Source organism: Actinomyces oricola (genome assembly GCF_004104015.1).
GTDB lineage: Bacteria > Actinomycetota > Actinomycetes > Actinomycetales > Actinomycetaceae > Actinomyces > Actinomyces oricola.
Genome location: NZ_RYFV01000022.1, coordinates 1 through 57,671 on the forward strand (window position 1 = coordinate 1; position 57,671 = coordinate 57,671).

The window sequence follows — 57,671 nt, forward strand, 5'->3', positions numbered from 1 at the left end:
CAAAACACACTAGCGCCCACTATACGGTCCACAACACAACCCACCCACCCAGACACACGCCACAAACACAACCAAACACAAACACCAAGCACACACGAAACCAAACACCACAAACACACGCGACAAACACAAACACCACAATATGGATGGGGTGTGTGGTCCGGTGGTCATAGCGGGAGGGACACGCCCGGACCCATCACCGAACCCGGCAGCTAAGACTCCCAGCGCCCATGGTACTGCACACAACACCGTGCGGGAGAGTAAGACACCGCCGAACCACACACCCCAAAACACACAAAAACAACACACACCACGCTGTTTAAGAGCACGCCATGCACTCCCGTGCCATCTCGCAGCGATACTGCCATACTGTCCTGTGCCGCAGCGGGTCGCCACCGGGGGCGCCTGTTGGGAAGCCACGGGGAGTGCGCCGGTAGGCTAGCGCTACCGCGCCGCGCCCGACGAGGCACACGCGGCCCACCAAGAAAGAAGGACCATGGCCCAGGACAGGCGCGACTCCCATCACCGCTCTGGCGGCTCGCACAGCAATCGCCACGGCTTCGGTCCTCGCGACGACAACCGTGGAGGCCATCGCTCGGGGCCTGATGACGGCCAGGGCCGGCGTTATGGGGACCGTGACCACTTCGGCGGTCGCGACCGCTACAGTGAGGGTTCCCGGCGTGAGGGGAACCGGGCGGCGAGGGATTCCCGCGGCCGCAATGACGAGCGCCGCTATGGGCGTGGACGTGATGAGGGCGCGGACTGGCGTCGTAGCGGCAGGCGCCCGGACCGTCAGGGACGCGGCCATGACAGTGGGTATCGGCGCGAACGCCGTGATGGCGAGGAGTATCGCCCCGGGGACCATGATGGTGAGCGCAGCCGTGATGGTGAGCGCCGCTTCGATGGCCGTGGACCACGTCGCGAGAGGGACGAGCGTCGTGGTGAACGCGGCCGCTACGAGGGCGGTCGCGGCCAAGACCGTGGGCATGGGCGCGACTCCCGCCGCGACCAGCGCCCCCGGCCGCGTAACCGCGTCACCGCACCGCGCCTGCCCCAGGAGGTTACGGGCCAAGATCTAGAGGCGTCCGCCCGCCGTCAGCTGCGGGCACTGGGCCGGGCGAACGCGGAGAACGTCGCCCGCCACCTGGTCATGGTTCAGCGTCTCTTGGACACGGACCCGCAGGCCGCCTATGCGCACGCCCGCTATGCGGCCTCACAGGCCGGACGCATAGCCGTCGTCAGAGAGTCCGCGGGCATTGCCGCCTATCTCGCCGGCCATTACGCCGAAGCCCTACGCGATATCCGCGCCGCTCGCCGACTCTCCGGCTTCGATCTGCACCGTGCCATTGAGGCTGACTGTGAGCGCGCATTGGGCCGCCACGACCAGGCCCTCAAAGCAGCTCAAGGAGCCGACCCAGCCCAACTCGACGACGTCGAGGAGGCCGAGATCGCCATGGTGGTCTCGGGTATCCGCCATGAGACCGGTAATGATGAGCTTGGACTGATCGTCATTGAGGACGCCATCCGTCTTTTCCGTGGCGACCGCGAGACGCTGCGTCGTTTGCACTCCGTGCGCGCTGACCGCCTCCAGGACCTCGGCCGAGGCCAGGAGGCCGCCGCCATCCGCAGGCGTCTCGGATTGGATGAGGAGACGGCCGAGACGATTGAGGAAGAGGTTGAGGTCTTCGACCTCGTCGATGACTATGAAGAGCAGGAGGCGGCCAGGGCGGCTCAAGCCCATGGTGACCAGGACACCGTGGACGAGCAGGCCGGCCAGGAGACCGACCCCGGCCGGGGCTCGACCCCGGAGGCGGCAGTAGACGCCGACTCCCAACGAACCGGCTCTCAGAACGCTGATCTCCAGCATGCGGATGAGCCGGATGAGGACGCCGCCTGGTCGGCCGACTTCGCCCAGCGCGTCGAAACCGAGATGGCAGAGCTCCTGGGAGAGGAGCAGGACACGGCCCCCACTCCAGAGCCGGAGCCCGGCCCAGACGGCATAGACCAGGTGGAAACTGGGACTGTAGCCGCCGAGCCCGCCGTCGACGACGAGAAGGATTGACCCCCATGACCCGGCCCACCGACGCCCCCACCTGCGACCTACTGGGTAGCGACCGGCCACTGGCCGCTACCTACGACGTGGCCCTGCTCGACCTCGACGGCGTCTGTTTCGCCGGAGCTGCTCGCGTCCCACACGCCGCTGAGGGGGTCAACGGCGCCCGGGCCCAAGGCATGCGACTAAGTTTCGTTACCAACAATGCCTCGCGGGCCCCGAGCACCGTGGCGGACAAGCTGGCCGCCAACGACATTGAGGCCCACCCCAGCGAGGTCTTCAGCGCCGCCATGGATGGCGCCGCCCTCCTGGCCGAGCATGTTCCCACGGGGTCATCAGTGCTGATCGTCGGCGGCGACGGCTTGCGCCAGGCCGTTCTCGACGAGGGTTTCACCATCGCCGAATCCGCCGCAGATCATCCCGCGGCAGTAATCCAAGGCTGGGACGCCTCCGTGGATTGGGCCATGCTCTCAGAGGGCCTCTACGCCATTACCGATGGGGCTCTGCACGTGGCCACCAATCTGGACGCCACCCTGCCCACCGAGCGGGGTTTCGCCCTGGGCAACGGAAGCCTCGTGGCGGCCCTGGCCAACGCCAGCGGCAAGCAGCCCCTGGCCGGCGGCAAGCCCTTCCCCGGCATCTACCAGCGCGCCCTGGCCCGCTCAGGCGGCACACGCCCGCTGGCAGTAGGCGACCGGCTCAACACAGACCACGTCGGGGCGCGGGCCGCCGCCATCCCCGGCCTGCACGTCCTGACCGGCGTGTCCACGGCCCGCGACGTCATCCTCGCCGTCCCCGCCGAGCGCCCCAGCTACCTTCACACGGACCTGCGCGGCCTCCTGGAGCCCCACCCGGTTCCGGAGCGCATTACTGTCGACGCCCTGGATTGGTGGAAGGTCGGCGGTGAGTTGGCCCGCGTCCACGACGACCGACTGGTCACCAGCAGCCACGGGGTCCTGGACGGCGACGCCGTCGTCCTGCCGCTGGACACCTACCGCGCCGCCGCCTGCGCCGCATGGGAGCACGCCGATGCCCAGGGCGCCGCCGGCACTGCGCTGCGCGTCCCCAGGATCACGGTGGCCTGACCCGGTGAGCCATCCCGTGACCACGGAGCAGGACGGACTACCGGACCCCAACCCACGCCCCACGCCCCACGAGGGCGCCCTCACCGGGCACCTCGTGGACCACAGTGCCGGCCTTACCGCCCTCGCCTCCCTGCCCCTGGCGGAGCAGGCGGCCGCCCTGGACGCCATCCGCGCAGAGCTCGCCTCTACGCTGGACCGGGCCGAGAGCTGAGGCGCCCAGCATGGCGCGTCTGATCCGCATTGACTCCGAGCTTGTCCGCCGCGGCCTGGCCCGCTCACGCACCCATGCCGCCCAGCTCATCGCCGACGGCTGCGTCACCCTCGACGGCGCCCCGGTCGCCAAGCCCGCCCGTCAGGTCAACCCCGCTCAAGCCATCGAGGTCGCCACGGAGCCCGAGGACGACTATGTCTCGCGCGGCGCCCGCAAGCTCGCCGGGGCCCTGGACGCCCTGGAGGCCCGTGGCCTGGCCCCCCGCGTCCGCGGACGCCACTGCTTGGACGCCGGCGCCTCCACCGGGGGCTTCACCGACGTCCTTCTGCGCCGGGGGGCGGGGCACGTGGTGGCCCTCGACGTCGGCTACGGCCAGCTCGCCTGGTCCCTCCAATCCGACCCCCGCGTCACTGTCATGGACCGCACCAATGTGCGCACCCTGACCTCCGGCGCCCTCACCCCCGCGCCCGGCCTGGTTGTGGGTGACCTGTCCTTCATCTCCCTGACCCTGGTCCTGGAGCCACTCGTGCGCGCCGCCGCCTCCGACGCCGACCTCCTGCTCATGGTCAAGCCCCAATTCGAGGTCGGCAAAGGACGCCTCGAGCGCGGCGGAGTCGTACGCGACCCCGCCCTCCACATCGAGACGGTTCTGACGGTCGCTGAACGCGCCCACGCTCTGGGACTGGGCATTGACGCCATTACGGCCTCCCCCCTGCCGGGCCCGGCCGGCAATGTCGAGTACTTTCTGAACATGCACGCAGGCCGCGCGGGCCACCCCGCTGACCTCACTGGAGACGACCTTGCCGCCGAGACCGCTCGCGCCGTCGCCGAGGGGCCGGCCAGTGCCCCGACAAGACACACGACGAGGGAGAGGCGATGACACCCGCACTTGTGCAGCAGGGCGCTCAGCCCACCGACGACGTCGCCCGGCCCGCGAACGAGCACCTACCGGTCAAGCGGGCCATGATTGTTCAGCGCGACCTCAACGACAAGCCCGTGCCCCCCGACCGCAGAGGGAGCTCAGCCTCCACCGCCCAGGCCGTGGCCCGAACCGAGGCCGCCCTGCGCGCCCACGGCGTCGAGCCGGTCCTCCTCGGAGAGCCCACCCAGCCCGGCGAGATCGACTTCGTCATTGTCCTGGGCGGGGATGGCACTATTCTGCGGGCCTGTGAGGAGGCTCGGGAGCACGACGTCCCCCTGCTGGGGGTCAACACCGGCCGCGTCGGTTTTCTGGCCGAGGCCGACCCGGAGGCAGTCGAGAAGGTCGTGGCCGACATCGTTGCCGGGCGTTACCAGGTTGACAAACGCATGACCCTCGACATCGAGGTTGAGAACCCCGGGGGAGTCATTACCCGGGACTGGGCCCTTAACGAGGCCGCCCTGGAGAAGTGCGACCGTGCCCGCATGATCGAGTTGGCCATTGGCGTCGATGGGCAGGCCGTATCCTCTTTCGGCTGCGATGGCCTCGTTATGTCAACACCCACCGGTTCAACCGCTTACGCCTTCTCCGGCGGCGGGCCCGTCATCTGGCCTGAAGTCGAGGCCCTGCTGCTGGTCCCCCTGGCCGCTCACGCCCTGTTCACCCGGCCCCTAGTGCTCGGCCCCGACAACTGCCTGGAGGTCGTCATCCAGTACACCGGGTTCGGCGGCGCCGAGATTTGGTGCGACGGGCGGCGCAGCCAACTCGTGGGCGCCGGCTCCCGCATCCGCGTCACTCGCTCGGCGCGCCCCGTGCGGCTGGCGCGCCTCAACGACGCCCCCTTCTCCACCCGCCTGGTGCGCAAGTTCAGCCTGCCCGTCGAAGGATGGCGAGCCGCAGCATCCCGCGGTAGGGGCAGGAGCCCGCGGTGATCGACTCCCTCCACATCGAGGACCTGGGGGTCATCGAGGAGGCCGACCTCGCTTTCGGTGCGGGGCTGACCGCCCTAACCGGTGAGACCGGAGCGGGCAAGACCATGGTCCTGACCTCTCTGGGCCTGCTGCTGGGGCAGCGCGCGGAGTCCACCGTGGTGCGTGCGGGGGCCGACCGGGCCCTCGTCGAGGGGGCCTTCACTGTCGCCCCTGCCTCGCGGGCCGCCGAGCGGGCCGCCGAAGCCGGCGCCGAGCTTGATGAGGACCTTCTCCTGGCCTCCCGCACCGTGCCCGCTACCGGCCGCTCACGCGCCCACCTGGGGGGACGTGCTGTTCCCTCCTCAGTCCTGGGGGACGTCGGCGCCCACCTGGTTTCCGTCCACGGCCAGGCCGACCAGCTCCGACTGCGCTCACCCGCGGCCCAGCGCACCGCCCTTGACCTGCTCGGCGGCAGCGAGCATGCTGCGCGCTGCCGCCGCTACGCTCAGGCCTACCGCGCCTGCCGCGAGGCCGCAGCCCGCCTGGAGGACTGGGAGTCCCGCACCAGTGAGCGCGCCGCCGAGACCAGCCGCCTGCGCGCCTGGCTGGAGTACCTGGAGGATCTCGCCCCCAGCGCCGGGGAGGATATCGCCCTGACCCAGGAGGCTGAGCGCCTCGATCACGCCGAGGACCTGCGCCGGGCCGCGGCCATCGCCATCGCCGCCCTGACCGGAAGCGAAGACGGCGCCGACGAACCGGAGACCATTAGCCTGCTGGCCGGAGCCGAACGCGCTTTGACCCAGGTCTCCGACCTTGACCCGGTCCTGTCCGAGCTGGCCGCCAGGATCCGCCAACTCGGCATTCTGGCGGCAGACATTGCTGCGGATCTGGGCGACCACCTCGCCGGGATAGACTCCGACCCCGCTCGCCTGGCCTGGGTCCAGGACCGCCGCGCCGAACTCGCCCGCGCCTGCCGGGAGATCGGGGGGGCCGCCACGCAGATCGACAGTGTTGACGCCCTCATGGAGTGGGGGCGAGCCGCCGCCGCTCGCCTGGAGGAGCTCGACGGCCCCCAGGACACCGCCGCCATCTTGCGTCAGAACCTGGAGCAGGCTCGGGCCGGGCTCCTCAGCGTCGGGCGGGAACTCACCGGAGCGCGCCAGGAACTGGCCCAGCGCCTAAGTGCGGAGGTCACCGCCGAACTGACCGGTCTGCAGATGACGGGGGCGCGCCTGGTCGTTGACCTGGAGGCCCTGCCCGAGCCCGGCCCCACTGGCCTGGAGTCAGTCGCCCTGCTGCTGGTTGCTCACCCCGGGGCCCCGGCCCTGCCTTTGGGGAAGGGCGCCTCCGGCGGGGAACTCTCCCGTATTATGCTCGCCCTGGAGGTGGTCCTCGCCGACGCCGCAGCCGGCCGTGGCCCGGGCGCCGGCCCAGAGACCGCCCCGGCCGGGCAGCCGTATGGACGGGGCGCTGCGGACGCGTCGGGCAGGGGCGCTGACGAGCGTGTTCCTCCTCATAACCGGACCCTGGTTTTTGATGAGATTGACGCCGGGGTCGGCGGGCGCGCCGCCAGGGAGATCGGACGACGACTCGCCCGCCTGGCCCGCAGCCACCAGGTGGTGGTGGTCACCCACCTCGCCCAGGTCGCCGCCTGGGCCGACACCCATCTTGTGGTCCACAAGGAGACCTCCGCGGACTGCGCCCCACCCGGAAAGCAGGCTGCAATCACGCGCACCCGCACCAGTGTGACGGCCGTGACCGGCAAGGCCCGTGAGCGCGAGCTGGCTCGAATGCTCTCGGGGCATGAGGACTCCCAGGCCGCGGTGCGGCACGCCGCTGAGTTGCTCGCAGAGGCAGCCATGGCACAATCCCAGACGTGAGGAACCCGTTCCGCAGGCAGGCGGCGTCGGATCCGGACCGCCTCGGTGGTCCGGTCCGGGTCGACGCGCGCACCAAGAAGCTCACCAAGCGGCTCCAGCCCGGAGACATCGCCGTCATCGACCACACCGACCTCGACCGGGTCGCCGCCGAGGCCCTGGTGGAGTGCAAGCCGGCGGCGGTCCTCAACGCCGCCCCGTCGGTGTCCGGGCGCTATCCCAACCTGGGGCCCGGCATCCTTGTTGAGGCTGGCATCCCCCTGGTTGACGACCTGGGACCCGACATTATGCGTCTGCGCGAGGGCCAGCGCGTTGTCGTCGAGTCCGGTGTGGTGGCCCTCAAAGACAAGGGCACTGTCGTCGCCGAGGGCACCGTTCAGACCCGTGAGAGCGTCGAAGCCTCCATGGAGGAGGCTAAAGCCGGCTTGGCGGTCCAACTGGAGGCCTTCGCCGCCAACACCATGGAGTACATGCGCAAGGAGCGCGACCTGCTCCTCAACTCCGTGGGCATGCCCGACATCACCACCGACATTAACGGGCGGCACGTCCTGGTGGTGGTGCGGGGGTACTCCTACAAGGAGGATCTTCAGGCCCTCAAGCCCTATATTCGCGAGTACAAGCCCGTCATTATCGGGGTTGACGGCGGCGCCGACGCGGTCCTGGAGGCCGGCTTCAAGCCCGCCATGATTGTGGGCGACATGGATTCGGTGTCCGACAAGGCCCTGACCTGCGGTGCCGAGATTATTGTCCACGCCTACCGTGACGGCAGGGCGCCAGGCCTGTCCCGCGTGGAGGACCTCGGTGTGGAGCACAGCGTCTTCGCCGCCACCGGCACCAGCGAGGACATAGCCATGCTCATTGCCGACGAGGCCGGCGCCGAGATCATTGTGGCGCTGGGCACGCACGCCACGCTGCTGGAATTCCTCGACAAAGGGCGCGCCGGCATGAGCTCGACCTTCCTGACCCGCCTCAAAGTCGGGGGGCGCCTCATTGACGCCAAAGGCGTCTCCCGCCTTTACCGCACCCGCATCTCCGGCTGGCACCTGGTCATGCTGGCACTGGCGGGCCTGGTTGCGCTGGTCGTCGCCCTCATGGCGACCCCGGCCGGGCAGACCTTCCTGGGCCTGTCCGGGGCCGTGTGGGACGACCTCATTGACTTCTTCCGTTCGCTCGTGGGCCTATCCCCGAGCACCCCCAACGTCTGACGGCTCCAGGACCACAAGGACCCACAAGGACCCACAAGGACAAGGACTCAAGGCCTTCACCATGATCGACTTCCGTTACCACCTGGTCTCACTCATCTCCGTGTTCCTCGCCCTGGCGGTCGGTGTCGTGCTGGGAGCGGGGCCCCTCCAGAACTCCCTGGGCACCGCCCTCAACGACCAGGTCACCTCCTTGCGCACCGACCGCAATTCGCTCCAGGCCAAACTCGAACAGACCTCGACGGCCGTCAATGAGCGCGACTCCTACATCGCTGCCGCCGCGCAGTCCTTCATCCCCGGCACCTTGACCGGGCGCAGCGTCGCCGTGGTGGTCATGCCCGAGGCGAAGGGGGAGGACATTGACGCGGTGATCGCGCAGATCGAGGCGGCCGGGGGCACCATTAACGGCCGCTACCAGGCGACGACCGCCTGGGCGGACGTTTCCCGCGAGACATTCCGCTCCACCTACTCCGGGCAGTTCACCGGCTACATGGACTCCGTTTCCTCCACCGACGGCAACACCATCCTCGGTCAGGGCCTGGGCGTGGCCCTGACCACGGAGGGGGACAAGGCCTCGGCTCTCATGGACCTGCTCACCGCCTCCGAGACCCCTCTGATCACCATTGACGCCACGGCCACCGGTGCCGCCAACGCCATTGTCGTCATTGGCCCGCGCTCAACGACCGCCGGGAGCAACAAGGCCACCGCCTCGGCCGACAGCGGCCAGGACCCCTCCGCCTGGTCCTCCGCCCTGATCGGTACCGCCACCGCGGCCACTACCGTGGTCGTCGGTGCCGCCGACGCGCCGGGCGACGTCGTCGCCACCCTGCGCTCCGCAGACGCCGCCGTGACCACTATTGACTCCGTCGGCCAGGTCACCGCCGCCGTGTCCACCCCGCTGGCACTGGCGGCCACCGCCGCGGGCACCACCGGCGCCTACGGCTTCGACAATGGCGCTGACGCCGTCATGCCGCCCACCGCCTCCTGAGGCCCGTGGGCCTACGCTGCACCCATGAGACCAGTGACCCGCCTCCGGCCACGCATCACCGTCGCCGCGCTCAGCGCCGCAGCCACCCTGGGCGGATCCGGGGCGCTTGCGGCCCTGGGGCCGCGTCAGTGCCGCAAGCACCTAGAGCGGAGCAACTTCCACGGCCGCGCCGTGAGCCTGCGCGGCGGCATTGGGGCCGCTGTCGGCGCCACTGCCGCCGGCTCCATCACCGGCCGCTTGACCCACCCCCAGGTCGGGGCGCGCCACAGTGCGGCCGCCGTCGTCGCCGTGGCGGCCGCCGGCACCGCAGGGCTGGTCGATGACCTCGACGCCGGCGCCCACGACGGCGCCGAGGTCGCCAAGGGCCTCAAGGGGCACCTGGGAGCCCTGGCTCAGGGACGCGTGACCACCGGAGTCCTCAAGATCGCCGTCATCGGTTCGGGCGCCATGGTCGCCGGGGTACTCCTGGCCCGCTCCCGTGCCGCAGGCAAGACCCTGCCCGCCATTGCCACTGACGCCGCCGGCAGTGCGGTGGTTATTGCCTCATGGGCCAATGTGCTCAACCTGCTCGACCTGCGCCCGGGCCGCGCCCTGAAGGCCACGGCGCTCATGGCCGCGCTTCTGGCGGCATCCCCCGGCCGCGCCGCCACCACCACCCGACTGCTGGCCGCCGGGGCCCTGGGCGCCGCCGCAGCTGCGGGGCCCGAGGACCTGGCCGAGCGCACCATGCTGGGAGACACCGGCGCCAACGCCCTGGGAGCCCTCGTGGGCACCGCCCTGGCCGCCCACCCCGACGCCCGGCTGCGCGCCCTGGCCGCCACCGGGGGAGTGGCCCTGGTGCTGGCCAGCGAGAAGGTGTCCTTCACCCGGATCATTGAGTCCACCCCCGTGCTAGCGGCCCTGGACTCCCTGGGACGCCGCCCTTCATGAGCGCACCCGCCCGCCGCCCGGGCCTGCTCACACTGACCGGGAGCGTCGCGGGGCTGACCCTCGTCTCCCGTGTCCTGGGCTTCGTACGCTGGATCGTCCAGGCCACCGCCGTGGGCGCGGGCACCGTCGCCGGCGCCTACGCCACCGCCAATCAGATCCCCAACGTCCTTTACGAGGTGGTGGTCGGCGGGGCCCTGGCGGCCACCGTCGTGCCCTTGCTGGCCTCCGCCGTGGGCGCCGGGAGGCGCGCCGAGGCCGAACGCACCGCCAGCGGCCTACTGGGCCTGGTGCTGGTGATCCTGGTTCCCCTGTCCCTGCTCCTGGTCGCCCTGGCCACTCCCCTGGCCGGCCTCCTTCCCGCCTCCCAGGGAGTCGACCCCGATCTCCAGCGCCGGCTCGTAGCCGACTTCCTGCGCATGTTCGCCCTCCAGGTGCCCCTGTACGGGGTCGGCGTGGTCCTTACCGGAGTCCTTCAGGCCCACCACCACTTCACCTGGCCCGCCCTGACCCCGGTCCTCTCCAGCTTGGTGGTCATGGCCACCTACGCCCTCTACGGGCACATGTCGGCCGGCGCCCCGGATGGCGCCGTCCCAACCGCGGCCCTCCAGGTCCTGGGATGGGGGACCACGGCGGGCGTGGCCGCCCTGAGCCTGCCCCTGCTGTGGCCCGTGCGCAGACTGGGCCTGCGCCTGCACCCCACCCTGCGCCTGGGCGGGCGCCAGACCCGCCGCGTCTTGCGCCTGGGCGGTGCCGGCCTGGAAACTCTCCTGGCACAGCAGGCCAGCGTCGTCGTGGTCCTGGCCCTGGCGCGTGCCGGTGGCCAGACCGGTACCGTGGCCGTCTACCAGTACACCCAGGCGATCTACGTTCTGCCCTATGCGGTGCTGGCCGTGCCCGTGGCCACGGTCCTGTACCCGCGCCTGGCCGCCGCTTTCGAGGCCGGCACCCACAAGGCGGCGCCCGGCGCGGGCCCAGCAGTGGATCGAGCCGCAGCCCCGCCCGCCACAGCACGGGCCTTGACCGCCTCATCGACCGCCCTGGTCACGGCAGTGGCCGTGGCGGGGGCCGGCATGCTCCTGGCCGCCTCAGCCGGCGCCGAACGTTTCTTCACCCTCCTGGCGCCTGTGTCCGGCATGGGGGCCGCGTTGGCTGCCATGGCCCCCGGGCTTGTCGGCTATGCCCTGATCTACCAGGTCACCCGCGTCCTGTTCGCCTCCGACCACGCTCGCGAAGCTGCCCGGGCCACCATGCTGGGCTGGCTCACCGTCGCCGGCGCCTCCGCCCTGGCCGTACGGCTGGCGGCGCCGGCCGGCGGCGACGGGGCCGCCACCCTCATCGGGCTGGGCATTGGTCAGAGCACTGGCATGGGCGTGGCCGGGATCGGCCTGGCCCTGGTCCTGGCCCGACGCCTGGGGGCGGGCGTGCTGCGCCCCACCGGGCGGGTCCTGGCCTTCGGTGCGCCCGTGGCCATGGCGGCCGGGCTCGCCTCCCGGACCCTGAGCGCAAGAGTGCCCTCAACGGTCGGGGCGGTCGGTGCCGCGATCGTGGGCGCTGCGCTCGTGGCCGCAATGGCGTTGGCGGCCATCCATGTGGCGGACAGGCGGCTCTTGGGCTCCCTGCGCCGCCACAGCACCACAGACCCCACCAGCCCTCCCGGTGAATCCCGGTGAAGTAAAGGAGCATCCATGAGCGACCCCCCCGCCGAGCCGGATCCCGCCCAGGGCGCCTCGGAGGGCGCCGCCGAGGGCCCCGCCCCGCTTCGACGTCGCGTGCTGCTGGTAGCGGGCATGGCTTCCGGAGGGGTGCGCAACCACCTCGCCCAGTGCGCCCGTCTCCTGTCCGCCCCCGGCCACGACGTCATTGTTGAGGCCCCCGCCCAGGTTCTGGATGGCCTGGATGCGGGATGCGCCCGCTGCGAATCACTGGCCATCGGCTCGCGCCCCTCGCTGAGTGACAGCGCCGTCGTGGCCCGCCTACGACGGCTGGGGGGCAGGGCTGACGTCGTCCACGCCCATGGCTTGCGCGCCGGAGCACTGGTGGCCCTGGCCCTGGGACGACGGCGCCCCGGTCGCACCCGCCTGGTGGTCACTCTTCACAATCTCACCGTCGGCGGGTCCCCGGCTCGCGCCCTGGGCGCTCTCTTGGAGCGGGTTGTTGCCGCCCGCGCCGACCTGGTGTTGGCGGTCAGCCCGGACCTGGCCGAGCGGGCCCGGCAGCTGGGGGCCCGTACTGTCGAGCTCGCCGTCGTCCCCGCTCCCGAGCCCCGCCCCTCCATGCCAGGTGCGGGCGATGGGCAGACGGAGCCCGATGCCCGGTCCGAGGGTGGGCCGGTGGCGCCCCCCTGGCCCCCAGGGCACCGGCGGGTCCTCACAGTGGCGCGCCTGGCCCCTCAGAAAGGGACCGACCTGCTCCTGGAGACCGCCGGCCTTCTGGCGGCGCGCGTCAGTGCCGGGCAACTGGACGCTTTGACATGGGCGGTGGCCGGTGACGGACCGCAGGAGCAGGCGGCCCGGGCGCAGATGGAGGCCGAGGGGCTACCGGTGAGGCTGCTGGGCCGGCGCGAAGACATACCGGAGCTCATGGCCGCGGCCGACCTCGTGGTGCAGACCAGCCTGTGGGAGGGCCAGCCCCTGACCGTCCAGGAGGCCCTGCGCGCCGGGGCCGCCATAGTCGCCACCGACGTCGGCGGCACAGCGGTGACCGCGCGAGGCGGGGCCACGCTGGTGCCCGCGTGCGCGGTGGCGCTCGCCGACGCCATCGCCGCGCTCCTGGGCGACCGGGCCGCCTGGGACCAGGCCCGCGCAGACTCCGCACTGGCCGCCGCCGCTCTGCCCACTGAGGCTGACCTGGCGGCTCAACTGGAGGCGAGCCTGCTGACCGCCTCCTGATTACTGGTAATTCATTACTGGTGATTCACTGGTGATCTACGGGAGAGCCGTGCCGGTCATACGGCGGACTGCGGTCGTGACGTCCGTGCGACGCCACTACCGTGAGTTCTTGGAGTCGGCGGGCCCGCACATGACCGGTACGTTCCCGGACGGGCGCCTCACCGAGTTCATTGAGCTTGACCGTTCATCATCCCTACTACCTCGTCACCCGGGCCCACCCCCGAGTTCAAGTCCCGGCCCACCTGCGCCCATCGTTCGTGGGGTTGATTAAGGCGGGTCTGGAACGTCAACGTCAGGTTCACGCCCCCCGCCGCGTCCACGGCGATGGTGGCGTCCTCAGCCAGGAGAAATCATGAACACAACATCCCCCCTCGCCGACCAGCGTGAAGACCGCCTGGTGGTGAGTCACGAGCGGGTCTGGTCCGGTCCGATTTTCGCCGTCGACGCCGACCATGTCGGGCTTCAGGAGGGTCAGGAGCCGGTGGCGCGCCAGGTCGTGGCTCACCATGACGCCGTCAGCGTCGTTGCCCTGCGCGAAGGCCCCAGCTCCTCCCAGGGGGATGCCGCCGCCGAGGTTCTCATGGTGCGCCAATACCGGCACCCGGTGCGCGCTGCCCTGTGGGAGATTCCCGCAGGGCTGCTGGATGAGCCGGGGGAGGAGCCCTTGGCCGCCGCCCAGCGCGAGCTCGCCGAGGAGACCGACTATGCGGCGGCTCGCTGGCAGGTGCTGGTCGATATGTACGCCTCGCCCGGATTCACCACCGAGGGCCTGCGCGTTTTCCTGGCCCGCAACCTCACTGTGCTGCCGCAGGATCAGCGGACTGTGCGGGAGGATGAGGAGGCCGAGTTCGTGCCCACCTGGGTGCGGTTGTCCGACGCGCTGGAGGCTGTCATGGGCGGGCGCATCCACAACCCCTCCACCGTTGTCGGCCTACTGGCCCTGGCTCAGGCCCGGTCCCGCGACTACGAGGGTCTGCGGGCCCCCGACGCCCCTTGGCTGCGCAGCCCGCAGAGCCTGTAGGCAACCCGCCAATAACCAAACCGGTAGAAAATACCCTCCCATATAAGGCGGATCTACGGGAGGGTGGCGTGCTTGACGCCACGTAGTGACACTCTGTCCGGGACTTGCGGCCCACGAATATGGGAACGATGATCTTGGGTAAAGTTGGTGCTTGACGTCGAGCGTCGGACGGTCCGACCTCCAGCCGCGGCGTCCGGCGGCGGTCTGGCCCAGGTCGCCGGACGCGCACCGTCCCGACGCGGAGAGGAGCAACCATGACCCATGGCGACGACGACTCCACCCGCGCCCGGGTCCTTGACCTCATTGTGGAGAAAGGCCCGATCACTGCCGCCCAACTCGCCAAGATCCTCAAGCTCACCCCCGCGGCTGTGCGTCGTCACATTACCGCGCTGGAGGAGCGCCACGAGATCGAGGTTCACAGCCTGGCCGGATCCGGCAAGCGCGGACGCGGCCGCCCCGCCCGGCACTACGTGGCCACCCGCGAGGCGCGCACCACTTTCGCTGAGGGATACGCCGACCTGGCCACCCGCGCATTGGGATACCTCTCCCAAGTCGCCGGGGAAGAAGCCGTGGACTCCTTCGCCGCCGTGCGCGGACGAGACCTGGAGCGCCGCTACCGCGGCGTCGTCGACGCCGCCGGGAAGGACCCGGCCGACCGCGCCCTGGCCCTGGCCGACGCCCTGACCCTGGACGGCTACGCCGCCACCGTGCGCGATGTCGGTGACGGCACCTATGCTATTCAGCTCTGCCAGGGCCACTGCCCCGTGCGCGACGTCGCCGACCAGTTTCACGAGCTGTGCGACGCCGAGACCCAGGCGTTCTCCCGCCTCCTGGGTGTGCCGGTGCAGCGCCTGGCCACCTTGGCGGGCGGCGAGCACGTGTGCACCACACACGTCCCCATTGCGATACCCGCGCTTCGTAAGCGCGCCGTCCGCGCCTCAGATACGCGGGGCCCTCGACCCCGGCGAACGGAAGGAACCCGATGACATCACCCACGACCGCCCCTGCGCGCAGCGACGACGAGATCATTGACTCGATCTCGACGGCCTACGAGTTCGGCTGGCACGACTCCGACGCGGCCGGCGCCAACGCCAAGCGCGGCCTGGACGAGCAGGTCATCCGTGAGATCTCAGCGATCAAGGGTGAGCCGGAGTGGATGCTTGCCAGGCGCCTGAAGGCCTACGAGGTCTTTCTCCGCAAGCCCATGCCCACATGGGGCGTGGATCTGTCCCAGTTGGACCTTGACGCCGTGAAGTACTACGTGCGCGCCACCGACCGCCCCGCCTCCTCCTGGGACGCCCTGCCCGAGGACATCCGCGCCACCTACGACCGCCTCGGCATCCCCGAGGCCGAGCGCGAGCGCCTCGTGTCGGGCGTGGCCGCCCAGTACGAGTCCGAGGTCGTCTATGAGCAGATCCGTGAGGACCTCACGGCGCAGGGCGTCATCTTCGTGGACACTGACACCGCCGTGCGCGAGTACCCCGAGCTCGTGCGCGAGTACTTCGGCAGCGTTATTCCGGCCGGTGATAACAAGTTCGCCGCCCTTAACACCGCGGTGTGGTCCGGCGGCTCGTTCATCTACGTCCCCAAGGGCGTGAGCGTCGAAGTCCCGCTCCAGGCCTACTTCCGTATTAACACCGAGAACATGGGTCAGTTCGAGCGCACGCTCATCATTGCCGACGAGGACTCCTACGTCCACTACGTTGAGGGCTGCACCGCCCCCATTTACTCCACCGACTCCCTGCACGCCGCGATCGTGGAGATCATTGTTAAGAAGAACGCCCGCGTGCGCTACACGACCATTCAGAACTGGTCCAACAACGTCTACAACCTCGTTACCCAGCGCGCCACCTGCGCCGAGGGCGCCACCATGGAGTGGGTGGACGGCAATATTGGCTCCAAGCGCAATATGAAATACCCCGCCGTTTTTCTCATGGGGCCCCACGCCCGCGGCGAGGCCCTGTCCATTGCGTTCGCCGGCGAGGGCCAGCATCAGGACACCGGCGCCAAGATGGTTCACATGGCGCCACACACGTCCAGCCACATCGTCTCGAAGTCGATCTCCCGGCAGGGCGGCCGCTCAGGCTACCGCGGCCTGGTTCAGATCATGAAGAACGCGCGCCACTCCAAGTCCAACGTGTTGTGCGACGCACTGCTGGTCGACGAGATCTCGCGTTCGGACACCTACCCCTACGTGGACGTGCGCACCGACGACGTCGAAATGGGCCATGAGGCCACCGTCTCCAAGGTCAGCGCCAACCAGCTCTTCTACCTCATGCAGCGCGGATTGAGTGAAACCGAGGCCATGGCCACGATCGTGCGCGGCTTCGTGGAGCCCATTGCCCGCGAGCTCCCCATGGAATACGCCCTGGAACTCAACCGCCTCATCGAGCTGCAGATGGAGAACTCGGTCGGCTGAGGGCCATCCGATCGACACCGCCTCACCCCCGACCCCGCCGGCAGCACCGGCACAGGAGCCCCACATGCCAGACCTGACCACCGACCACTCCCGCGCCGCTCTCGAGGGCGCCCACAGCCACGGGGCGCCCGCCGCGGCGCGCTACGTCTCCTCGCGCGCAGACCGCCCCACCTCCTTCGACCCCGCCGACATCCCGGTCCCTCACGGGCGCGAAGAGGACTGGCGCTTCACCCCCCTCAAGCGCTTCGCCCCCCTGTTCGATCTTGACGCCGTGGGCGCCGGCACCGCCGCCTGCCCGACAGCAGTCGCAGTCCGCGTCGACGCCCCCCAGGGCGTTACCGTCGAAGCCCTCGACCGCGGCGATGATCGCCTGGGCACCGTCGGCGCGCCCGTCGACCGCACCGGTGTCGTCGCCTGGGCCGCTTTCCAAAGCTCTACCGCCCTGACCCTGGGCGCTGGGACCGCACTGGGGCGTGCTGCGCGCGTCACCGTGCTCGGACAGGACCCCGGGTTGGAGAACCCGGCCGCCTCGCACCTTCTCATCGTCGCCGAGAAGGACGCCACCGGCACCGTGATCCTTGATCACGTCGGCACCGCGGCCCTGACCCAGACTGTTGAGGTTGTTGTCGCCGAGGGCGCCAACCTCACCCTGGTCACTGTCCAGGGCTGGCAGGATGAGGCCGTCCACGCCTCCAACCACCGTGTGCGCCTTGAGGGCCGCGCCACCCTCAAGCACGTCGTCGTCTCCCTGGGTGGTGACGTGCGCATCGCCTCCGACTTCGGCTTCGCGGGCGAGGGCGGCCACATTGACGCCTACGGCGTCTACTTCACTGACGCCGGCCAGCACCAGGAGCACCGCCCCTTCGTGGCCCACACCGAGCCGCACTGCTACTCGCGCGTGACCTACAAGGGGGCCCTCCAGGGGGAGAACGCCCACGCCGTGTGGGTCGGGGACTGCCTCATCGGCTTTGGCGCCCGCGGCACCGACACTTACGAGCTCAACCGCAACCTGGTCCTGACCGAGGGCGCTAAAGCGGACTCCATCCCCAACTTGGAAATCGAGAACGGCAATATCGAGGGCGCGGGCCACGCCAGCGCCACCGGTCGTTTCGACGACGAGCAGCTGTTCTACCTGCGCGCCCGCGGCATCCCCGAGATCGACGCCCGCCGCCTAGTGGTACTCGGCTTCTTCAACGAGATCGTCACCGAGATTGGCGTACCCGAAGTCGAGGAGCGGCTTATGGCCGCCATTGAGAAGGAGCTCGAGCTCACCGGCCTCATTGCCGCCCGCGCCGGCGCCGAGATGGCCGATCCCACCCAGGCCTGAGGGCCACCCCGACGCACCCAACCCATCGTCCGAAAGAGCACTGATGAGCACCCTCCAGATCTCCAACCTCCACGTCCAGGTCGCCACCAGCGATGGCCCCAAGCCGATCCTCAACGGCGTGGATCTGACCATTGCCTCCGGTGAGGTCCACGCCATTATGGGCCCCAATGGTTCAGGTAAGTCCACTCTGGCCTACTCCATCGCCGGTCACCCCGACTATGAGGTCACTGAGGGCGAGGTCTTCCTCGACGGCGTCAATCTTTTGGAGATGTCCGTGGACGAGCGCGCCCGTGCCGGCCTCTTCCTGGCCATGCAGTACCCGGTCGAGGTCCCCGGGGTTTCGGTGGCCAATTTCCTGCGCACCGCCAAGACGGCCCTCGACGGCAAGGCGCCCAAAGTCCGCCAGTGGGTCGGCCAGGTCAACAAGGCCATGGAGAACCTGCGCATGGATCCCGCCTTCGCCCAGCGTGACGTCAACACCGGCTTCTCCGGAGGGGAGAAGAAGCGCTTCGAGATCCTCCAGATGGAGCTCCTGCGCCCCCGCTTCGCCGTCCTGGACGAGACCGACTCCGGTCTGGACATTGACGCCCTGCGCGTGGTGGCCGAGGGCGTTAACCGACTCCACGCCGAGTCCGACGCCGGCTTTATGCTCATCACCCACTACACGCGCATTCTGCGCTACATCAAGCCCGACTTCGTCCACGTCTTCGTCGACGGCCGTGTGGCCGAGGCCGGCGGCCCCGAACTGGCCGACCGCCTCGAGGCCGAGGGCTACGACCGTTTCCTGGCCTGAGCGGTCGGCTACGGCGCCCCCACCACCCAATGACCGCCCAGGAGGCAATGTCCCATGACCGGCTCCCATGCCGCGCCCCTCAGCGCCCAGGAGAAAGCAACTATCCGGGCCGACTTCCCCTACCTGGCGCGTCCGGCCCGCAATGGCGAGGTACTGGCCTACCTGGACTGGGCGGCCACCAGCCAGAAGCCGCAGGTGGTCCTTGAGGCCGCCGACCGCTTCTACCGCATGAGCAACGGGGCCGCTGGGCGCTCCACCTACCAGATCGCCGATGAGGCCACCGACGCCCTGGCCGATGCCCGCGATGCCGTGGCCGCCTTCGTGGGGGCGCGCGGCAGCCAGCTCGTCTTCACGAAGAACGCCACCGAGGCCATTAATCTGGTGGCCCTGGCCATGAGCCACGCCAGTGCCGGGCGCCCCGCCTCTCGCGGGGGCGCACCGGCCGACGACGCCGACCCGGCGCGCCGCCTGGTCATCGGTGAAGGCGATGAGGTTGTGGTCACTCGCGCCGAGCACCACGCCAACCTCGTGCCATGGCAGGAGTTGTGCGCGCGCACCGGCGCTTCCCTGCGCTGGCTGGACCTCACCGCCGACGGGCGCATTGACCCGGCCACAACCCGGGTTATCACCGAGCGCACCCGCGTGCTGGCCTTGGGGCACGCGGGGAACGTCACCGGGGCCCTGGCCCCCCTGGAGCAGATCCTGCCGGCCGCGCGCGCCGTGGGCGCCCTGATTCTCCTGGACACTTGCCAGTCGGCGGCGCACCTGCCCCTGGATTTCGCGGCACTCAGCGCTGCCGGGGTGGACGCCATGGTGCTCTCCAGCCACAAGATGCTCGGCCCCACTGGCATTGGGGCGCTGGTGGCCACCGACGAGTTATTGACGGCCATGCCGCCGGTACTCACCGGGGGCTCGATGATTGAGGAGGTCACTATGGAGGCCTCCACCTATATGGCCCCTCCAGCCCGCTTCGAGGCCGGCAGCCAACCCTTAGCGCAGGCCGTCGGCTGGCAGGCGGCCGTGGACTACCTGGGGGCGATTGGCATGGACCGCCTTGACGCCACCGAGCAGCTCCTAACGGAGCGACTTCTGGCGGGGGTCGACCAGGTGCCCGGCCTCAAACTGCTGGGGCCGGCCGAGAGCCGCGACCGGCTCGGGGTCCTGGCCTTCACCATTGAGGGCGTCCACCCGCACGATGTCGGCCAGGTGCTCGACGCCGCGGGCGTCGCGGTGCGCACCGGCCACCATTGCGCGCAGCCGATCCACGCCCATTTCGGCGTGCACGCCTCCTCCCGCGTATCCTTCGGACCCTGTACCACCGCCGCGGAGATTGACCGTTTTCTGGAGGCGGCCTCGGCGGTGCACCGCTATTTCAAGAGGTGACTATGAACGAACTCGACCAGCTGTACCAGCAGGTCATTCTCGACCATTCGCACGAGCGCCACGGGGAGGGTCTGCCCGAGGCCCCCGACGCCACCAGCCACCAAGTCAACCCCACCTGCGGGGACGAAGTGGACTTGGCCGTGCGCGTCGAGGGCGGGCGCATTGTCGCCCTGGGCTGGGAGGGGCAGGGGTGCTCCATCTCCCAGGCCTCCATTTCTGTCCTGCACGACCTGGTTGACGGCGCCGATCTGGCCACTGTCGCCCGCCTAGCCGAGGACTTCGACCTGCTCATGCACTCCCGGGGCAGGGGAGTAGACGATGCGGTGCGCGATGAACTGGAGGACGCCGCCGCTTTCGAGGGCGTCTCTAAGTACCCCAACCGTGTCAAGTGCGCCCTGCTGGGCTGGATGGCCCTGAAGGACGCCCTGGCCAAATCCGGCGTCGCCCTGCCCCAGCCTGCGGGCGCCCGGTGACCGGAACCAAACCACACGTCCCGCCTAACCCGAGGAGCCACCAATGAGTCAGACACCAGCACCAGACCCGATGGCCTCCAGTCCCAGTGCGCCATCCAACCCCATGGCCGCCCAGCACGCCCCTGCCCTGCCCGCCGACCCTGCGGACGTGGCGGTCGTGGAGGAGGCACTGCGCGACGTCATTGACCCCGAACTGGGGATCAACGTTGTTGACCTGGGGCTCCTTTACGGGGTGTCCATTGAGGCCGACGGGACTGTGGTGCTCGACATGACCCTGACCACCGCCGCCTGCCCGCTGACCGATGTCATTGAGGAACAGGCCCAGCAGGTCCTCAGTCGGATCACCGACAAGGTGCGCATCCAATGGGTGTGGCTACCGCCATGGGGCCCGGACAAGATCACCCCTGAGGGCCGTGAGCAACTGCGCGCCCTGGGCTTCAACGTCTAACCCCCGTCCCCTCCAACAAAATCCTCACAGCAGGGCATCCACGGACGCTGTGCTGTGAGGATTTTGTTGGAGGGTGGCCGGTGGAAGGGAGTCCGGTGGAAGGGGTGGCCGGTGGGGAGGGCGGTCAGGCGGTGGTGAGCGCACGGCCCCAGGCACGGGCCTGCTCGGTCTCGCCGTCGGCCGGGCCCTGGTCGGTGACCAGAAAGCTGCGCACAGAGGTAACGGTTCCGGGACTCCGCCTGCCCAAGGCCCTGGCAATCCGCTTCGCCGCCGAACCGGAGATCCACGACCGTGAGGTGACTGTGTCGAGAGCGGCCACACGCACACCTTGCGAGATGGTCGCGGTCTCCAGCCACTCGCGAATGCCGGACTCGGCGCCAGCACCACCTCTAGCCCGGGCTGAGCGCCTGGACGCCGGAGTCGGCAGGCCCCGGTTGTGGGTGGGGGCAGCCAGAACGAGCAGGGAGATGTCATCGGGAATGACCGTCTGCGCCCGGGCGGCCGGGATGACGTCGGCCTGAGCACCACCCTGCCGCAGGCCGGCGGCAACCTCCTCGACCAGGGCGGCGGTGGCTCCGAAACAGGACTCCACGATCAGCAGTGCTTTCACGGCTATCTCCTTCCAGGTGCGTCCGGCGCGCGGACAGCGGCGCGTTTAATGCGTGGCGGATGACCGGGGCCCGGGGCCCGTACCCGCATCCCATTTTCAGGTGTGACGCCGCGTCACAGGCAAGGAAGAGCCGTTGGGGCCGAGCACCGCAGGCCCGTGCCCGCTGGGCCCCGCATTACTCCGCCTTGCTCCACCGGTCAATGGCCTCCAAGAGCCGCCTTTCCATTGCCGCACCCAGGCGAGCATCGAAGGGCTCAACCCTGGAGGCGAGGCGGAAGAAAGAGCGCACCGCCTCCTTGTCCACGCTGCGGGCCAGGGCCCTGAGCCGCTCCGGTCTCAGCACGGTCTCAATGCGCCGAACATTGACATCGGCACGCTCCCCGACCTGCTCGTCGGACAAGGCGGAGGCGTCCTGCCCATAGGCCTCCAAGATGGAGGCGTCATTCTCCGGCTGCGGATCGAAGAAGAGGAACTCGGCCTCGGCCGGCATCTGGCCCCGATAGCAGGCCAAGTCGGTGACATCGCGCTCGCGGCGCACGGCGGCGCGGGTGTGCTCGTCGGGAGCAGCGGCTTCAAGGCGGTCGAAGAAAACCACCATGCGCGTGGGCATGGGGGAGACCGTCAAGCCCTCACGGGCGCGCTCCAACAGCGCCACGAGCATGTCGCGCTGGCGGGCGGTGTCGGCCAGGTGCTTCTCAACCGCTTTCAGGGCCCCTGCCAGATCGACGGCAACACGGTCCCGCTTCCCATCGCGGCAGGCGCCGTCGGTGCTTTCACGGTTCTCGTCCCCGCCGCCGTCACCGCTGTTGTCGCTGTTGTTGCTGTTGTTGCTGTCGGCGTGCCGATCACTGGAGGTGGCCGCCGGCGAGTCAGCCGCGTCGGCGCTGCTCCTGCCGCTGACCGCCGGTTCTGCGGGAGCCCTGGCGTCAGCGTCGAGGATGCGTGCGATTGAACCTAGCGGCACCCCGGCCTGGACCAGCCAGCGGATGCGCGAGAGCCGTGCCACATGGGTTAGCTCGTAGTCTCGCCAGCCTCCCCGCACCGGGGGCACCGGCAGAAGTCCCAGGGAGTGGTAGTAGCGCACGGTGCGCACCGTGGTTCCAGTCAGCTCAGCGATCTCGGCGACGCGCATGGACGCAGTCTCACACAATGGTGCAGGCCTACGACGGCGCAGGCGTATGGTCCTGAGCCATGTCGGACGCATAGGCGCCACACCGTGCGCACCAAGAGTTGCGCACCACCTCTAGAGCACGTCTTCCGGCGAGCCCAGAATGGCCGCCCGGAGTACGCGCCCATGACAGTGAATGCGATCCTTGGCCGCGACCAGCAGTGTGACCCGGCCCGCGAGCGCCTCAGCGCGCAGGCGCCCCACGGCGCCAGCCGCCTCCGGGTCGCCGTCCAGTTCGGCCCGGTAGGCCGCCGCGAACTCCTCCCAGGACAGATCCCCGGCATGGAAGGCTCGGCGCAGGGCGGTCGACGGCGTCGCATCCTTGGCCCACTCGTCCAGGGCGGCACGTTCTTTGCTCACGCCCCGGGGCCACAGCCTATCCACCAGGACCCGCCTGCCGTCCTGCGCATTGGGCTCATCCCGGACGCCCTTGATAACAACGTTCTCAGGATCGGGCAGCTTCTCAGGCGCGTTCATAGCCACTACGGTAGACACCCGCCCGCCTAAGCGCATCGGCGGCGCCGACGATCACGCGACCGGCCCTGCCCGCGCCGGCGGCCCTGCCTGTGCCGGCGGGCGAGAGGATCGGCGGCCCCGCCCGGGGCCGAGCGGTGGGTTTTCGCGGGTAGTCTGGACCCGTGCTCTACGACCTGCTGTACAAGACCGTCCTGACGCGTATTGACCCCGAGGTGATCCACGACGTGTGCATGGACGCCATTGAGGTGACCAGCAAGGTCCCGATCCTGCGCGACGCGGTCCGCCAGGCCTGGGGGAGGCGCCCCGTCTTCCCGGTGCCCAGTGCCAACCAGGGCGGTCCTTTCGCCCGCCCGGTGCCTGGGCTTCTAGGGCTGGCCGCCGGCATGGACAAGGAGGGCAAGGCCATCGAGGGCCTGGATATGCTCGGCTTCGGCTTCATCGAGGTCGGCACCTTCACGGCCCAGGCTCAGGACGGCAACGACAAGCCGCGCATGTGGCGCTACCCGCGCACCCGCGCTGTGCGCAACTCCATGGGCTTTAACAACTCCGGGGCCGACGAGGCCGCCCGCCGCCTGCGCCGCCTGCGTTCGACCAAACGGGGTCGCAGCATCGTTGTGGGCGTCAACATTGGCAAGACCAGGACCACGCCCCTGGACGACGCCGTGGCGGACTACCGCTATTCCGCTTCCAAGGTGGCCCGTTGGGCCGACTACCTGGTTGTCAATGTCTCCAGTCCCAACACCCCGGGCCTGCGCAGCCTCCAGAACGTCGAGGCCCTGCGCCCCGTTCTCGCCGCCGTACGACAGGCCGCCGACGAGGCCGCATACCGTCACGTCCCCCTTCTGGTCAAGATCGCCCCCGATCTGGCTGACGAGGATATTGACGCCGTCGCGGACCTGGTGCTGAGCATGGGACTGGACGGGGTGGTTGCCACCAACACCACCATTGACCACGACCTGGGGGAGGGGGGACTGTCCGGGGCGCCCTTGCTGCCGCGTTCCCTGGAGGTGGTGCGCCGCCTGCGCGCCCGCCTGGGGGAGGAGCCGACCATTATTGGCGTGGGCGGCATTAGCTCGATTATGGACGCCGAACTCATGCTGGACGCCGGGGCGAACCTGCTCCAGGCCTACACCGCGTTCATCTACAACGGCCCGGCCTGGCCCGGGCGGCTCAACCGGGCCCTGGCCACCATCCGCCCACCGCGCTGAGCGGGGCCGCCCAGAGCCGGCTACTTACGGCGGAGGACCCGGGCCGGCCCATTGTGGGCCGGCCCAGCGCCTCAGGCGGGCCGTTTCTCCGGGGAGACCGTTTTAGCCGGGTCGCGCTCAATGACCCCGGCCAAGGCGGCATCGATGGCCTGAAGGACGTCGGCGTCCAGTTCCACGCCGGAGGCCTTGACCGTCTCCTCCAACTGTTCGGGGCGTGAGGCGCCCACAATGGCCGCCGAGACGTCCCGGTTCTGCAGCACCCAGGCGATGGCCAGCTGAGGCATGGTGAGACCCGCCTGCTCGGCCACGGGACGCAGCTTCTGGACGGCGGTGAGGACGTCCGCGCGCATCCAGCGCGAGATCATCTTCTGCCCGCCTTTGTCGTCGGTGGCGCGCGAACCGGCCGGCGGCTCCTTGTCCGGCAGGTACTTGCCCGACAGAACACCCTGGGCCATGGGCGACCACACGATCTGCCCCAGGCCCAGTTCCCGGCTGGTGGGCACGACCTTGTCCTCAATGACACGCCACAGGGCCGAGTACTGGGGCTGGTTGGACACTAAACGGAATCCCATCTGGACGGCCAACTCGGCGCCGGCGCGGATCTGCTCGGCCGTCCACTCCGAGACGCCAATGTAGAGAGCCTTGCCGGAGCGCACCACATCGGCGAAAGCCTGCATGGTCTCCTCCAGCGGGGTCTCATAGTCGTAGCGGTGCGCCTGATAGAGGTCCACGTACTCCAGGCCCAGGCGGCGCAGTGAGCCGTCAATGCCCTCCATAATGTGCTTGCGCGACAGGCCCGCATCGTTGGGGCCCTTGGGGCCAATGGGCCAGTAGACCTTGGTGAAGATCTCCAGGGACTCGCGACGCTGGCCCGCCAACGCCCGGCCCAGCACCTCTTCCGCGGCGGTGTCGGCGTAGACGTCAGCGGTGTCGAAGCTGGTAATGCCCAGGTCCAGGGCGCGGTGCACGCAGGCCAGGGCGGTGTCGGTCTCCACCTGGGAGCCGTGCGTGAGCCAGTTTCCGTACGTAATCTCCGTGATCTTCAATCCAGATGAGCCAAGACGCCGGTAAGCAACCATGGCACCAGAGTAGAAGACTGGGCGGCAGGGGAACAGCATGAGCCCTGGGGCCCTCGGGGCCGCGCAGCTTGCGCGGGCCCGCTGCCCAGGAGCGGATCACCACCTGTTGGCGGTGGCTGCTGCAGGCTCCTAGGAGGGGTACTCGCGGCGCCCCACCTGGGGGGCGGGCTGGCGAAGACGGCGTATGTTGAAGCAGCGGCCGAAGATGTACCAGAAGATCAGGCCCTGCTTGGCGAGCTTGTCCTGACCGAACTTGGCCCGTAGGCGCTTGCGCAGCGTGAGCCAGCAGATGATCGTGTCAATGATCGAGGCGAAGAACAGCAGGTAGATAATGAGCGTCCCAGTCAGGGTCACCGTTGCGGTACGGGATTGCAGGGTGAAGGTCAGCACGAGGAGTACTACCACCAGGGGCATGAAGGTCTCGCCCAGCGAGTAGCGGGCGTCGATGTAGTCGCGGATGTAGCGCTTGATGGGGCCTTTGTCCCGTGCCGGCAGGTAACGCTCCTCGCCGGTGGCCATGGCGCGGCGCTGGTTCTCCCAGGCCTCATTGCGTTTGGCGGCTGCTTCTCTCTTGGCGGCCTTGCGGTCGGCGGGCACCACCGGGTGCAGCTTGCGGGCTTGGGCGACTTTACGCTTGGGGGTGGGGCGCCCCTTGCCACCGACTTTGGTGGGGGGCGTTGGCGCGGCCTGGGGCTCCGGGGCTTTGTCGCGCTTCTTGAACAGTCTCACGCAGCACAGGGTACCGGCTCTCCCGCGCTACGCTGAAAACCATGATCACAGTCAACAGTGTGCGCACTGCCGTGCACGATGCTTTCCCGACCATTGTCAAGGACCTCACCGAACTGGTTGCCATCCCCTCCGTTTCCGCCACCGGCCACGACCAGGCCCAGGTGGCCCGCTCCGCCGAGCATGTGGCCGCCCTCCTGGCCGCCTCCGGCATGGAGGCCCAGATCTGCTCGGCCCCCGGGTCCGACGGCGCCCCTGGCCGCCCAGCGGTGCTGGCCCACCGTGAGGGACCTGCCGGCAGCCCCCATGTGCTCTTGTACGCCCACCATGACGTCCAGCCCGTTGGAGACCCGCAGGGCTGGGCTCAGCCCGATCCTTTCACCGCCGTGCGTCGCGGCGACCGTCTTTTCGGCCGGGGCACCGCCGACGACGGGGCCGGGATCGTCGCCCACGTCCATGCCCTGCGCACCTTGGCGGCCTTGGGCCAGGACTCCCTGCCCTGCTCGGTGACCGTCTTCATTGAGGGGGAGGAAGAGGTCGGCTCGCCCTCATTCGAGAACTTCCTGGCCGCCCACCGCGAACGCCTCGAGGCCGATGTCATCGTTGTGGCCGACTCTTCGAACTGGAAGGTCGGTGCCCCCGCCCTGACCACCTCCCTGCGTGGCGTTATCCAGGTTGATGTACGCCTGGAGGTCCTGGACCACGCCTTGCACTCGGGTCAATACGGCGGCCCCATTATGGACGCCACTACTGCCATGTGCCGCCTGATGGCGACCCTCCACAATGAGGCGGGCGACGTCGCCGTACCCGGCCTGGTCTGCCACTGTCAAGCCGGCCCTGACTTCCCCGACTACTCGGAGGCCGATTTCCGCATGGACGCCGGGATGCTCGACGGGGTGGAGCTGGTGGGCACGGGTGATCTCACCGCCCGCCTGTGGACCAAACCCACCCTGACCGTCATCGGTATGGATGTCACCCCTTTGCAGCTGGCCGGCAACGTTCTGGCCCCCTCCTGCACAGCGCGCCTGTCCATGCGCATTGCCCCGGGTCAGGACCCGCAGGAGGCCTTTGAGGCTCTCACCGCCCACCTCCAGGCGCACACCCCCTTCGGCGCCCGGTTGAACGTGGTCCTGGGGGAGGCGGGCCCCGCCTTCGACGGCTCCTCGCAGACCCCTGCCGGGCGCGCCGCCCACTGGGCGCTGGAGGCGGCCTGGGGCACCCCCAGCGTGGACATTGGTCAGGGCGGCTCCATCCCCTTCATCGCCACCCTCCAGGAGACCTTCCCGGATGCGCAGGTGCTGGTTACCGGTATTGAGGACCCCGACTCGCGCGCCCACAGCGAGGACGAGTCCATGCACCTGGGCGAGCTCGAGCGCGTCGTGGTCGCCGAGGCGCTGCTCCTGGCCCGCCTGGGCGGGGCGGTCGCGGAATGACCGGCAGGTGAGGGTTCTTCTGGCCCCTGGCGCCATGCGCCCCGAGCCCGGGGGCGTCCCCGTACCCGGGCTCGGGTTGGCCGCCCAGGGCGTGGTCCGGGCCTTGGCCTACGGGTGGTCGCAGGCCCGCCCCGCCGATGTGCTCACCATGCTGCCGTTGGGTGACGGCGCTGCGGGCAGTGCCCAGGCCATAGCCGCCGAGCGCATTGTCGCCAAGGAGAACCTGAAGGCGCCCGGGCCCTTGGACCAGGATCGTGAGGCCGCCCTGGTGCGCCTGTCCAACCCCCGGGTGGCGGCGGCCGGATCGACCTGGTGGCTTGACGCCGCGGCCTGGGCGCCCCTGCCGGAGCAGGCCGATGCCGCCGCCCAGGAGGCCCTTCACGGCACGTCCGAGGGGCTCGGCATCCTGGTGGCCCAGGCCCTGGCCCGCACCGGCCCGGCCGACACTCTTGTGGTGGGCTTGGACCGCAGCGCCGTGCACGATGGCGGGCTCGGCATGATTGAGGCCTGGGGCGGCGTCGAGGGCGCCTGGAGGGCTGTGGCGGGGCGCGACGTCGTGCTGGCGCTAGCCGACGGCGTCGCCCTGGGCGGGCTGGCCGGATCCGGGCAGGCGCTGGCCTCACTGGCGGGTCTGCCCCCTCACCGGGCCCAGGACCTGGATCGGCGCGCCTGCGCCACGGCCATGCGCCTGGCGGGGCAGGCGGCCCTCGCCTCCGCCGGCGAAGAGGGGCCCGTTGCCGGGCCGCCCCTGCTCGGCCCTGGGGCTGACGGCGGGCACCGGACTGGACTGTCGGCGACCACCTGGGGGACGGGGGCCGCCGGCGGCTGCGCCCTGGTGCTGCGCGCACTGGGGGCGCGGGCGCTACCCGGCGCCCAGGTCATGGGCCGGCTTGTGGGCCTGGAGCGGGCGGTGGAGGGCCAGGAGCTGGTGGTTACCGCCACCGGGGAGGCATATGACGTCCCGGACTATGGCGTGCCCGCCATCGCCGGCCGGGCGGCCGCCACCCACGCCCTGCCCGCAGTGCTGGTGGCGGGCCTGGCGGCCGTGCCCCGCAGCGAACTGGCCGCAGTAGGCCTGTTGGGCGCCTACTCGCTTCAGTCCCCGGGGCCTGGCGGGGACGGGTGGCTCAGTGCGGGACCGGCTGCCCTGGAGGCGCGGGTGGCCCAGCTGGGATCGCGTTTGGCTCGCACCTGGTCGCGCTAAGGGGCCGTGCGGCCCCCGCCGCCCGCCCCGCCGACTGCTGCCCACCGGGTGTGAGCGGCCCGCGCCGCAGGGGGTAGCACCCCTCACGCGCCAATCCTCTTGGGGCGTGCCGATGGAGCCGGGCGGCCCGCGCCCCCGGGGGTTAGTCGTTTGGCCCGTCGTAGGCCGGTCAGGGGGTCTGGTCAGGCCGGGGGGCACACTGCGGTCGAGCCGCGCACAATGAGGTCGGGGGCGAAGAGCATCTCGGTGTCGGAAACCTCCTGGCCGCCCATGGCCGTCATGAGCGTTGTCACCGCGGCCTGGCAGATCGTTACCACCGGCTGGCGCACTGTGGTCAGTGGCGGGTTGACCATGGGGATCAGAGGAGTGTCGTCATAGCCGATCACCGAGACGTCCTGCGGCACGGACTTGTCCAGGGCGTGCGCACCCTGGATGACACCCAGGGCAATAATGTCCGAGCCGCAGACAATGCCGGTGCATTCCTGGGCCAGGAGCTGGTGGGCGGCGTTAATGCCGCCCTCATAGGTGTAGAGCGTCTCGACGACGCGCAGCGGCTCCTCGGGGAGGGCTGCGGTCATAACATCCTCGTAGCCCGAGCGCTTGCGCTGGGCTGGAACCATGCGCAGCGGGCCCATGGCCAGCCCGATCCGCCGGTGCCCCAGGCTCACCAGGTGCTCCACGGCAATGCGTGCCGCAGCGCGGTCGTCGGTAGCGAAACCGGGGGTCTTAATGGTGGGGGCATTGCCATTGATGGTCACCAGGGGGATGCCCCGCTCACGCAGCCGCTGGTAGCGGGTTACATCCGCGCTGGTGTCGGCGTGGCGCCCCGAGACGAAGATAATGCCGGCCACGCCTCGGTCAACCAGCATTTGAATGTACTCGTCCTCGCTGGTACCGCCTGGGCTCTGGGTGCACAGCAGGGGGGTGTGCCCAGTGGGCGCCAAGAGCTGTTCGATCTCCTGGGCGAAGAGAGGAAAAACCGGATTGCTCAACTCGGGCACGATCAATCCGACCAGCCCCCGGGAGGCCTGGTGCAGGGACTCGGGGCGCTCATAGCCCAGCAGATCCAGGGCGACTAATACTTGGCGCCGGGTCGCCTCAGCGACATTGTCCTTCCCATTGAGAACCCGTGAAACAGTCGCGGTGGACACACCCGCCTGCTCCGCGATGTGAGACAGTGTAATGCGCTGCTGCATGGGATCTCCTGGGTAGCGGACAAGGAGGCGGGGCCTATGGCCCGGGGCGGAGCTTGACGACGACGGAGCCGGGGGCGTGTGCACCGATGACCAAGCACGGCTGGGCGTCATCCGACCCGGTGACGCGTCCATGAGCACCGTCGAACACCTCAATATCCTCCACCCCTGCGGCGGGGAGGAGGCGGAGCGGGAGTCGGACGGCGTCCGCGGCATCGCGGGCCAGGGCGACCAGCACGTCCCCATCCGGGTGCGTACGCACCCAGATTACGAGGTCAGCCTCAGCGTGGACGAATCGAAGTCCTCCCCGTCTCAAAGCCGGCAGCTCGCGGCGCATGGCGGCCAGGTGCCGGTAGCGGGCCAGGGTCCCATGATCCACCGGCCCCCAGGAGCCTGTGGCGCCCACGTGAGGGAGTTCGTGACCCGACTCGTCGCGCTGCCAGGGGATGGTGGTACGTGAGTGCTCCCCGTTGCGGCCGGTGGCGCCCAGCTCATCCCCGGCGAAGACGGTGGGCACGCCCGGGGCGGTGAAAAGGGCGGTGGCGGCCACCAGGTGCGCCGGACGCGACCCCAGGGCGGTGCGCGTCCGCGGGGTGTCGTGGGAGCACAGCAAGTTCATTGAGCGCAGCAGACTGGTGGCCGGCATCTGGGCCGTGTACTGCCGCACGCCGCGCACAATCGCGTCCCCGTTCAGGTGGGGCAGGGGGGTGGGGATGCCCAGCCAGGTCAGGCCGTCAGCCGGGTCCGGATTCGAGAGCCAAGCCCACAGGGGGCGGGTGAATCCCGCATAGTTCATGGTGCCCTGCCAGCCGGGCCCGGTCAGGTCCGCGGAGGCGTCGTGCCCGTGCTCGGCCACCAGCCACAGGCGGCGGCCGGTGGCCTGCTCGATCTGGCGCATGGTGGCGCGCATGTCGGCGGCAACCTGGTGGGCCAGGTCGACCATTCCTCTGCGCCCGGTCATGTTCGCCACGTCGGTGCGCCAGCCGTCGGCGCTGTAGGGCGGTTGCAGCCAGTGGGCGGTCACAGAATCGGGGCCCTGCAGCAGGCGGGTGCGCAGTTCGGAGCTGCGGTGGTCCAGGCGCGGTAGGGAGGGCACGTCCAGCCAGGCCTCGTACTGGTCGGGGTGGCTGGTGAAGGTGTAGAAGTGCGCCTCCGGGCAGGAGGCGTCGGCCTGGGCGGCGGTGAACCATTCATGGGTGGCGCCCGTGTGGTTGGTGGTCAAGTCCAGTATCAGGCGCATGCCGCGGGCGTGTATGGCCTGGCTCAGTCGGGCCAGGGCCTCATCCCCGCCCAGGAGTTCATCGACGTGCGTGAAGGTGGTGGAGTCGTAGCGGTGCGTGGAGCCGGCCGGGAAGACCGGGGTGAGGTAGATAATGTCCGCGCCCAGTTCGGCTATGTAGTCAAGATGGTCGGCGATGCCATCCAGGTCCCCGCCGTACCAGGCGTAAGCCGACTCCCTGGTCTGGGGCGGCTCGTCGAGCCAGGCGTGGGGCCGGGCCCACTGGGGGCGTTCGCGGTCGGCGGGGTCGGTGTGGGCGGCGAAGCGGTCGGGGAAGATCTGGTAGGCGATGGCGTCGGCCACCCAGGTGGGCGCCTCGTCGTGGGTGAGGATCTGGAAGTCGGTGGCGTCGGGGACGTCGTGGTCGCTCACCCCGGCGGCGTGGCACCACAGGTAGGGGGTGGGGCTGGAGGGCTCCAGGAGGAGGAAGCGGTAGCGGTTGACGGGGTTGACCAGGTGGACGCTGCCCTCCCACCAGGTTCCGGCCCGGCTGGTGTCCGTCGGCTCCAGCAGGGAGATCGCCGGCTCGCCGTCGACCACCTGACGCAGCACGACCTGTTCGGGAGCGCGCGGGGCCGGTACCCAGAGCCTGGCCGTGAGCCGGGCGCCGGGGCTTCGTCGCCCGCGTAGGTAGGCCGGACCGGTGTCGTGGTGGGGTTGCGTCAGGAGGTCGACAGGCGAGCCGGTGATCATATCGATCAGCCCTTGACGGCGCCCGCGGTGGAGCCGCCCACAATGTAGCGCTGAAGGAACTGGAACAGGGCGATGACCGGCACCATTGTCATGACGGCGCCCGCGGCGAAAACGCCCAGGTTGTTGGAGCGGTCACCGGAGAGCAGGCCGTACAGGCCTACGGCGAGAGTCTTCTTGGAGTTGTCGGTCAGAAAGATCGAGCCCAGAAGGAACTCGGAGATAATGCCCACGAAGGCCAATAGGAAGGTGGTCGCGATAATCGGCTTGAGGGTGGGCAGCAGGATAATGCGGAATACCTGCCAGTGGTTGCAGCCATCAATGATGGCGGCCTCGTCGAGCTCCTTCGGAATAGTGTCGAAGGTGCCCTTGATGAGCCAGACCTGGCCCAGCGCCCCACCCATGAGGGCCAGGCTGTAGCCGGTCAGGGTGTTCAGGCCGATCGCGGGAATGACTTGGCCGATGTCGGAGATCATGTTGTAAATGGCGATCATGGACAGTGTGGCGGGGAACATCATGATCAGGAGCAGGGCCAGCAGGCCTCCACGGCGCCCCTTGAAGCGCAGGCGGGAGAATGCGTAGGCGGCCAACAGGGAGAAGAAGATCTGGACCGCAGCCACAACCGCGCAGATGATAATGGTGTTGAGGTACCACTGCAGGAAGGGGCCCTTGGCCCCTGAGAGCAGGGTCTGGTAGTGGGTCAGGCTAACCTGTGAGGGGATCAGGCCGGTGGAGGCGACCGTGCCCACGGGGTTAAGAGAAGCCGAGATGACGTAGAGGATGGGGAAGGCGGCGAAGACGAGGGCGAGAACGCCAACAAGGTGGCGCCAGCCGATCTCCCGCAGCCAGCGGCCGAAGGACATGTGATTCTCGGGCGCATCGGCCCCGGTGGTGGATGGTGAAATACTCATGGTGATTCGTCTTCTCTGAGATTAGTTAATGTCTTCGAGGGCCCGGGTGGCGCGGAATTGAACGACTGCCAGGACGCCGGTAATGACGAACAGCGCCACCGACACCGCTGAAGCGAAGCCGTAATCGGCTCCCGAGCCGCCGAAGGCGATACGGAAAATCATTGAGATGAGGATGTCGGTGCCGCCGCGGGCGTACTCCCCGGGGGCGAAGGGGCCGCCCTGGGTGAGTAGTTCAATGGCGTTGAAGTTGTTGAAGTTGAAGGCGAAAGAACTCACCAGCAGGGGGGCGACGGCCACCAGTAGCAGGGGGGCGATGATCTTAATGGTGGTTTGCATGCCGGTGGCGCCATCCATCTTGGCGGCCTCCTTGACGTCGGAGGAAATCGACTGCAGCGCGCCGGTGCACACAATGAACATGTAGGGGAAGCCCATCCAGGTGTTGGTCAGCAGCACGGCGACCTTGGCCATGGTCGGGTCGGAGAGCCAGGGGATGGACAGGTGGAGCGTTTCGTTGATCAGGCCGAAGTCCTGGTTGTAGAAGTTCGACCAGATTAGCAGGGAAATAAATCCAGGCACGGCGTAGGGCAGCAGCAGGAAGGAGCGGTAGAGCCTGCGGCCCTTGATGCGCTCGTCATTGAGGACCAGGGCCAGGGAGAAGCCGACGATGAAGCTCAAGAACACCGAGCAGAAGGCGAAGACCACGGTCCACGCGAAGGCCTTCAAGAACTGGGCCCCGATGTTGGAGTCCGCGAACAGGCGGGAGTAGTTGGCCAGGCCCACGTTCTGCTTCCAGGATTGGGGGAGCTTGTTGCCGTCGGCGTCGGCGTAGAACTCCGAGGTGCCGATCTTCTGGACCGTATAGGTCACGCCGGTGTCGTTGTTAGTGATGGTGTCGGTGGCCTCGTCATAGGTGAGGGTCTTGACGCCCTCATAGGCCGCGCGCACGCCCTGAACCTTGATGGCACTCGTCTCCGATACCGACAGCGTCAGGGCGGTGATCTGGTCGTAGTAGGCGTTGACCTCACGGGGAGTGAGGATGGTGTAGCCCTCGGCGGCGGTGACGAAGCCGTCGGTGACGGTGACGGCGGACTTATCGGCCTTCGCGACCGTCTCGCCATCGGCGCCGTAAAGGACCTCCCCGGAGTCGGGGTCGACCAGGAACAGCGAGTAGGGCCCATCCGCCGCGGTGCCGGTGGTGGCTACCGAGAGGTTGTACAGGGGGGAGTCGGCGGCCTGGACCACGGAGTTGTTCGTGATGGTGGTGATTGCCTCCTCCTTGGTGCCGCGGAAGCCGTCACCGAAGTTGGTGAAGGAGGTCTGAACGGTCAGGATGATGGGGACGATGAGGAAGACACTGAGGAAGAAGGTTCCCGGGAACAGGTACTTGCCCGGGACGAAGCGTTTGGTGGAGTACAGCACGAATATGGCCACGGTGACCAGGATGACGATCGCCAGCCAGGTCCACATCTGGAACTTAATGAGTAGGGGAACAACGAAGATTGCGGCGGCCAGGGCAAGGGACAGGACGACGACGCGGCCGAGGATGGAGGCCAGGGTTGTCGACTTCTCCCTCGGGATCGCCATGCGGGAGGTGGACGTCATTGTCTGAGGAACCTTTCCGAGAGGTTGTGTGGTTGCCTGGGGAGGGCAGAGGTGAATGGGGCCTGTCAGGAGTCGCCTGGGCCCGTGGGGATGTGGTGATTGGGGCGCACGAAGCCCAGGGGAGCAGGGAGTTCCCGCTCCCCGGGCCTGGTGGTAGCTGAGGATCAGCCGCCGATCTTCTTCTTAATCTCCTCGCCGGCGCTGGTCATGGTTGAGGCGGGGTCGGCGCCGCCGACAATATTGGCCTCGGCCTGCCCCAGCGGCTGCCACACGGCGCTCATGGCCGGAATGGCGGGCATGGGGTCGGCGTTGGCCGCCAGGTCAGCCAGGGTCACCATGTCGGCGTGCTCGGTCTTGAGTTTCTCGGCCAGGTCCTTCTGGGCCGGGGGCAGCTCGTTGGAGGTGAACATGGCCTCGGCGAAGGTGGAGTCCTTCGCGGCGTCGGCCACAAAGTCCACAGCGAAGGCCTTGTTCTTGCCCTTGGACGCTACGAAGAAGCAGTTGACCCCCACGAAGGGGCGGGCGGTAGAGCCCTCAATGTCGGCGAAGCCGGGGATCTGGGAGATCTGATAGTCAATGCCCGCACCCTTAACGTCGGCCAGGGCCCAGGGGCCGGAGACCAGGTAGGGGGCCTTGCCGTCAGTGAACAGGGCAATGGCGTTGTCCCCGGTAATGGACTTCTTGAGCACGCCGTCGGCGCCCAGGGCGCCGATCTTGTCGGCCGCCACGAGGGAGCCCGCGCCGCCGACACCCAGGTCGTCGGGGTTGTAGGAGCCGTCGTCCTTCTTGCCGAACAGGTAGCCGCCTGCAGCCGTGTAGATGGGCTGCATGTGGTAGGCGTCGCCCTCCTCGCCCACGGGCAGGGAGAGGATGGCCTCCACGCCGGCGGCCTTGCCGGCGTCGACCAGTTCCTCAATGGTGGTGGGAGCGCTGACTGAGGTCAGCGACTTGTTGGCGAAGAGCGCCACGGTCTCTACCGCGTAGGGAGCGGCGTACGTCTGGCCGTCGTAGGTGACTGCGGCCAGGGCGACGTCGAAGTAGTTGGCCTTGGCGGTGTCGGTCAGACTCACTGGGTCAATGGAGCCGTTCTGGACCATGTTGCCGATCCAGTCGTGAGCGCCCATGACAATGTCGGGGCCGTTGCCGGCCTGGTTAGCGGTAATGAAATTCGACTGGAGGTCGTTGGCCACGGTCTGGACGGCCACGGTCAGGCCCTGCTCCTCACCCCACTTCGTGGCGGTGTCTCGGATGGAGTCCGCCTTCTTCTGGTCGGCCCAGATGACCAGGTCGGCGTTGGCGTCGCGTTCAGGCGGAGAATCAGTGCTTGAGCCTGAGGCGGAGGATGTGGAGTCGTTCTGTGCTCCGCAGGCGGAGACAGCGGCCAGGGAGGCGGCGATGGCAGTCATGGACAGGAACGACCGGCGGTTAAGAGGCACCGTGATTCTCCTTCGAATCTGGGAGGGGCGTGACATGGGCTCAGCCCCGTGACGGCAAAAAATGTAATCCCGTTTCGCAACTCTTGCAAGTCTTTTCAGACGGCTGTTGCGCGGCACTCGACACCGCGGCCCGAGGAGGGCGCCGCAGTGGTGCCTGATGGCGTGCGCACCCGCCGCCTGCGGAGCGACCGCGACAACCCGTCTCAGGTTCGCCGGCCGCCTCAGGCCACCGTCAGTGCGCGCAACCAGACTGTTGTCGTCGGGGGCAGGAGCAGCCGGCCCTCGCGCTGCTCCAGGCTGTGGGAGGACAGCAGCACCTCGGCGTGCTCGGGCAGAATCATCGCCCGGTCACTGGTGTTGACCACCACCAGCACTGAGCGCACCAGCAGCGTCAGCACCTCTTGGGGGCACCACTCCAAGCCGCGGACGAAGGCCAAGGGGGCATTGGCCATGCACTCCCTGCCGCGCACGTGGACCGCCTGGCGCACAGTGGCCAACGGTGAGCCGAACTGATAGGCCTGCGTGCGTGCGTGCTCCGCGACCGTCTCGGCCAGGGCCAGGGGCCGCGGAGGCTTGTCCCGGTCCAGCAGGTTGATCTCGTCGCCCTGACGCAGGTAGACCGCGCCCGGCAGCGCCAGCATGAGCACTTGCAGGGCGATGGAACGCCGGCGTCGCTCCTCAGTGGCCGCGGAGAACCAGGCGCGACCGCCCCCGGGATCGTTCTCGGGGATGAGGCGGTAACTCGGCAGGCAGCGCCACGCCGGAGGGGCGCCGAAGCGGTCGTGTTCGGCCAGGGAATGCGTGAGATGATCGGTGATGGACTCATGATCCCAGCGCACCAGCATGAGGGAATCGTCACGCAGATGGTGCAGCCAGTCGTCCTGCAGGTGGTGGCGCAGAGTCTCGGGGTAGTCGGCGGAAACGTCGGCGCCAATAATGCCGTCCTCAACATGCTCAGCCACCAGGCCCTGCAGGACAGTGAGATACTCGGTGAGGGCCTCCAGGTCAGTGCTTTCATCCACCTCAGGGGGCACGATCATGCCCAGGTCCACACCGTCGGCCCCGGCGGACAGGAACGCGCGGGCCCGCTCCAGCAATCCATCCCCATCCCTTTCCGCACCGGTGATAATGGGGTGGTCCCTGTGGGCGCGGGGGCCGGTGACCGGTCCGAGCGCCCCCGAGATGCGGGCAATGACGCGCAGGTTTCGCTCATGGGCGGCGGTGGTGAAGGAGTCGAAAGAGCCCAGGTCCGCGGTGCCGATGTCCACCAGGCTCGGGCGAACCAGTACGACCCGGAAACCCAGCGACGCCGCGTGCTCCAAGATGATCCCGGCCGTCTCAAGGTCGGCTGCGCCCAGCTCCGGGAAGGGGGCCTCATAGACGAGTCCGTCGCGCCACCACTCCAGAGGGCCGCTGTAGGCGCGGTGGACGAGGGTTGTCTTTGTGGTCACGGCAGCCCAATCCCTTCCGCCGAGCCATGAGCCCGGGCTCTTGTCTTTGGTGGATCAGACTGACTGAGGCAAAACAGTCCAGCCTTACCCTATCGGCAAGCATATGATCGGCGGGTAGGTCTGGCAAAAACGATAACGCTTTGCTGCGCTACGTTGAGCCCATGCCCCGCTCAAAGACCCCAGCGCCGCTCCTGACGGCCCGTGGTCTGCGCAACACCGTCGAGACCCCCGACCGCGTCCATGGATACGACCACGCCGATATTGAGAGGTTCGTCTCCGAGCCCGCCAAGAGCCCCCAGCGCACCCCTTTCGAGAGAGACCGCGCCCGCGTCCTGCACTCCTCGGCCCTGCGCAGACTCGGCGCCAAGACCCAGGTCCTGGGCCCCCTGGCCGACGACTTCGTGCGCACCCGGCTCACCCACTCCCTGGAGGTGGCGCAGGTGGGCAGGGCCCTGGGGCAGGTGCTGGGCTGCGACCCCGATGTAGTCGACGCCGCCTGCCTGAGCCACGACCTGGGCCACCCGCCCTACGGGCACAACGGGGAGAAGGCCCTCAACCTTGTTGCTGAGCGGATTGGCGGCTTTGAGGGCAACGCCCAGACTTTCCGTGTCCTGACCCGCCTGGAGCCCAAGACCGTGGGCGAGCGGGGACGCTCCGTGGGCCTGAACCTGACTCGGGCCAGCCTCGACGCCGTCGCCAAATACCCCTGGGGCAAGGGTCAGGGGCCCGGTGGACCAGAGGGCGCCAGCGCCCGTAAGTACGGCGTCTACCAGTCCGACCGGGAGACCTTCGAGTGGATGCGCGCCGGCGCCCCCGCAGGCCGCCGCTGCCTGGAGGCTCAGGTCATGGACCTGTCCGACGACGTCGGCTACTCCGTCCACGACGTCGAGGACGCCATCGCCCTGGGGCGCCTGAACCCCGCCTGGCTCCACCATGCCGGCGAAATCGACTCGGTCATTGACTCCACCCTGTCCTGGTACCGGCCACGGGCCACCGCCGACGAGCTGGGCGAGGCCTGGCAGCGCCTATCCGCACAGCCCTACTGGATCCGGGCGTACACCGGGGCGCGCTCAGACGCCGCGGCGTTGAAGAACCTCACCAGCGAACTCATTGGCCGCTTCGTTTCAGCGGTGGGGGAGGCCACGCGCGAGGTCTACGGGGAAGGCCAGCTCACGCGCTACGGCGCCGACCTGGTCATCCCCGAGTCCACAGCCACCGAGATCCTTCTACTCAAAGGCGTCGCCGTCCACTACGTAATGGCCCCGCGCGAGCACGAGCCGGTCTACCTGCGCCAGCGCACCGTCATTTTCGACCTGGCCGACGCCCTCATGACCTCCCGCGGCGAGCACCTGGACCCTGCGCTCGCGGGCGACTGGCGGGTGGCCGAGGATGAGGCTGCCCGACTGCGGGTGGTGGTCGACCAGATCGCCTCCCTGACCGATACCTCGGCCCGCACCTGGCACGCTCGTCTGTGCGGCATGTTCTCCCAGGTCTGAAGCTTCTCCCAGATCTGAAGCGCGCCGACCCGGTGCGCACTGGTTGGTGCGCACCGGTCAGCGCCTGTCGGGCCGGCGTCTCCAGCCGGGATGAGCGGACGATCCCAATGGCGCCCCGGGCCTCGCCTAGGATGAGCGCATGGCGGGGCTCATTAAGCGCGAGGACATTGACGCAGTGCGTCAGCGCGCCAGGATCGAGGACGTGGTCGGCGAGCAGGTGACCCTCAAGCCCGCAGGGGTCGGCTCCCTCAAGGGCCTGTGCCCCTTCCACGACGAGCGCACCCCCTCCTTCCATGTCCGCCCCCAGCTGGGCCTGTGGCACTGCTTCGGCTGTGGGGAGGGCGGGGATGTCATCTCCTTCGTCCAGCGAATCAACCACCTGGGCTTCGCCGAGGCGGTCGAGTACCTGGCCGACCGCACCGGGGTACAGCTGCGCTACGAGGACGGCGGCCAGGTCACCCGCGGCGTCGAGCCCGGCACTCGCCAGCGTCTCCTGGACGCCAACCGTCTGGCCCAGGCCTGGTTCGCCGAGCAGTTGGCCACCCCAGAGGCCCAGCACGCCCGTGACTTCCTCACCGGCCGCGGCTTCGACCGCCATGCGGCGGCGCACTTCGGGGTCGGCTACGCGCCCGCGGGCTGGGACAACCTCGCCCGCCGATTGCGCGACGCCGGCTATACCGAGCGCGAGCTGGTCGAGTCTGGACTGTGCAGTCAGGGAGGGCAGGACGGCCGACGCATCTACGACCGTTTCCGCGACCGGCTCATCTGGCCCATCCGGGACGTCACCGGCGCCACCGTCGGCTTTGGCGCTCGGCGCCTGTCCGAGGAGGACCAGGGCCCCAAGTACCTCAACACCCCCGAGACCGCCATCTACCACAAGAACCAGGTGCTCTACGGCCTGGACCTGGCCAAGAGGGAGATCGCCCGCAGTCACCGCATTGTCGTGGTCGAGGGCTACACCGACGTCATGGCCGCCCACCTGTCGGGGGTGCCTACGGCGGTGGCCACCTGCGGCACGTCGTTCGGTGGCGAGCATGTGCGCATTGTGCGCCGTCTGCTGGGAGACGCCGCTGACCCGTCCGCCGGGGTGATCACCGGCCACCAGGCCCGCGGGGGGGAGATCGTCTTCACCTTCGACGGCGATGCCGCCGGACGCAAGGCGGCGCTGCGCGCCTACGCTGAGGACCAGCACTTCGCCGCCCAGACCTTCGTGGCCATAGAGCCGACCGGCCTGGACCCCTGTGACCTGCGCATGGCTGAGGGGGACGCTGCGATCCCGCGGTTGCTGGAGCGGCGCACCCCGCTGTTCGAGTTCGTGATCCGCACCTCCCTGTCCAGCCTCGACCTGGACACCGCCGAAGGGCGCGTGCGCGGCCTGCGCGCCGCCGCCCCCGTGGTTGCCGGTATTCGTGATCGTGCGCTGCGCCGGGAGTACACGCGCCGCCTAGCCGGATGGCTGGGCATGCCCGAACCCGAGGTGGCCTCAGCCGTGCGTTTTGCCGAACGTCGCGGCGCCCGGGGCCCGGGGCCGCAGGCCCCCGGCGGCGACGAGGAGGTCCCCTTCCAGGGGAAAGCGCCCACCAGCAGTCGGTTGCCGCAGTCCACCGACCCGGTCATTGAACTGGAGCGGCAGGTCCTGGCTGTCATGGTCCAGTTCCCCGTGGCCGCCGCCGCGGCCGGTGCCGACGACCTGGACCCGGCATCTTTCAGCCAACCCGTTCACCGTGCCGTCTTCGAGGCTCTCCAAGCCGCCGGGGGTACCCAAGAAGTGCCCGAGTTGGTGAATCAGGCCCTCCAGTCGGGCACCGGGCAGCATGAGGTGGTGGGGCGGGCAGCCATCCACTGGATTGAGCAGGTGCGCGCCGGGGCCATCGCCTCTGTGGACGCCGCCCTGACGGAACTCGCCGTGGTTCCGCTGCCCATTCCAGAGCCGCGCAACCGGGCCGGGGCGGGGGAGGCCGACACCGACGCGGCTCAGCGCCTGGCGGGGGAGGCGGTGACGGCTCTGACCAGGGTGGCCATCAACCGGCGCCTGGCCGAGTTGCGCGCCAGGCAGCGGCGCATGTCCCCGGACGCCCAGGGGTACCGTGAACTCTTCGAGGAGATTGTGGGTCTGGAGAGCCGCCGCATGCAGATGGCCCGCCAGGCCTGAGGCGGGCCGGGGAGGTTGGCCGGGACGGTTGCCGTGCTGCCGCCTGAGTTCAGCCGGGGGAGCACGGAAGAGGCCCTCACCACCCGGTATGGGTGGTGAGGGCCTCCGTGGTGCGATCGTCGGCTCGCTCACCAGAATCAGCCCGCTACTTGCTCTGCTTCTTGGAACGTGTAGCTGTGATGATCTGGGGACCGATAGCGAATGCGGCAGCTAGCCCAGTCAGCGCAGCTGAGGCGGATTCGCCGGCGATAAGGAGACCGATCGTGGCCACGCCCAGTAGCCATGGGAAGAACGCGACAGCCCAGGCAGCTCCCTGGAAGGCCCTGGCCTCGGCTCTGGTGGTGATCTTCTGGTTCTCGATCTCAGCAGCGTGAGCCTTCTCCGCCATGGCGAGTATCCGGTCGGCCGCTCCAGGCAGGACCTGCCTCGTAGCCCAGAAAATCCTCTGGTGTGGGCAGCGGGCCTATGTGCGTGTAAGTCAGCGAGGCCGCGGAGTAGGCCGCTCCTTCTTCATCGCCAGGCGGATGGAATTCCCCACCTGATTCCAGGAGCTCCTCGCCACGCTCTGCCTGGGGGTCCGGATGCTCCTGTAGTTCTCCACCGTTGGATTCAGCGCCAGGCGCGCTCCCCTTCTGCTGCCCGACCGTACTGCCTCCAGTACCGGGTTCATCGAGGCCCTCCCCTATTATCGTTGTGGGTCATGGGTTCTCCTACTGTATGTGGTCAGCCTCTACGCTGTGAAGCCCAACGGGAGCCTCATCGCTCGCAGGGGAAGGCGCCGTTCAAGACGGCATAGCGAGAGGGCAGGGGTCGGACAGAAGAGGCAACTCATAGTAGCCGCACGGCCGGAGGAGTGATGGCACCCTTGGCGATCGCCTGGGTGTCGTTGGGCCGGTCGAGTGGATCACCCGACCATCACCGATGTAGATCGCGACATGGTGGACGTTGCAGAAGTGCGGTTCCCTCCGCCCCGCGCAGACGAGCGCGTATGAGCCCTCGGGGACGCGCTGGCTGAAGAACAGGATGTTCTCGGGGTGCAGCTCGGCCGCAGGATCCTCCTCGGCGCGCGCCAGGACGTTGCGCACGACTCTGGGCGCGACTAAGCCACCGATCACGACCGAGAGCAGGCCAATCACAGCTGTCAGCCAGGCGGGATCCCGCCTGGCCGGGTGCTCGGTGACCACCGGGAGTGATCATGCGAGGGAGAAGAAGGCCCTTCTCGACCCAGCGGCGGACGGTGGAGCCAGCAACGGCCGCTCGCCGAGCGACCTCATTAGTCGTGTATAGCGCGATTTAAGAGAGCATAGACGTACTTCTGTGGCTCATGACCGGGGGTAACCCGGGCGGCTCCGGGAACGACGGAGCCCCGGCCGTGGGGGCCGGGGCTCGTGGTGGGCTCCCGCGGCTGGACTCGAACCAGCAACCTGCCGATTAACAGTCGGACGCTCTGCCATTGAGCTACGCGGGAATGGTGCGTGATGCGGGTAGAACGTTAGCAGTCCGCGCCGCCGTGCGTCGAATCGACGAAAAATCGACCGGTGGCGCAACCGCAACGGAAAGTCATCCTGTGGGCAGACCCACACCATCTCCGACGCGTTGCCGCAGTCTGGCTAGCGCCTGCCGGTCCGGCTCCGGGAGGCCGGCAGGCTCAGTCGGCGAGGTGACCATGTAGAGGTCACCGGTGGGGGAGAGACGCACGGAGGCGGTCGCCCTCAGCCCGCTGGGCAGCACCTGGGTGGCGGTGTGGACAATGGTCGCCTCCACCCGCTGCCGTAACGCCCGGGCGAAGGGCGCCACATCGACCTCTTGGCCAGTGCCCTTCCGACCGGCGTCGCCCTCCAGGTTCTGGGGCACCCGGAGCACCAAGGGCGGCCGGGACTCCTGTGCCCACCGCAGAGTGAAGCAACGCTCGGAGGCATCCCACGAACCGTGCTCGACGGCGTTCCACGGCTCGTCGGTCACTACGCCGTCGGCCTCCATGACCGTTAGGTGAGTCAGCGTCGCCACTGCCCAGCGTCCGCCGTCGCCGGCAACGGGCACCGATGCCAGCACCCGCCTGCCGGCCGGCAGGTGCGCGGTGAGACCCGCCGGCAAACGAGGGGCATGGCGTCGTCGAAGAAAAAGCATAACCGCACGCTACCGGGGTCACGGCCACCAGGGCGGACGCACGCCCGTGGGCCCAGCCGCCGCCCGAGAATCGTGGTGTCCCGGCGGCCGGGAATCGCGGTGTCGGGGACGTGCGAGGATGGGGTCATGGCATACCGCGAGATCCGCATTATCGGCGACCCGATCCTGCGCACCGAGTGCGACTGGATTACCGACATCGACAACTCCGTGAGGGCGCTGGTCGAGGACCTCCTGGAGACTGTTGACGAGGAGGGGCGCGCCGGGCTGGCCGCCAACCAGATCGGTGTCGGGATGCGCGCCTTCTCCTGGAACATCGATGGCGAGATCGGCTACATCCTCAACCCCAAGATTGTTGAACTCTCTAAGGACGAGTATCAGGACGGCGAGGAGGGCTGCCTGTCCGTCCCGGGCCTGTGGTACCCCACCAAACGGGCCTGGTACGCCCGCGCCGAGGGCATTGACCTTGACGGCAAGCCGGTTGTCATCGAGGGCGAGGAACTCATGGGCCGCTGCATCCAACACGAATGCGACCATCTTGACGGGCATCTCTACCTGGACCGTCTGGACCGCAAGAACCGGGCTAAGGCCATGAGGGCCCTGCGGGCCAAGGGCCTGTGAGGCGCCCGCGGCCCCGGGGGCCGCAGTTCCGGACAGTTCCGGACCCACCATTCTTGAAAAAGGCGGGGCGCCCGCGGCCCCGGGGCCGCAGGTATCAGGTATTCAGGTATAAGGCCCTACTGGCCCTACTGGGGTGCCGGGGCAGCCGCTTCTCAGGGCGGGAGCAGTTCCGGGCCGGCATGCCCCAACGGCTTCGGCGAGGCGCCTAGACCGCGCCCGGGCCGATGAGCCATAATGCCTGCGCAAGCCGCGTGCATCATGACTGAGCGCCAGGCCGGAACCGAGACCGTTGGGGAAGACGAATCTCGAACCGACCAGGAGGCGATTCATCGTGAACGGTGCCTACACCCGCGGTGTTCTTTTCGTGCACTCAGCACCTCGCGCACTGTGCCCGCACATTGAGTGGGCCGCCGCCGAGGTGCTAGGTGCGCGTGTCCACCTCGACTGGATCGAGCAGCCCGCAGCCCCAGGCATGATGCGGGCTGAGACCAGTTGGGTGGGCCGCACGGGGACCGGCGCCCAACTCACTTCCGCCCTGCGCGGTTGGGCCAACCTGCGCTACGAGGTTACTGAGGAGGCCAGTCCCGGCACGGACGGCGGTCGCTGGTCCCACACCCCCGATCTGGGCATCTTCCACGCCCAGACCGACGTCCACGGCAATGTGGTGGTTCCTGAGGACCGGGTTCGCGCCGCCCTGCGTCACGCCGACGACCCGGTGCGCATGCGACGCGAGCTTAACCTCGCCCTGGGGCAGGCGTGGGACGACGAGCTTGAGCCCTTCCGCTACGCCGGCGCCGGGGCCCCGGTGCGCTGGCTGCACCGCGTCGGCTGAACGCTCCGCCCCCAGGTAGGAGCCCCGCATGGAGCCGCCTCGCCCCGGCAGGTGCTCCACTCCCGGGCGGGGAGTCCACCCGCTGTCCTCAACAGCTTATTCGAGTGAAGACCAGGGCCACATTGTGGCCACCAAAACCGAAGGAGGTACTGACCGCGGCCGGCGCCCCGGCCAGGTCCTGCCCACCGGGGCCCACCACATTGAGCCCCAGCTCCACCACCCGCTCATCGAGGCCACTGGGCAGCAGGGTTGGCGGCGCCCACGAGCAGCCCAGTGCCAGGACCGTGAGTACCGCCTCCAGGCCCCCGGCACCGCCCAACAGATGCCCGGTCGCCGACTTCGTGGCGCTGACAGCGGCCTTGGGGACCACCCGGGCCAGCATCTCGGCCTCAACCACGTCCCCAACGGGGGTGGAGGTGGCGTGAGCGTTGACGTGCGCCACACTGCCCGCCTCAATGCCCGCGCGTCCCAGCGCCATCCGCAGCGCCCGCTCCTGCTCAACCCCTGAGGGCTCAGGGCGGGCGACGTCGTAGGCGTCGGCGCTCACCCCCGCCCCGGCCAGGACGGCCAAGGGCTCAGCGCCCCGGGCCGTGGCGTGCTCGGCAGACTCCAGGATCAAGACGCCGGCCCCCTCGCCCAGGACGAAGCCGTCCCGGTCGGAGGCGAAGGGGCGCGAAGCGGTGGCCGGGTCCTCGTTGCGGCCCGACAGGGCTCGCATGGCGGCGAAGGACGCCACGGTCATGGGGTGCAGGGCGGCATCAGTTCCACCTGCCACGACAATGTCGGCCCGCCCCAAAGCAATAAGGTCGGCCCCTAAGGCAATGGCCTCGGCCCCTGAGGCGCAGGCGGAGACCGGTGCGTGGATGCCTGCGCGCGCGCCCAGTTCAATGCCGACGGTGGCGGCGGGCGCATTGGGCATGAGGGCGGGGACGGCCGTGGGCAGGACGCGGCGGGGTCCCCGCTCGCGCAAGGTGTCCCAGGCCCCCATGACAGAGAGGATCGGCCCCATCCCCGGTGAGATGGACACGGCTAACCGCTCGGCGTCAACCTGCGGGGCCCCAGCCTGCTCCCAGGCCTCGCGGGCGGCGATAAGCGCGCATTGGCTGGCCCGGTCTAGGCGGCGCACCTGCTTGGGAGTCAGCTGCTGGGCGGGGTCGACTGCCAGTGGCGCCCCAATGCGCACTGGGAGGCGGTACTCCTCCACCCAGGCGGCGTCCAGGGTGCGCACGGCGCAGCGACCCTCGCGCAGCGCCGACCAGGTGGAGGCCGCGTCGCCGCCGAGCGGGTTAGTGGTTCCCACCGCGGTGACGACGACGCCGCGCGCCCCTGGAGTCGCCTTACTCGCCACGCGCTCAGGGCCTGGCGGCCACAACCAGGTCGGTCAACGAGCCGACTGTCGGCAAGGCGGGGATGAGGGAGTCCTCCAAGGTGACGCCGAAGCGTTCCTCGACCTGGGTGGCGATGGTCAGCAGCCCCAGGGAGTCAACGTCGAGGTCCTCGGCGAAACGGGTCTCACGGGTGATCTGTTCGACCGGGACGCCGGACTCCTCGGACGTGATCTCGATGATCGCCGCCAAGACATCGGTGGTCTCCTCAGCCATCGTGGCTCTCCTTGTAGCTTGTAGTAGCTTGTAGGTTAGGGCAACGCCGCCCAGGGCGCCGTCGTCGTCAATGACGACGCAGACGACGCATTGTCCCTCACTCGGTCCCCTGCCCCAACTTTTGCCCCAGCTTTGCGCTGTCATCCGGGCCGTCAGGGGCGGCGACGGCCCGCCTCTACTCCTCCTGGCCGGCGGACAGGCGCCCGACAATGATCGCCAAGTGCAGCATGAGTCCGTCGCGGGCATCGGTGGCGTCCCAGCCGACCTGCTCGCTGACCCGGCCCAGACGGTAGCGCACCGTGTTGGCGTGCACGAACAGGGCGCGCGCCGTCGCCTCCAGGGACCCGCCCAGGGCCAGGTAGGTGGCGACTGTCTCCTCAAAGGGGTCCCCCATGGCGTGCAGGGGGGCGTGGACTAGAGCGAGGATCTGCTCGGTGGCGAGTGTGTCCCCGGCCAGGAGGCGCTCGGGCAGGAGCTCGTCGGCACGCACTGGATTGGGCGCCTCCACCCAGCCCGGCAGGGCGCGCAGCCCGGCCAAGGCCGAGCGCAGGGACTTGCCCGCCTGGGCCACGCTCGAAGTGACTGGCCCCACCACTGTCGGGCCCTCAATGATCTTGGCGACTTTGAGGGCCGCCCGGTCCAGGGCGCGCTCAGGGGTGTCTCCGGCGACGTCGTCGGCCCTGACCCCGCCCAGGATGATCATGACCGAATCCCCGCGCACCGAGACCAGGCAGTCCTCGGCGAGGAGCCGGCATTCGTGGCGCAGGCGGGAGGTGCCCAGGGCGTCGAGGGCGGTGTGGGCGGCAATGGCGATGACCGGTCCGCTCCCGTGCCAACCGGCGGTGCCGGCGCGGGTGGCGGCGTCCTCGGGGGAGTCGTGGAGCATGGCATCCACAGCCACGGACTCCAGGCGCGCGTCCCAGGCGCCACGGGCTTCAGCGGCCCGGGCGTAGACCTCGGCGGCGGCGAAACCAACATCACGTCCAAAAGTGAGGGCGTGGATGCGCGTGGCCACGTGGTCTGCGGCAGGGACCGCCTGGGGCGCCTCCTCAACGACGACGTCGAGCACGGTGCGCACCAGGGTCAGGGTCTGCTCCAGGGAAATGGTGCCGGTCAGGGCCGCCGGCGCCACCGAGAAGACCTGGGAGGGGTGCGAGGCGGCCTCCGGCGAGGAGGCGGAGTCGACGAACATGGTCACGCCCAGGCGCGCCACGGAGTCAATCTGCTCACGAGAGGCCTCCGGGAGGGTCCGGTACCAGGGGTGGGCGGTGCTGATGCGGTCCAGCGAGTGCTCAATAATCATGTTCTGCGCCTGCCGGAGGGCGGCGACCGCTGGGGTACTCAGCTCGTCCATGCACGGATGGTACCTGTGCGTGCCAGCGTGACGCTCGGTCAGCGGCCGGGGTGCATGGAACGTGGTTCGGGAGGACGGCGATGAAACGTGCCGGTAATATGAAATGGCATATTGAGCGCAGTTCCCGGGCATCGTGATCCGTGCTGGGGGAGGCGATCCGGCCACGGGGAGGAGCAAGGATGATGACGGCGGCCACTCGCACAGAAGAGGACCTGTTGGGGGCGCGTAAGGTCCCACTGGAGGCGTATTGGGGCATCCACACCCTGCGCGCCATGGAGAACTTCCGCATTTCCGGTCACGTGATCAGCGAGGAGCCGGACTTCGTGCGCGGCATGGTGCAGGTCAAGAAGGCCTCCGCGCTGGCCAACGCCGAGCTGGGCACCCTCGCCCCGGAGATCTCCGACGCCATTGTGTGGGCCTGCGACCAGATCCTGGACGAGAAGCGCTGCCTGGACCAGTTCCCCATTGACCAGTTCCAAGGCGGGGCGGGCACGAGCGTCAATATGAACACCAACGAGGTGGTTGCCAACCTCGCCCTCGAGCGCTTGGGCTACGCCAAGGGCCGCTACGACATCGTCAACCCCAACGACCACGTCAACAAGTCCCAGTCGACCAACGACGCCTACCCCACCGGCTTCCGCCTGGGCCTCTACCAGGCGATCAACGGCGTCGAGGTCGAGCTGTGCGATCTCATTGACACCTTCCTGGGCAAGTCCAAGGAGTTCGCCGAGGTGATCAAGATGGGGCGCACCCAGCTTCAGGACGCCGTGCCCATGAGCCTGGGCCAGGAGTTCAAGGCCTTTGCGGTGCTCCTGGACGAGGAGATTCCCCGCCTCATGCACAACAGCGCCCTGCTGCTGGAGGTCAACCTGGGGGCAACGGCGATCGGCACCGGACTCAATACGCCCCCGGGGTATCAGGAGGCGGTGGTGCGCCACCTGTGCGCCATCACCGGACTGCCGATCGTGGGCGCGCAGAACCTCCTGGAGGCCACCAGCGACACCGGCGCCTACGTCTCCATGCACGCCACACTCAAGCGCCTCGCAGTCAAACTCTCCAAGATCTGCAACGACCTGCGCCTGCTCTCCTCGGGCCCACGCGCGGGACTGGGGGAGATTCGCCTGCCGGAGCGGCAGGCCGGCTCCTCCATCATGCCCGCCAAGGTCAACCCCGTGATCCCCGAGGTGGTCAACCAGGTCTGCTTCAAGGTGATAGGCAACGACGTCGCCATCACCTTCGCCGCCGAGGCCGGTCAGCTCCAGCTCAATGTCATGGAGCCACTGATTGGGCAGGCCATCTTCGAGTCCATCCACCTGCTCACCCACGCCATGAGGGCCCTGCGCGAACTGTGCATCACCGGGATCGAGGCCAATGAGGCGGTGTGCCGCCGCTACGTCCTGGAGTCCATTGGCATTGTCACCTACCTTAATGAGGTCATCGGCCACCACAACGGCGACCTGGTGGGCCGCGAATGCGCCCGCTCCGGCCGCAACGTGCGCGAGGTGGTCCTGGAGATGGGGCTGCTCGACGAGGATGTGCTTGACGAGCTTCTCAGCCCGGAGAACCTGCTGCGCCCCCGGTACCGTGACATGAATGTCTACTCCGGTTCTGACCCCTCGGTCCAGGCCGTTGCGGAGAAGGCCTGAACCCACCGGCCGGCCCCGACGGTGCTACCGTCCGGGGCCGGTAGCACCGGGGCGCGGGGGCGGCAACCGGCCGGGGTGCCGGTGAGCGGACGGCTCAGGCGTCGCCCCCCTGGGCTCCGGAGGAGCCGGCGTTGACGTTGCGCAGGTCGTAGCGCTCAATGGCCTGGCGCAGCACGGAGCGGTCGACCTGGCCCTGGTCGGCCAGGGCCGTCAAGGCCTTGACCACCACGGACTGGGCGTCAATGAGATAGTGGCGGCGGGCCGCGGCGCGCGTGTCGGAGAAGCCGAAGCCGTCGGCCCCCAACGTGCGGTAGTCGCCGGGCACCCAGGCGCGGATTTGGTCGGGGACCAGGTGGTCATAGTCGCTGGTGGCGATAAAGGGCCCCTGGGCGCCGGAGAGCTTCGCAGTCAGGTAGGGCACACGGGGTTCGGCGTCGGGGTGGAGGAAGTTCTGCTTCTCCGCCTCCAGGGCTTCACGGCGCAACTCGTTCCAGCTGGTGACCGACCACACCGAGGCGCGCACACCCCAGTCCTCGGCCAGGATGCGACGGGCGTCAAGCACCCAGGGCACGCCTACGCCCGAAGCCAGGAGCTGGACCTCAGGACCGTCGGCCTCCGGCGGCCCCTGGAGCCTGTGAATGCCCTTAACGATGCCCTCAACATCAACGCCCTGCGGCTCTGCCGGCTGAATCATGGGCTCGTTGTAGACCGTCAAGTAGTACATGACGTCGCGGTTGCGCCCGGTATCCGGCCCATACCAGCGCTCCAGGCCGTCGCGCACAATGTGGCGGATCTCGTAGGCGTAGGCGGGGTCGTAGGTGATGACGGCCTCGTTGGTGCCCGAGATGAGCGGGGAGTGGCCATCCATGTGCTGGGTGCCCTCACCAGTCAGGGTGGTGCGCCCCGCGGTGGCCCCAATGATGAAGCCGCGGGTCAGCTGGTCCCCGGCGGCCCAGAACTGGTCGGCGGTGCGCTGGAAGCCGAACATGGAGTAGAAGATGTAAACGGGCACCATGGGCTCGCCGTGCGTGGCGTAGCTGGTACCGGCGACCTGGAACACGGCGGCTGAGCCGGCCTCGTTAATGCCGGTGTGCATGATCCGCCCAGAGGTGGACTCGCGATAGGACAGCATCATCTCGGCGTCCACCGGCGTGTAGTTCTGCCCCAAGGTGTTAAAGATCTTGGCCGAGGGGAAGATGGAGTCCAGGCCGAAGGTGCGGGCCTCGTCGGGGATAATCGGCACGATCCGGCGCCCAAGCTCCTTGTCCTTTAAGAGCTCCTTGAGCAGGCGCACGAAGGCCATGGTGGTGGCCACCGCCTGCTTGCCCGAGCCGTGCTTGAGGACGTCGAAGACCTTGTCCCCCGGTAGGGTCAGCTGCTTTCCGTGGTCGCGCCGCTCGGGCACGAAGCCCCCCAGTTGGCGACGGCGCTCCAGCATGTAGAGCAGGGCGGGGTCGTCGGGCGCGGGCCGGTAGTAGGGCGGGCGCTTAGGGTCGGCTTCCAACTCGGCGTCAGAGATGGGGATGTGAAGGCGGTCGCGCAGGCCCTTGAGGTCGTCCAGGGCCAATTTCTTCATCTGGTGGGTGGCATTGCGGCCCGCGAAGTGGGAGCCCAGAATGTAGCCCTTGACGGTGTGGGCCAGGATGACGGTGGGCTGGCCCTTGTGCTCCATGGCCGCCTTGTAGGCGGCGTAGACCTTGCGATAGTCGTTGCCGCCGCGCTGGAGGGCCCAGATCTCGTCGTCGGTCCAGTCCTTGACCAGCGCGGCGGTGCGCGGATCACGGCCGAAGAAGTGCTTGCGCACATAGGCGCCGTCGTTGGCCTTGAAGGTCTGGTAGTCCCCGTCAAGGGTCTCCATCATGAGGTGCTCCAGGGCGTGGTCCTTGTCTGCTGCGAGAAGCTGGTCCCAGCCTCGGCCCCAGATCACCTTAATGACATTCCAGCCGGCGCCTTTGAAGAAGGCCTCAAGCTCCTGGATGATCTTGCCGTTGCCGCGCACCGGGCCGTCGAGGCGCTGCAGATTGCAGTTGATCACGAAGGTGAGGTTGTCCAGGTTCTGCTGGCCGGCGAGCTGGAGCATGCCCCGGGACTCGGGCTCGTCCATCTCACCGTCGCCCAGGAATGCCCAGGTGTGCTGCCGGCTGGTGTCCTTGATGCCCGATCCGGACAGGTACTTGTCGAACCAGGCCTGGTAGATGGCTTCGGCCGGGCCCAGGCCCATGGACACGGTGGGGAACTCCCAGAAATCCTCCATGCGTCGCGGGTGGGGGTAGGAGGGGATGCCGCGGCCGCCGGCAGGGCGGGAGGCCTCCTGACGGAAGCCGTCGAGGTCGGCCTCGCTCAGGCGCCCTTCGAGGAAGGCGCGCGCGTAGTTGCCGGGGGCGGCGTGGCCCTGGAAGAAGACGTGGTCGCCGCCGCCGGGGTGGTCCTTGCCGCGGAAGAAGTGGTTGAGGCCGACCTCGTAGAGGGTGGCGACCGAGGCGTAGGAGGAGATGTGCCCGCCCACCCCGATGCCCGGGCGCTGGGCGCGAGTGACCATGACGGCTGCATTCCAGCGGTTCCAACGCCTGTAGGTGCGTTCGGCGGTCTCATCGCCGGGGAAGTAGGGCTCGTCGGCGACATCAATGGTGTTGATGTAGGCGGTGGTTGTTTGGGCGGGGACGGTGACGTTCTTCTGACGGGCCTCGGCCAACATCGACAGGAGGATGTAGCGGGCGCGGGGGGCGCCCTTATCCGCGATGAGGGCGTCAAGGGACTCGCGCCACTCGCGAGTCTCCTCAGGGTCGTTGTCTGTGACCTTGGTCAGGAGGCCGTCGATGAGCGGCGTGGAGTCGCTGGTGGGGCTCACGGGTTCCTCTTTCCTCGCGTCTGTGCAGCGGGGCGGCGACCGGATTGGGCGACGACAGCTGTCCACGGCCGTCCACGGCGGGGCGGTCCTCCGCTGGGTCCGCATGTCATTGAGTCTCAATCTACGGCCTTAGGAGCATGTGGGCCCAGGAGAACCGGGAAGAAAGTCCTATGTCACGTGTGAGGTAAGGCACCGGTCGCGTGTGCTCAGGGGCCGTGGAGAAGTACAGACAGCGGATGATCGCGCGTGTGCGCTTGCGCGCGACGGTCTCAGTGAGGTGGGCTAGATGCTGTGCGCCCCACCGGAGGGCGCACAGCATTGGGCCCAGGGCCCGGAAGGACGGTGTGAACACAGTGGCGAGCACAGTGGGTGGAGCCTTCGGCTTCGCCTCCGGCCTCATCATCCAAGAGTTCGGGTACGACGACGACGTCGACGAAACCCTGCGCGAGGCCGCCGCGACCGAGACCGGCACTGAGCTGGTTGATGAGGACTATGAGGACGTCGCGGACTCCGCCATCGTGTGGTGGCGCTCCGACGACGGCGATATTGACGACCTGACTGATCTCCTCGTGGACGCCCAGGCTAACCTCGATGGTGACGGGCTCATCTGGGTACTGACCCCCAAGGCCCGCACCACCGGGGCGATCCCCGCCGCTGACGTGGAGGAGGCGGCCAAGACCGCCGGCATGCACGCCACCAGCGCCGCCTCCATGGGGCCGCGCTGGAGCGGAATCCGAGTCTCCAGCAGGAGGCGTTGAGCCTCGACCCACTTGCTCCCCTTAATCCTCCTCGCCTCGTCACGGGTGGGGTGCGTCGGCGTCTGTCCGATCGGTCGTCAATTAGCGGCCTGAGGCGCGACGCTGGACGCGACCGCATGCGCTGGCCGGTGCGTTGCACAACGCATAACGCATCGCCGGCCGCGCATCTGGCGGCGAGATGGAGCGGGCTCGGAGCGTCCCCTGGCGGTTGGGGGCAATGTGGCCCGTGGACTTGCTCGCCGGAGCGAGAACGTGGAAACTCAAGCCCTGGGCCTTGTGGGTGAGGCGGCCACAGCGGCTCGCAACGACCACAAGGAAAGACCAGAAGGACTCGTAGCTCAGCTGGTAGAGCAACGCGCTTACACCGCGTCGGTCGTCGGTTCAAGTCCGGCCGGGTCCACCACCAGCTCCGTATACGAACCCTTGGCCTGAGTAACAGGGGCAGGAGCCAAATCACTACCTGAATTGCATCGACGGCGCCCGTCCACATTGTGGACGGGCGTTTTGGTTGTGGGTGCTTCGCAGTCTGCCGTCTGGCTGGGCACTGCGCCCATCGCCGCCTGCTGCGCTGCCCGCCTCAACTGCTGACTGCAGAGCTGGTCGAAGGGTGAGGCCAGCTCTCCAGTGACGGCGGTGTGGCTCGCGGGGTCGATGATGGAGATGGTGCCGCGGTGCACCGTATGCACCAAGCCTAGCTGCGCTTCACCGTCGCCACCCTCAGATATTGAGCCGCCCGACTGGCCGCCAGCACTCTCATCGCGAGAAGAGGTCGCGCTCTTCGCCGTCTTCTCGCCACCCTGCGCAGCGGTCATCCTCTCGCCAGTCTCAGTCCCACCAGCGCCCCTTCGTCGCCCCGCCTTCAGACTAGTCTGCAGCGCCGGTGGTGGGATGATGGTGCGGCCATCCTCGTCTACTGCCGGATTAACCAAGATGCGCTCGAAGAAGACCTGGTTGAGCATTTTCTTCAGGGCGGCCGGTACTGCTTCGTACAGCCGTGAGCAGTCCTCCAGGAGGTCGAGCGCCTGGGTGAGGTGCTGCTCCACCAGGGCTGCATCGGCCGTGTAGCCGTCCAGCTCGCGTTGGATGGCAAGGATGCCGCTGGTCAGCTGGTCTTGCTCCTTCTTGAGTAGGTCGAGGGGAATGGCTCCGGCGTAGTGGGCTTCGAGCAGCTTATGGCGCTGGTCTTCCAGCTGTTGCTGCCGCGTGGTCAGGCGCTGGATGTCTTGCTGGCGGTTGGCCTGGATGTGTGCGAACTCCGCGCGCAGATAGTGCTCTATCTCGCGGCGGTCATCGCTACTGAGCCGTATCTGCTGGTAGAGCTCGGCCACGCGGGCTTCCACCTCGTCGATGAGCACTGCCTTGAAGGTGCAGTCGTGCACCCGATGGCGCCGGGCACAGACGAAGTAGTGGTAGGTGCCGCTGGCGCGCGAGGTGGCGTGCTGCACCAGCAGGCGGGCACCGCACAGGCCGCAGACGATGGTGCTCTTGAGATGATGATTGTGCATGCGCTGCCGCTCGCCGTTGGTATGAGCGGTCAGGATGTCTTGCACCGTCTGCCAGGTGGCGGCGTCCACGAGAGGCTCGTGCGCCCCGGCGTACTCGACGCCTTGGAAGGAGATAACGCTCTTGTAGTAGGGGTTTCGCAGCAGCGTCTGTAAGAGTCTGACCGAAACAGGGTTGGTCGGTTTGCGGGCAGTTGGCGGGATGCTCAGGCCGAGGGTGTTGAGATGCTCCGCCAGCTGCCGCACCGTCCAGTTACCTGTTGCATACTCAGTGAAGGCCAGCCGGACCAGCGGTGCGCGCTCGTCATCCAGGGCGACCGTCCGGACCTCCCGCCCGTTCTCGTCCCTGGCGCGCACGTTCACATACCCCAGCGGTGCCTTGCCCAGCGTCCCGCCGTTTCTGGCTTTCTCGCCCATCCCCTTAATGACCTCGTTGGCCAGGTTGCGACTGTAGAACTCGGCAATGCTGCTCATAATGCCGTGCAGCAGCATGCCGCCAGGCGTCTGGTCGATGTTCTCCGACGTCGATACCAGCCGGACGCCGGCTTCCTCGAAGGCCCGGTTGATCTCCACGTCGTCGGCGCGGTTTCTTGCTAGTCGGTCGAGCTTGTGGACGATGACGTAGTCGATGCCACCATCTTCCTTAAGGTACGCCAGCATCTTCTGCAGCTCAGGCCGGTTAGCGGAGCGGGCCGACTCACCCCGGTCAGCGAACTCCTTAACCACCAGCGCACCCATCGACTGGGCCTTGCGCTTATTCGCTTCACGCTGAGCGGGAAGGGAGAAGCCCTCCTCACTGCCGCCACGCTGGGCCTGCTCGCGGGTGGAGACACGGATGTAGGAGACGGCCCGCTTGGGGGTGAGCTGAGCGGCCATAGCCGCAAACGGGTCAGCTCCGACTGCCGCTGCACCGCCTTGTGTTGATCCTGCTTCCATACACGCATCCTCCTTTCGCATATCCATTTGTCCAGACATACCAGCCACCATGGCCGGTGTCTCTTTCCATTGACGCTCAGAATGCACGAGAAGTCCAGTGCGAAGTACGGCGAAATGGAACCGACCACAGATAGGAGAGGAGGCAGCACGGGCTGCGAAGTTCGCCAGGCAGGTGGTGCAGCGCTGACGCCCCAGCCGGCTCCATCACCTGCCTGAGCAGAGGCGAAGCAACCGGAGGACAGTGGCCACCCCTGACGGCGTGGGTAGTGGAGGAGGGAGCCCAGCAGGGGCTATCAGTCGCCGCCACAAAGCAGCGCCAAACCGCTAGATTGCGCGGGAAAGTGGGAGTGCTTAAGTGCAGCGATGCGTCTGGCGAAGCGTCCACCGATGCGTCGCCGCGGTTCGATGATTCGCTGGCCAGCCGGGCCTTCCACGTTCGCTCATTGCTGGCCACCATCCAGGTGCGCTTCATCGGGGAGGTGCCAGCCAGCATCTGGCAGTTCACTAGCGCTAGTCCCTTCGCTCGCCCCCAAGCGGCCAACCAGTACAACCGCACGCACCTCGATGCCCAGCAGACAGCCACCCTCACCCAGCGCGATGTCCACGGTGGATTGTTTGGCGGGTTTGGGTGGGAGTGGTGAGGAGCGAGCGTCTCACCAAGTGAGACAGCCAGACGTCAGTGGAGCGAACTCATGTTGGAGGCATCCTCAAACATCGCCTGGTAACGATGGCCAACCGAGCGACCAGAAAGTACATAGCCCGCAATGACAACATAGCAATATCCTTGACAGGACAGTGGGCGACACTGTTAGCAGAAGCCGAGAATCGCCAGGAATACCTTGTGAAGTTGCCAGCCAGTTGGCAGGCTACGTCACGAACACATCACCGATGCCTTTCGTGATGCGCTTGTCCCAGTCTCCCTGTGACTCAATTCGAGGTGAAACCAATGATGGTTAACAACGCGATCGTTTTGGCAAGCGAACGAACACCCTCTTTAACTCGACATACTCGATTTAACAACCGCTTCTGATTACGACATCGCCGACCGTTTAAGGTGTCTAGATGAACATAAAAAGCATTCTAAATTGCTTAACTGATCAAACTAGCTCTGCTTCACAACCGAATGTGGCGAGATTAGACCTCACCGAAAATGAACTTGTTTCGAAAACGTACATCGCCAACTTCATTTTTGACCAGATAAAGCTACAACAAGAAGTTCGTGATCGCTGGTTTGGATACTGCTTGAGTACTAACGCTGCTACCGCTGCCATGTCTGCGACTCTAGCGAACACCTCAATAGTTTCCCCATCTTTCCGTATTGTAGCAGCAGCTATTCCTCTGGGTATTAACTCAGTTCTCGGACAGTTGTACTACGAATTATATCTTCGACAGCGAAGAAATTATATGAAACACTACAGCATACTTAATTTTATCCAGGAGGACATAATATCAAGCATGATGTCCAGAAAGCAATATAGTCAGTTCTATACCAACGCTGAACCGTTCGCTAATCAACTTCATGGAGCAGACTATTTTTCCCTACAAATTCAGGCAACTTTAACTTCCTCTTATGCGGCAATATCTACCGGGCTACTTTTGTTAGAAACGCTATCCCACCATGTCGGCATATCGGTTATTGCTGCTCTATTTATTGGAGTATTCATCTTCGTGATGTTACAATTACGGAGAAGAAAGGTGTATTGGCGATGAATCAACGAAACAAGTTTAAAATAGTGTCGAGTGAAACTGTATATTCAAATCCGTGGATGAGCGTTTCAGAATTAAAAATTACTAGAAATGGGCGACCAGGAATATATGGAGTAGTACACAGACGAGACTCGGTATCCGTGATAGTGAGAGACAATAAGCAACGAGTGCTCTTTTTAAAGCAGTATAGGTTCCCAACTAACAGGATTTCATGGGAGTTACCCATGGGAGGTATTGACGACGACGAATCTCCTGTTAATGCGGCCACCAGAGAACTGCGTGAAGAAACAGGCGTAGATGGTGTAGAATTGAACTATTTGGGAGTGTTCTACCCTGTCCCCGGGTTAACTTCACAAAAAGTATATGTATTCGCTGCAGAAGCGACAGAATCTCAACTGGATGGAAATCTAAATGATGTGGATGAAATCATCGATCGTCAATTTGTACACTATTCAAAAATAAGTGACTGGATACAATCCCAACGTATTACCGATGGATTCACAATTTGCAGTATTACGATCGCGAGCTTGTTATGAAAATTGTTGTTGTTGGCTGTGGAAAAGTGGGTTTTTCTCATCTCATTTGGCTCAAAGCGCAGGGACACCAGGTTATTGGCGTCGATAGCGATAATTCGGCATGTCAACGAATACAGTCCGACCTTGGTGAAAACTGTGGGATGTCTCAAATAGTAGACTTGCC

General features: G+C 67.8%; 49 protein-coding genes, 2 tRNA genes and 1 rRNA gene (1 of these 52 running past the window's edge). 33 read left to right on the forward strand and 19 right to left on the reverse strand.

Annotation, left to right across the window (positions count from 1 at the left end):
- Positions 1-159: 159 nt before the first annotated feature.
- From rrf to EUC46_RS09150, 20 genes are all read left to right on the forward strand, one after another.
- Positions 160-277, forward strand: a 5S ribosomal RNA gene (gene rrf, locus EUC46_RS09055).
- A gap of 219 nt (positions 278-496) precedes the next feature.
- Positions 497-2,062, forward strand: coding sequence for a hypothetical protein (locus EUC46_RS13390; RefSeq protein ID WP_338324475.1), 1,566 nt, complete (start codon positions 497-499; stop codon positions 2,060-2,062).
- Positions 2,063-2,067: 5 nt separating this feature from the next.
- Positions 2,068-3,138, forward strand: coding sequence for an HAD-IIA family hydrolase (locus EUC46_RS09065; RefSeq protein ID WP_128773846.1), 1,071 nt, complete (start codon positions 2,068-2,070; stop codon positions 3,136-3,138).
- 4 nt (positions 3,139-3,142) lie between these two features.
- The gene (locus tag EUC46_RS09070) at positions 3,143-3,349 is read left to right on the forward strand and encodes a hypothetical protein (RefSeq protein WP_128773847.1); all 207 of its coding nucleotides are present in this window, start codon (positions 3,143-3,145) and stop codon (positions 3,347-3,349) included.
- Positions 3,350-3,359: 10 nt separating this feature from the next.
- Entirely contained in the window at positions 3,360-4,229 is an 870-nt protein-coding gene (locus tag EUC46_RS09075) for a TlyA family RNA methyltransferase (RefSeq protein ID WP_128773848.1), read from the forward strand.
- Between the two features lie 83 nt (positions 4,230-4,312).
- The gene (locus tag EUC46_RS09080) at positions 4,313-5,200 is read left to right on the forward strand and encodes an NAD kinase (RefSeq protein WP_128773887.1); all 888 of its coding nucleotides are present in this window, start codon (positions 4,313-4,315) and stop codon (positions 5,198-5,200) included.
- Entirely contained in the window at positions 5,197-7,059 is a 1,863-nt protein-coding gene (locus EUC46_RS09085; protein WP_128773849.1) for a DNA repair protein RecN, read from the forward strand. Before EUC46_RS09080 ends, EUC46_RS09085 begins: the two co-directional genes overlap by 4 nt.
- Complete coding sequence (steA, locus tag EUC46_RS09090) at positions 7,056-8,261, forward strand: putative cytokinetic ring protein SteA (RefSeq protein ID WP_128773850.1); 1,206 nt, start codon at positions 7,056-7,058, stop codon at positions 8,259-8,261. The genes EUC46_RS09085 and steA overlap by 4 nt, the downstream gene beginning before the upstream one ends.
- Before the next feature lie 61 nt (positions 8,262-8,322).
- Positions 8,323-9,246, forward strand: a complete 924-nt coding sequence (locus tag EUC46_RS09095; RefSeq protein ID WP_128773851.1) for a copper transporter — start codon at positions 8,323-8,325, stop codon at positions 9,244-9,246.
- A gap of 24 nt (positions 9,247-9,270) precedes the next feature.
- Positions 9,271-10,176, forward strand: coding sequence for a hypothetical protein (locus EUC46_RS09100; protein WP_128773852.1), 906 nt, complete (start codon positions 9,271-9,273; stop codon positions 10,174-10,176).
- Complete coding sequence (gene murJ / locus EUC46_RS09105) at positions 10,173-11,846, forward strand: murein biosynthesis integral membrane protein MurJ (RefSeq protein ID WP_128773853.1); 1,674 nt, start codon at positions 10,173-10,175, stop codon at positions 11,844-11,846. Before EUC46_RS09100 ends, murJ begins: the two co-directional genes overlap by 4 nt.
- Positions 11,847-11,861: 15 nt before the next feature.
- Positions 11,862-13,064: a glycosyltransferase family 4 protein gene (locus EUC46_RS09110; protein WP_128773854.1), complete on the forward strand. Its 1,203-nt coding sequence runs from the start codon at positions 11,862-11,864 to the stop codon at positions 13,062-13,064.
- Between the two features lie 352 nt (positions 13,065-13,416).
- Positions 13,417-14,085, forward strand: coding sequence for an NUDIX domain-containing protein (locus tag EUC46_RS09115; protein ID WP_128773855.1), 669 nt, complete (start codon positions 13,417-13,419; stop codon positions 14,083-14,085).
- Positions 14,086-14,339: 254 nt separating this feature from the next.
- Positions 14,340-15,071 carry a helix-turn-helix transcriptional regulator gene (locus EUC46_RS09120; protein WP_128773856.1) on the forward strand — a complete coding sequence of 244 codons (732 nt, stop codon included), beginning with the start codon at positions 14,340-14,342 and terminating at the stop codon, positions 15,069-15,071.
- Entirely contained in the window at positions 15,068-16,504 is a 1,437-nt protein-coding gene (sufB, locus tag EUC46_RS09125; protein WP_128773857.1) for a Fe-S cluster assembly protein SufB, read from the forward strand. Before EUC46_RS09120 ends, sufB begins: the two co-directional genes overlap by 4 nt.
- Positions 16,505-16,568: 64 nt before the next feature.
- Complete coding sequence (sufD, locus tag EUC46_RS09130; RefSeq protein ID WP_128773858.1) at positions 16,569-17,831, forward strand: Fe-S cluster assembly protein SufD; 1,263 nt, start codon at positions 16,569-16,571, stop codon at positions 17,829-17,831.
- Between the two features lie 43 nt (positions 17,832-17,874).
- The gene (sufC, locus tag EUC46_RS09135) at positions 17,875-18,624 is read left to right on the forward strand and encodes a Fe-S cluster assembly ATPase SufC (RefSeq protein ID WP_128773859.1); all 750 of its coding nucleotides are present in this window, start codon (positions 17,875-17,877) and stop codon (positions 18,622-18,624) included.
- A 54-nt stretch (positions 18,625-18,678) separates the two neighbouring features.
- A complete protein-coding gene (locus EUC46_RS09140; protein WP_128773860.1) occupies positions 18,679-20,007 on the forward strand; it encodes an aminotransferase class V-fold PLP-dependent enzyme in 1,329 nt (442 codons plus the stop codon).
- Between the two features lie 2 nt (positions 20,008-20,009).
- Complete coding sequence (sufU, locus tag EUC46_RS09145) at positions 20,010-20,480, forward strand: Fe-S cluster assembly sulfur transfer protein SufU (protein ID WP_128773861.1); 471 nt, start codon at positions 20,010-20,012, stop codon at positions 20,478-20,480.
- Between the two features lie 43 nt (positions 20,481-20,523).
- Complete coding sequence (locus EUC46_RS09150) at positions 20,524-20,928, forward strand: metal-sulfur cluster assembly factor (RefSeq protein WP_241655510.1); 405 nt, start codon at positions 20,524-20,526, stop codon at positions 20,926-20,928.
- Between the two features lie 124 nt (positions 20,929-21,052).
- On the opposite strand, the gene EUC46_RS09155 is transcribed toward EUC46_RS09150, so the two are convergent.
- The 3 genes from EUC46_RS09155 to EUC46_RS09165 all read right to left on the reverse strand — a co-directional run bounded on the left by EUC46_RS09155 (position 21,053) and on the right by EUC46_RS09165 (position 23,183).
- Positions 21,053-21,538, reverse strand: coding sequence for a flavodoxin (locus EUC46_RS09155; protein WP_128773862.1), 486 nt, complete (start codon positions 21,536-21,538; stop codon positions 21,053-21,055).
- Positions 21,539-21,713: 175 nt separating this feature from the next.
- Positions 21,714-22,670 carry a MerR family transcriptional regulator gene (locus EUC46_RS09160; RefSeq protein WP_128773863.1) on the reverse strand — a complete coding sequence of 319 codons (957 nt, stop codon included), beginning with the start codon at positions 22,668-22,670 and terminating at the stop codon, positions 21,714-21,716.
- 111 nt (positions 22,671-22,781) lie between these two features.
- Positions 22,782-23,183 carry a DUF488 domain-containing protein gene (locus EUC46_RS09165; RefSeq protein ID WP_206645949.1) on the reverse strand — a complete coding sequence of 134 codons (402 nt, stop codon included), beginning with the start codon at positions 23,181-23,183 and terminating at the stop codon, positions 22,782-22,784.
- A 161-nt stretch (positions 23,184-23,344) separates the two neighbouring features.
- Between EUC46_RS09165 and EUC46_RS09170 the strand changes: the two genes are divergently transcribed.
- Positions 23,345-24,391 (forward strand): quinone-dependent dihydroorotate dehydrogenase, encoded by a 1,047-nt coding sequence (locus tag EUC46_RS09170; RefSeq protein ID WP_128773864.1) that lies wholly within the window; start codon positions 23,345-23,347, stop codon positions 24,389-24,391.
- A 71-nt stretch (positions 24,392-24,462) separates the two neighbouring features.
- Here EUC46_RS09170 and EUC46_RS09175 read toward each other — a convergent pair whose 3' ends face one another.
- Together EUC46_RS09175 and EUC46_RS09180 are read right to left on the reverse strand one after the other, a co-directional pair.
- A complete protein-coding gene (locus EUC46_RS09175; protein ID WP_128773865.1) occupies positions 24,463-25,470 on the reverse strand; it encodes an aldo/keto reductase family protein in 1,008 nt (335 codons plus the stop codon).
- Positions 25,471-25,599: 129 nt separating this feature from the next.
- Positions 25,600-26,199 (reverse strand): DUF3043 domain-containing protein, encoded by a 600-nt coding sequence (locus tag EUC46_RS09180; protein WP_128773866.1) that lies wholly within the window; start codon positions 26,197-26,199, stop codon positions 25,600-25,602.
- Between the two features lie 41 nt (positions 26,200-26,240).
- Between EUC46_RS09180 and EUC46_RS09185 the strand changes: the two genes are divergently transcribed.
- Positions 26,241-27,629 carry a dipeptidase gene (locus EUC46_RS09185; RefSeq protein WP_128773867.1) on the forward strand — a complete coding sequence of 463 codons (1,389 nt, stop codon included), beginning with the start codon at positions 26,241-26,243 and terminating at the stop codon, positions 27,627-27,629.
- 7 nt (positions 27,630-27,636) lie between these two features.
- Positions 27,637-28,833: a glycerate kinase gene (locus tag EUC46_RS09190; protein WP_128773868.1), complete on the forward strand. Its 1,197-nt coding sequence runs from the start codon at positions 27,637-27,639 to the stop codon at positions 28,831-28,833.
- A gap of 182 nt (positions 28,834-29,015) precedes the next feature.
- On the opposite strand, the gene EUC46_RS09195 is transcribed toward EUC46_RS09190, so the two are convergent.
- The 6 genes from EUC46_RS09195 to EUC46_RS09220 form a co-directional block, all read right to left on the reverse strand.
- On the reverse strand, positions 29,016-30,029 hold the full coding sequence (locus EUC46_RS09195) for a LacI family DNA-binding transcriptional regulator (RefSeq protein WP_128773869.1): 1,014 nt from the start codon (positions 30,027-30,029) through the stop codon (positions 29,016-29,018).
- A gap of 34 nt (positions 30,030-30,063) precedes the next feature.
- The gene (locus EUC46_RS09200) at positions 30,064-31,998 is read right to left on the reverse strand and encodes a glycoside hydrolase family 13 protein (protein WP_128773870.1); all 1,935 of its coding nucleotides are present in this window, start codon (positions 31,996-31,998) and stop codon (positions 30,064-30,066) included.
- Between the two features lie 5 nt (positions 31,999-32,003).
- Positions 32,004-32,906, reverse strand: a complete 903-nt coding sequence (locus EUC46_RS09205; RefSeq protein ID WP_128773871.1) for a sugar ABC transporter permease — start codon at positions 32,904-32,906, stop codon at positions 32,004-32,006.
- A 21-nt stretch (positions 32,907-32,927) separates the two neighbouring features.
- Positions 32,928-34,508 carry an ABC transporter permease subunit gene (locus EUC46_RS09210; RefSeq protein ID WP_128773872.1) on the reverse strand — a complete coding sequence of 527 codons (1,581 nt, stop codon included), beginning with the start codon at positions 34,506-34,508 and terminating at the stop codon, positions 32,928-32,930.
- A 164-nt stretch (positions 34,509-34,672) separates the two neighbouring features.
- Complete coding sequence (locus tag EUC46_RS09215) at positions 34,673-35,944, reverse strand: sugar ABC transporter substrate-binding protein (RefSeq protein WP_128773873.1); 1,272 nt, start codon at positions 35,942-35,944, stop codon at positions 34,673-34,675.
- A 221-nt stretch (positions 35,945-36,165) separates the two neighbouring features.
- Entirely contained in the window at positions 36,166-37,395 is a 1,230-nt protein-coding gene (locus EUC46_RS09220) for an alpha-amylase family protein (protein WP_128773874.1), read from the reverse strand.
- A gap of 161 nt (positions 37,396-37,556) precedes the next feature.
- Between EUC46_RS09220 and EUC46_RS09225 the strand changes: the two genes are divergently transcribed.
- Both EUC46_RS09225 and dnaG read left to right on the forward strand, forming a co-directional pair.
- The gene (locus EUC46_RS09225; RefSeq protein WP_128773875.1) at positions 37,557-38,891 is read left to right on the forward strand and encodes a deoxyguanosinetriphosphate triphosphohydrolase; all 1,335 of its coding nucleotides are present in this window, start codon (positions 37,557-37,559) and stop codon (positions 38,889-38,891) included.
- 139 nt (positions 38,892-39,030) lie between these two features.
- Entirely contained in the window at positions 39,031-41,043 is a 2,013-nt protein-coding gene (dnaG, locus tag EUC46_RS09230) for a DNA primase (protein ID WP_128773876.1), read from the forward strand.
- A gap of 915 nt (positions 41,044-41,958) precedes the next feature.
- Here dnaG and EUC46_RS13465 read toward each other — a convergent pair.
- From EUC46_RS13465 to EUC46_RS09245, 3 genes are all read right to left on the reverse strand, one after another.
- Positions 41,959-42,336 carry a MerR family DNA-binding transcriptional regulator gene (locus tag EUC46_RS13465; protein ID WP_128773890.1) on the reverse strand — a complete coding sequence of 126 codons (378 nt, stop codon included), beginning with the start codon at positions 42,334-42,336 and terminating at the stop codon, positions 41,959-41,961.
- 103 nt (positions 42,337-42,439) lie between these two features.
- A tRNA-Asn gene (locus EUC46_RS09240) sits at positions 42,440-42,511 on the reverse strand.
- Positions 42,512-42,603: 92 nt separating this feature from the next.
- On the reverse strand, positions 42,604-43,170 hold the full coding sequence (locus tag EUC46_RS09245; RefSeq protein WP_241655511.1) for a hypothetical protein: 567 nt from the start codon (positions 43,168-43,170) through the stop codon (positions 42,604-42,606).
- A gap of 126 nt (positions 43,171-43,296) precedes the next feature.
- Here EUC46_RS09245 and def point away from each other — a divergent pair, with 126 nt between their 5' ends.
- Together def and EUC46_RS09255 are read left to right on the forward strand one after the other, a co-directional pair.
- Positions 43,297-43,788, forward strand: a complete 492-nt coding sequence (def, locus tag EUC46_RS09250) for a peptide deformylase (protein ID WP_128773877.1) — start codon at positions 43,297-43,299, stop codon at positions 43,786-43,788.
- Positions 43,789-44,119: 331 nt separating this feature from the next.
- The gene (locus EUC46_RS09255; protein ID WP_128773878.1) at positions 44,120-44,620 is read left to right on the forward strand and encodes a DUF3145 domain-containing protein; all 501 of its coding nucleotides are present in this window, start codon (positions 44,120-44,122) and stop codon (positions 44,618-44,620) included.
- Between the two features lie 88 nt (positions 44,621-44,708).
- Here the strand turns inward: EUC46_RS09255 and EUC46_RS09260 are convergent, their stop codons facing one another.
- The 3 genes from EUC46_RS09260 to EUC46_RS09270 all read right to left on the reverse strand — a co-directional run bounded on the left by EUC46_RS09260 (position 44,709) and on the right by EUC46_RS09270 (position 47,575).
- The gene (locus EUC46_RS09260; RefSeq protein WP_206645950.1) at positions 44,709-45,968 is read right to left on the reverse strand and encodes a beta-ketoacyl-[acyl-carrier-protein] synthase family protein; all 1,260 of its coding nucleotides are present in this window, start codon (positions 45,966-45,968) and stop codon (positions 44,709-44,711) included.
- A gap of 4 nt (positions 45,969-45,972) precedes the next feature.
- Positions 45,973-46,221, reverse strand: coding sequence for an acyl carrier protein (locus EUC46_RS09265; protein WP_128773880.1), 249 nt, complete (start codon positions 46,219-46,221; stop codon positions 45,973-45,975).
- A gap of 175 nt (positions 46,222-46,396) precedes the next feature.
- A complete protein-coding gene (locus EUC46_RS09270) occupies positions 46,397-47,575 on the reverse strand; it encodes a PucR family transcriptional regulator (RefSeq protein WP_128773881.1) in 1,179 nt (392 codons plus the stop codon).
- Between the two features lie 182 nt (positions 47,576-47,757).
- Between EUC46_RS09270 and aspA the strand changes: the two genes are divergently transcribed.
- Entirely contained in the window at positions 47,758-49,221 is a 1,464-nt protein-coding gene (aspA, locus tag EUC46_RS09275; RefSeq protein WP_128773892.1) for an aspartate ammonia-lyase, read from the forward strand.
- Positions 49,222-49,315: 94 nt separating this feature from the next.
- On the opposite strand, the gene aceE is transcribed toward aspA, so the two are convergent.
- Entirely contained in the window at positions 49,316-52,069 is a 2,754-nt protein-coding gene (aceE, locus tag EUC46_RS09280; protein ID WP_128773882.1) for a pyruvate dehydrogenase (acetyl-transferring), homodimeric type, read from the reverse strand.
- Between the two features lie 353 nt (positions 52,070-52,422).
- Here aceE and EUC46_RS09285 point away from each other — a divergent pair, with 353 nt between their 5' ends.
- Both EUC46_RS09285 and EUC46_RS09290 read left to right on the forward strand, forming a co-directional pair.
- On the forward strand, positions 52,423-52,827 hold the full coding sequence (locus EUC46_RS09285) for a DUF3052 domain-containing protein (protein ID WP_128773883.1): 405 nt from the start codon (positions 52,423-52,425) through the stop codon (positions 52,825-52,827).
- 327 nt (positions 52,828-53,154) lie between these two features.
- Positions 53,155-53,230 (forward strand) — tRNA-Val (locus tag EUC46_RS09290).
- On the opposite strand, the gene EUC46_RS09295 is transcribed toward EUC46_RS09290, so the two are convergent.
- Entirely contained in the window at positions 53,187-55,205 is a 2,019-nt protein-coding gene (locus tag EUC46_RS09295) for a recombinase family protein (protein WP_128773893.1), read from the reverse strand. The genes EUC46_RS09290 and EUC46_RS09295 overlap by 44 nt on opposite strands.
- Positions 55,206-56,327: 1,122 nt before the next feature.
- On the opposite strand from EUC46_RS09295, the gene EUC46_RS09305 reads away from it, so the two are divergent.
- The 3 genes in view from EUC46_RS09305 to EUC46_RS09315 are tightly spaced (at most 56 nt apart) and all read left to right on the forward strand, a layout consistent with a single transcriptional unit that may run on beyond the window.
- Positions 56,328-56,975: a hypothetical protein gene (locus EUC46_RS09305; protein WP_128773884.1), complete on the forward strand. Its 648-nt coding sequence runs from the start codon at positions 56,328-56,330 to the stop codon at positions 56,973-56,975.
- 56 nt (positions 56,976-57,031) lie between these two features.
- Positions 57,032-57,508, forward strand: a complete 477-nt coding sequence (locus tag EUC46_RS09310) for an NUDIX hydrolase (RefSeq protein WP_164918797.1) — start codon at positions 57,032-57,034, stop codon at positions 57,506-57,508.
- Positions 57,505-57,671, forward strand: partial view of a Rossmann-fold NAD(P)-binding domain-containing protein gene (locus EUC46_RS09315; RefSeq protein WP_128773886.1) — the start only. Its footprint extends 697 nt past the window's final position; the window shows 167 of its 864 coding nt (coding positions 1-167); its start codon is at positions 57,505-57,507; the stop codon falls past the right edge of the window. Before EUC46_RS09310 ends, EUC46_RS09315 begins: the two co-directional genes overlap by 4 nt.

Excerpts from the sequence above, each read along its gene's own strand:
- EUC46_RS09175 (WP_128773865.1), bottom strand. The coding sequence starts at position 25,470 with ATGGTTGCTTACCGGCGTCTTGGCTCATCTGGATTGAAGATCACGGAG.
- EUC46_RS09295 (WP_128773893.1), bottom strand. The coding sequence starts at position 55,205 with ATGGCCGCTCAGCTCACCCCCAAGCGGGCCGTCTCCTACATCCGTGTC.
- EUC46_RS09075 (WP_128773848.1), top strand. The coding sequence starts at position 3,360 with ATGGCGCGTCTGATCCGCATTGACTCCGAGCTTGTCCGCCGCGGCCTG.
- sufU (WP_128773861.1), top strand. The coding sequence starts at position 20,010 with ATGAACGAACTCGACCAGCTGTACCAGCAGGTCATTCTCGACCATTCG.
- EUC46_RS09110 (WP_128773854.1), top strand. The coding sequence starts at position 11,862 with ATGAGCGACCCCCCCGCCGAGCCGGATCCCGCCCAGGGCGCCTCGGAG.
- EUC46_RS09150 (WP_241655510.1), top strand. The coding sequence starts at position 20,524 with ATGAGTCAGACACCAGCACCAGACCCGATGGCCTCCAGTCCCAGTGCG.
- EUC46_RS09120 (WP_128773856.1), top strand. The coding sequence starts at position 14,340 with ATGACCCATGGCGACGACGACTCCACCCGCGCCCGGGTCCTTGACCTC.
- EUC46_RS09305 (WP_128773884.1), top strand. The coding sequence starts at position 56,328 with ATGAACATAAAAAGCATTCTAAATTGCTTAACTGATCAAACTAGCTCT.
- aspA (WP_128773892.1), top strand. The coding sequence starts at position 47,758 with ATGACGGCGGCCACTCGCACAGAAGAGGACCTGTTGGGGGCGCGTAAG.
- EUC46_RS09095 (WP_128773851.1), top strand. The coding sequence starts at position 8,323 with ATGATCGACTTCCGTTACCACCTGGTCTCACTCATCTCCGTGTTCCTC.
- EUC46_RS09195 (WP_128773869.1), bottom strand. The coding sequence starts at position 30,029 with ATGCAGCAGCGCATTACACTGTCTCACATCGCGGAGCAGGCGGGTGTG.
- EUC46_RS09080 (WP_128773887.1), top strand. The coding sequence starts at position 4,313 with ATGATTGTTCAGCGCGACCTCAACGACAAGCCCGTGCCCCCCGACCGC.
- EUC46_RS09115 (WP_128773855.1), top strand. The coding sequence starts at position 13,417 with ATGAACACAACATCCCCCCTCGCCGACCAGCGTGAAGACCGCCTGGTG.
- EUC46_RS09100 (WP_128773852.1), top strand. The coding sequence starts at position 9,271 with ATGAGACCAGTGACCCGCCTCCGGCCACGCATCACCGTCGCCGCGCTC.
- dnaG (WP_128773876.1), top strand. The coding sequence starts at position 39,031 with ATGGCGGGGCTCATTAAGCGCGAGGACATTGACGCAGTGCGTCAGCGC.
- EUC46_RS09210 (WP_128773872.1), bottom strand. The coding sequence starts at position 34,508 with ATGACGTCCACCTCCCGCATGGCGATCCCGAGGGAGAAGTCGACAACC.
- EUC46_RS09160 (WP_128773863.1), bottom strand. The coding sequence starts at position 22,670 with ATGCGCGTCGCCGAGATCGCTGAGCTGACTGGAACCACGGTGCGCACC.
- EUC46_RS09225 (WP_128773875.1), top strand. The coding sequence starts at position 37,557 with ATGCCCCGCTCAAAGACCCCAGCGCCGCTCCTGACGGCCCGTGGTCTG.
- EUC46_RS09200 (WP_128773870.1), bottom strand. The coding sequence starts at position 31,998 with ATGATCACCGGCTCGCCTGTCGACCTCCTGACGCAACCCCACCACGAC.
- def (WP_128773877.1), top strand. The coding sequence starts at position 43,297 with ATGGCATACCGCGAGATCCGCATTATCGGCGACCCGATCCTGCGCACC.
- sufD (WP_128773858.1), top strand. The coding sequence starts at position 16,569 with ATGCCAGACCTGACCACCGACCACTCCCGCGCCGCTCTCGAGGGCGCC.
- EUC46_RS09185 (WP_128773867.1), top strand. The coding sequence starts at position 26,241 with ATGATCACAGTCAACAGTGTGCGCACTGCCGTGCACGATGCTTTCCCG.
- EUC46_RS09270 (WP_128773881.1), bottom strand. The coding sequence starts at position 47,575 with ATGGACGAGCTGAGTACCCCAGCGGTCGCCGCCCTCCGGCAGGCGCAG.
- EUC46_RS09245 (WP_241655511.1), bottom strand. The coding sequence starts at position 43,170 with ATGCTTTTTCTTCGACGACGCCATGCCCCTCGTTTGCCGGCGGGTCTC.
- sufC (WP_128773859.1), top strand. The coding sequence starts at position 17,875 with ATGAGCACCCTCCAGATCTCCAACCTCCACGTCCAGGTCGCCACCAGC.
- EUC46_RS13390 (WP_338324475.1), top strand. The coding sequence starts at position 497 with ATGGCCCAGGACAGGCGCGACTCCCATCACCGCTCTGGCGGCTCGCAC.
- EUC46_RS09065 (WP_128773846.1), top strand. The coding sequence starts at position 2,068 with ATGACCCGGCCCACCGACGCCCCCACCTGCGACCTACTGGGTAGCGAC.
- EUC46_RS09265 (WP_128773880.1), bottom strand. The coding sequence starts at position 46,221 with ATGGCTGAGGAGACCACCGATGTCTTGGCGGCGATCATCGAGATCACG.
- EUC46_RS09205 (WP_128773871.1), bottom strand. The coding sequence starts at position 32,906 with ATGAGTATTTCACCATCCACCACCGGGGCCGATGCGCCCGAGAATCAC.
- sufB (WP_128773857.1), top strand. The coding sequence starts at position 15,068 with ATGACATCACCCACGACCGCCCCTGCGCGCAGCGACGACGAGATCATT.
- EUC46_RS09140 (WP_128773860.1), top strand. The coding sequence starts at position 18,679 with ATGACCGGCTCCCATGCCGCGCCCCTCAGCGCCCAGGAGAAAGCAACT.
- EUC46_RS09165 (WP_206645949.1), bottom strand. The coding sequence starts at position 23,183 with ATGAACGCGCCTGAGAAGCTGCCCGATCCTGAGAACGTTGTTATCAAG.
- murJ (WP_128773853.1), top strand. The coding sequence starts at position 10,173 with ATGAGCGCACCCGCCCGCCGCCCGGGCCTGCTCACACTGACCGGGAGC.
- EUC46_RS09310 (WP_164918797.1), top strand. The coding sequence starts at position 57,032 with ATGAGCGTTTCAGAATTAAAAATTACTAGAAATGGGCGACCAGGAATA.